A 56024-nucleotide genomic window follows, 5' to 3' on the forward strand; every position below is an offset into this window, starting at 1 on the left:
GCCTCCGGGTGGACAACGTGGACCTCGCGTTCGTGGCCGACCACGTCCTCGGCAACACGGGTGTCGTCGAGCTCCAGGGGTCACCGGACGACGGGTGGACCTGCGTCGCCTGGGAGGGTGCCGGAGTGACCGCGGGCGCGACCGACGCGGCCGGTGGCGTCATCTGACCGTGGCTGGCGGGATCTGACGACGGTCGGAGACCACGCCTCGGCGACCCATGCCGCGCCTCCCGGCCGACGCCGCCCCCGACCCGAGTCGATGAGCGTGGAGAGGGTCCGGGCGCGACCCGAACGCACCCGGACCCTCCGGTGCCCGGCGTCGCGACGTGCGACGGGGCGTCCACGCGGACGATCGCGCCATGACCCGAACACGGCTCGGTCGCCCTGTGGGCCCGCCTGGTGGCGGGCTGGTCCAGTGTCGATCGCGGTCCCGACGGGTGCAGGGGGGAAGCATCCACCAGGAGCGCGTGCATGACCGACGCTGGAGGTCTGGCTCACGGCACGGGCCGACCCTTCCGTCGGCGCTGCCGGAGGACGACAGCGCCGACCGCGGCCTGGAGCAACCCTGCGGCGACCGCGGCGAACGGAGCGAGGTGCCCCGTGGACGGCGCGAGCGCGAGGAGTCCGGACGCCGCGGTGGCGGCGCCGATCGCGGCGACGACGACCGAGATGCGGCGTGGTGTCGCAGCGACCCTCCGCACGACGACGGCGGCTGTCACCGCCGCGGCTCCCGCCGTCACCATGAGGCCGGCCTCCACGACCCCGGCCGACGCGATCGGCGGCGAGGGCAGCAGCGGCACGACCCCGACCAGGAGGCCGGCGCCGCCGAACACGGCGAACGAGACCCGCCCGATCCACGACCCACGGACGGCGTCCCATGCGCCGCCGTCGCCGAACCCGAGCACGAACGCGGCCATGAAGGTCGCGGCACCACCGAGCATCGCGAACGACGCCTGACCGGACGGTCCGGTGGGACCGCCGGTGGGACCGGCGAGCTGGGCGATGACGCTGGGCAGGGCGCCCACCACCAGCGCGGTGCCACCGAGGAGCATCGTGCTGCTCCGCGGTGCGGTGACGCGCGCTGTGGTCATGTCGGCTCCGGGTCGGTCGGCGGTGGACGGGGACGACGCCGGTACCACCCCTGAGACCACGACACCGGTGCCGTTCCGTCCGATCACCAGCAGCGTAACGGCAAAACCGTACTGTTGGGTATGCTTCTTGGCCCCACTCCGGGGGTGTCGGTCCGGCGGCGCTCGGGGAGGACGGGGGTTCGACCCCAAAACGGGGGACGCAGCCCGTCCCCGTGTACCGCTCCGCCCATGGACCGGGCAGGCGCGGACCCCGGACGGCGGGACGTCCCGCTCCTCGCGATCCGCGGCACTCCGGGCGCGCGGGCAGCACGACGGCGAGGGCGTGGTGCCGCACGACACGCGTCGTGTACCCCGCGCGAGGTGCACGTCGCCGTCGGGGCGGCGCGACCGTGTGGAACGGGTGGTGTCGCGACGGACCGCTGCCCCATACGATGCTCATGACCGCCACCGAACGTACGTCCAGTACGCGAACCCGAGAGACCGACCTGTCCCCTCACGCGCATCTCCTCCCGGGAGCCCTGGTGCACCGCCGTCAGCTGACGGAGGTGCTGCTCACTGCGCTCGAGCGGACGAGCGACAGCACCTTCGTGGCGGACGTGCACTGGCCGAGGCGGCACGCGTACTTCGGACCGTGGGGCACGGACGACGTCGCCGTCGGACCCGCGCTCGCGCTCGAGACGCTCCGTCAGACCGCGATCGCACTCGCGCACCTGCACCTCGGGGTGCCGTTCGGACAGGCGTTCGTGATGGAGTCGATGCGCGTCGAGGTCGCCGACGACGCGGTCCGCCGCTCCGACCGCCCCGGATCGCCGACCATCGACGTCGTGGTCTCGGAGCTCGTCGAGCGCAAGGGCGTCGCCGCGTCCTACGACTCGATGCTCACGGTCCGCGACGGCGACCACGTCCTCGCCCGCGGGGGCGGTCGTGCCCGCACCATCCCCGGACCCGTGTACCGCCGGATGCGCGAGGGCGCGCCGTCCTCAGCGGACGTCGATCGCCTGCCGCCTCGCCCGAGTCCGGCCGCGCACGGGCTGGTGGGCGCGCCGACGCCGGACTTCGTCCTGCTGTCCGGTGCCGCGGGCAGCGACGCGTTCGAGCTCTCGCTCGACGCCACGAACCCGGTGTACTTCGACCACCCGCTCGACCACGTGCCGGGCATGGTCGTGCTCGAGGCCGCGCTGCAGGCCTTCCGCGCCCACGCGGACGATCCGACGCACACGCCCCGCGAGGTCACGGTCGAGTTCCTCGCCCACGCGGAGCTCACGAGTCCCGTGACGATCACGCTCGAGCGCGAGGACGGCACCGAGGTCGCGGTCCTGTGCCAGGACGGCGTCGTCGTGTCGCGCGTCCGCGCCTCCGCCTTCCCCGGCTGAGTCGCACTGCCCCGCTGAGCGGCACTGCCCAGCTGAGCGGCACTGCCCAGCTGAGCGGCACTGTCCGGCTGAGCGGCACTGCCCGGCCTCGTCGCACCGCCCGGCCGAGCCGCACCGCCCGACAGAGCGGTGCCGTGGGGCGTGCGGTCAGACCGCCGAACGCATGATGCGGGCCGGGAGGTCCGCCACGAGCGGCTGCCGCTCGGCCGGCACGAGCGCGGGGATGAGCAACATCGTCCACATGTTCTCGAGCTGCTGGAAGAGGTCCTCGCGGCTGTGCAGGATGTCCGAGACGAGCTGCACGCCCGTGTACGCGGGGATGAGGAACGCCGCCAGGCGCGTGGGGTCCACGTCGGCGCGGATGTCGCCCTCCTCGACCGCCGCCGCGATGAGCCCCTCGACCGTGTGGATCCAGCCCGCGTACGGCGCCTCGCGCTCGAGACCGTTGCCGCCGGCCTCGGTGGTGAGCCGCACCCCGGCGGACACGACGACCTCGTCCTTCATCTGCTGGGCGAAGGTCTGCGACATCCACATCATCCGCTCGAGCGCGGTGCGTCCGAGCAGGAACACCCGCTCGCCGTACGACTGCGCGATCTCGTACTGCAGCTCGATGACCGCGTTCGCCACCTCCTCCTTCGACTTGAAGTGGTGGTAGAGCGCACCCTTGGTGACGCCCGCCTCCGAGGCGACGACGTCGAGCGACGCGTTCGCGTACCCGCGCTGCTCGAAGATCGTCGCGGCGCTCCGGACGATCTTGTCGCGCGTGACGACGGCGCGCTCCTGCTGGGCCATGGTGTCCCCTCCGACTCCCAACGGCCCCGACGGCCGCTCCGACATGGTAGCCACGCTCAGGTCCTGTTACCGTCCGCACGACACCCCTCGACGTGAATGGATGGCCCCCAGCGTGCAATCGTCCCCCGAAATGTCCTCCTCGCTGTCCTCCTCGACACCTGTCGCGGTGACCGGTCCGCTCGGGTTCATCGGGCGACGCGTCGTCGACGCGCTCGTGGCGGAGGCCGTGCCGGTCCGCGGTCTCGTGCGTCGTGCGGTGCCCGAGAACGCCGCCTTCTCCCCGGTGTCCGGGGACCTGCTCGACCCGGAGGCCGTGGCCCGCCTGGTCGCGGGTGTGCAGACCGTCGTGCACAGCGCGGTCGCGATCGGCGGGGACGACGACGCCGTCCGCCGCACGAACGTGGACGGCACGCGCATCGTCGTCGAGGCGGCGGCCGAGGCAGGAGCGCGCGTGGTCCTGGTGTCCACCGCGGCGGTGTTCGGCTCCGGGCCGCACCGGGGCGGTCCGCGTCCGGGTGCGAGGCCCGAGTCCGCGACCTCCGTGAGCCGTGCGGAGGCGGAGCGGTTGGTCCTCGGAGCTGGCGGAGCCGTCGTCCGCCCGAACGTCGTCCACGGGGTGGGGGACCGATGGGTGTTCCCGTCGGCGCTGCGCCTCGTCACGGCCGTGGGGGCGGTTCCGGACACCGAGGCGCGGGTGAGCGTCGTGCACGTCCGGACACTCGGCCGCCGCATCGCGGCCGCCGCCCTCACGCGCGCATCGGGCGTCGTCCCCGTCCACACCGATCCGCCCGTGGCCGCGGGCGAGGTCGTGGTCACCGCCGCCGAGGTGCTCGGCCGCTCCCTGCCCCCGGTCGTGTCGGTGGAGGAGTTCCGCGATCGCGCCGCCGGTCGGGGTCTCAGCTCCCACCAACTCGCGATGCTGCTCGACGACGCGTGGTTCGACGTCGCCGACCCGGAGCCACTCGGCACGCTCGAGCTCGACGCCGAGGACCGCGACTGGTACCGGTCCCTCGCGGGGTGAATCCGGCCGGCGTCACTCGCGACGCCGGGCCAGCGCCGCGTCGATCGCGGTCGCGCCGAGGGACACCACGGCGACCACCACGAGCACCCAGCCCGCCGCCGCCGGGGTCAGCGCGCCGGGGTGGACGGGTCGCGGGACCGCCAGGAACACGACCGCCGTGATGCCCGCGAGCGCCCCGAGCACCGTCCAGACCGTTCGACGGACCAGACCGGCGACCAGGCGTCGGTCGCGTCGGTCGGCGAGCACACGCACGTTCACGTTGAGGTGACCGGTCTCGAGGGCTTCCCCGATGCGGTCGACGCGGCGGGGCAGGCGCCGGAGTCCGGGCAGCACCGCGAGTGCCTCACGGACGAGGAGGTCCCGGACCCCGGCGGGGGTCGCCTGGTCCCGGATCTGGTCGCGGGCGAGCGTCCGGGCCTCCTCGAGCAGGTCGAACGCGGGCGTGACGGTGCGTAGCGTGCCCTCGAGGATCGCGAACGCCCGGGCGGCCGCGACGAACTCCGCGGGGACCGCCATGCCGTAGCGGCCGAAGACCTCGACGGCGGCGTCGACCGTGTCGATCCCGATGCGGGCTCCGGGTCCGAGCTCGTCGACGACGAACGTCGCGATGTCCCGTCGGAACGCCGGTTCGTCCACGGGGTCGGCGAGCGGGGCGAGCCGGAGCACCCCGTCGGCGATGCCGCGCGTGTCGGACTGCAGGTAGGCGACGAGCAGTTCCTGGACGGTCTCGCGCAGGGTGAGGTCGAGCCTCCCGACCGATCCGAAGTCGACGAGCGCCGGCCGCCCGTCGGGCATGACGAGGATGTTGCCGGGGTGCAGGTCCGCGTGGAAGACCCCGTCGACGACCACCTGCCGGATGAAGGCGCGGACCACGGTCCGCATCAGTGGTTCCAGCGACGCGGTGTCGGCCCCGTCCGCGCGGGCCGTCGCGAGCGTACGACCGTCGAGGAACTCCATGACGAGCACGCGGCGGGAGCTCAGCTCGTCGACGAGCTCGGGCAGGTGGAGTTCCGCGGCACGACGACTGCGCGCCTGCGTCGCGCGGAGTGCGGCGAGGTTCGTCGCCTCGCGGCCGAAGTCGACCTGCCGCACGAGGTCCGTCGCGTACTGGGCCGCGGCGTCCTCCACCCCGAGCCGACGTGCCTGGGCGGAGGTGCGCGCGAGGAACCGGGTGACCCGCAGGGCGATGTCGACGTCGCGGCGGATCACGACCGCGACGCCGGGTCGCTGCACCTTGACCGCGACGGTCCGGCCGTCCCGGAGGCGGGCACGGTGGACCTGCGCGATCGACGCGGCCGCGACCGGGACGGGATCGAACGCGGCGAACACCTCGTCGACGGGCGCACCGAGCTCCTCACGGAGGAGGGCCGCGACCGCGTCGGCCGGCGCGGGGGTGACGTCCTCCTGGAGATCGGCGAGGGCGGCGCGCCACTCGTCCGGCAGCAGGTCGTCACGCGTCGAGAGCAGCTGACCGATCTTGACGAACGCGCCGCCGGCCTCCTCGAGTGCGCGCCGCAACCCGGTCGCCTGCTCGACCCGGAGACCGGCCGTTCCCGGGGACCGCGAGAAGTCGAGGCGGCCGAACGGCAGCAGCCCGTTGCGCCGAGCGATGCCGAGCAGCTCCGCGAACCGGCGAGCACGGTCGCGGAGCGTCCCCGTCGCGGTGTCGTCGCCCTGGGCGAGGTCGGCCAGGCGCGGCAGGGTCGCTCGTCGGTCCGTCAAGACCCGATCCTGGACCGCGACCCTGAGCACGGACGACACGGCGCAGCGGCGACACGGCGCAGCGGCGACACGGCGCACCGGCGACACGACGCCCGCACCGGGACTACCGTCTGCGGCACCGCGCCCGAATCGTTCCGGCGCGGGGAGAGGAACGACGTGTTCGAGGCCGAGAACATCCGCGACTGGATCGGGCAGCCGGTCGTCGACGCCGGCGACGACCGGATCGGCAGCCTGGAGAGCATCTACTTCGACACCGCGACGTCGCAGCCGGCGTTCGCGAGCGTCCAGATCGGTCTGATCGGTCGGCAGCGACTCGTGTTCGTGCCCCTCGACGGCGCCACCGTGTCGCCCAAGCACCTCAAGGTGACCTACGACAAGAAGCTCGTCAAGGACGCGCCGTCCATCGACACCGACGGCGAGCTCGAGGCGTCGGTCGAACCGACGCTGTACCAGCACTACGGCCTCGTGTACCAGGCCGGTGCGGGCGGCGAACGGCGACTCGGGCGCCGCTGACCCCGACGACCGTCGAGCGGGCCCTGGACGTCCCCCCACATCGGCACGTCCATCCGGCCGCTCGACGGCCGTCGCACGGCCGGAGCCGCGCCTGTGCTCGAAGTCTCCCACAGGACGCCCGTCCTGGGAAATCGACGGGAACCAGGCCGGGGCGGCGTCCCTCATCGCTCCTGCCACTACGGTGGTCTGCCATGGGCATGCGTGAGGACCAACGCCGACGCACGAGGGACGCCATCCTCGAGGCCGCAGCCCTGGAATTCGGGGAACGCGGCTACCAGGCGACGACCTACGCCTCGGTAGCGGCCAGGGCGCAGGTGGCGAAGAGCCTCGTCAGCTACCACTTCGCGTCGAAGACCGACATGGTCCAGGCGATCATGGACGTGTCCTTCACGCAGGAGGGCGTGTTCGCCGCGCTGCCGGCCGCCGATCGTCCCCCGTTCGACGAACTCGCCCTGTCGACCGTCTTCGTCGCGATGCAGGAGCAGTCGGACCCCATCGGTCGGGCCGTCGTGCGGCTCGAGCGCGAGGCCGAACTCATCGACATCGACCTGCCGGTGCCGTACGTCGGGTGGATCCAGTTGTGCGCGACCACGCTGCAGCGCGCGGTCGACATCGGGGACGCCCCGCCCGAGGTCGACATCCCGTTCGAGGCGCACCTGATGGTCGCCGGGTTCGTCGGCCTCCACGAGCTCGCTGAGTCGCTCGGCGAGTACGAGGGCTTCGTCGCCCGGGCCGTGTCGAACGCGCTCGACCGCTACGCGACGCTCGGTGCCACCCCCGCGGCCCTCGCGTCCGCCACCGAACGCGCGATCGAGGCGATGGAGGAGGCCGGGTGCGACGACGTCGACCGCATCCGTCGTCGGCTGCGGCGACTGGTCGGCTGACCGCCGCCCACGATCGTCACGCGGGCCGGGAGGCGTAGCATCGGTCGCCCCGCCGCCCCCGTCCCCGCTTGGTGAGGTCCCCATCCTGCTCTGCCGTCCGCTGGCCGTGATCGCCGCATCCGCCGCCCTGTCCGTCGTCGTCATCGGCACCGCCGACCCCGGTGCGGGACCGGCCGCGTCGGCGGCCACCGTGGTGCCCGCTTCCACCGCGCACCACGGTGCGCGCGCCGGTCGCGACGGTCTGCCCCCGCGCGGAGCGGAGTACGTCGCGCTCGGCGACTCCTACGCCGCCGGCTACGGCCTGCCACATGCGACGGGGGACCCGGTCCCGGCCTGCGGCCAGTCATCCGAGGACTACCCGCACCGCATCGCGGCCAGCCTGGACCTCCGGCTCGTGGACGTGACGTGCGCGGGGGCCACGAGCGCCGACGTCGTCTCCCGACGCCAGAACGGTGCCGCACCGCAGGTCGACGCGCTGAGCGACCGGACGCGGCTCGTCACGCTGTCCATCGGCGGCAACGACGCGGGGCTGTTCGCGACGGCGTCCTCGTGCGTCGCCCTGTCCCGACGCGGACCCGTGCTGTCGGGGGCGGACGTGCCGAACTGTCGCAGCCGCCTGGTCACCGACGGGACCGACGCGCTCGCGGCGGCCGTCGAGGGTCCCGTCACCCGTGGCATCCGGTCGGCGGTGCGTGCGGTGCGGACGGCCGCGCCGCACGCCCGACTCGTCGTCGTCGGGTACCCCACGATCTTCCCGGACGCCGCCCACACACCAACGGCGGGTTGCTTCCGCGCCGCGCTCGACGCCGCGAGCCTGACCGGGTCGTTCCCGCGCGATGCGTTCCCGTTCACGGACACGGACGTCCGCTACCTCCACGGCGTGCAGCAGCGGCTCGACCGGACGACGCGGGCCGTCGTGCACCAGGCCGGTGGGACCTACGTCTCGATGCTCTCCGCGACGGCCGCCCACTCACCGTGTTCGAGGACCCGGCCGTTCGTCCGGGGGATCACCCTGTCCGCCTCGTCCGGCCTCCGGGACGTCGACCTCGTACCCGGGGCGCTGCATCCGAACGCAGCGGGTGCCGGAGCGATGGCCACGGACGCCGGACGCCGCATCCGCGCCGTGTACGCGGAGGCCGCGGCACGGGCCCGGGAGGCACGGGCCAGCGCGTCCGCGCAGGCGCGGGCGTCCGCGTCGGCAGCGGCTCGTGCGGCCGCCGCTCGGTCCTCCGCCGACGCGGGCCGGCTGGCGATCGGCGCGGGGGTGGTCGTCCTCGGCGCTGTCGTGGTCGTCTGGGCGTTCGTGCGTCGTCGACGTCGTCCCGACGGGTCGTGACGGCCGTGGTGACGAGCGCGGGCATCGTGCTGTACCGATCGGCCGCGGCACCGGTCGCTCGTGGTGCTGCCGACCCGGAGATCGACACCGAGGTCTTCGTCGCGCACATGGGTGGCCCGTTCTGGCGGCGGCGACCACGGGCGTGGTCGTTCCCGAAGGGCGAGTACCTCGACGAGACACCGCTCGACGCCGCGCGGCGCGAGTTCCACGAGGAGATCGGCGTCCCCGCACCGGACGTGCCGTACGTCGAACTCGGCACGTTCCGCCAGGCCTCGGGCAAGCGCGTCACGCTGTTCGCGGGCGCGTCGGACCTCGTCGTGGAGACGGTCCGGAGCACGACCTTCCTCGTCGAGCTCCCGCGGGGGTCGGGCCGGATGGTGTCGTTCCCCGAGGTGGACGACGCCCGGTGGACGAGCGTCGCCGCGGCACGGACGGACCTCGTGGCGGGTCAGGTGCCTGCGCTCGACGCCCTGCTCACCCTGCTCCGTCGCGAGGAGGCGTAGCGCCGACGAGAGGGGCGGCGAGAGAGGCGTCGCGCCCACGAGAGGGGCGTCGCACCCGAGAGAGGCGTCGCGCCCACGAGAGAGGCGGCGGGCTCAGGACGAGGGCCGCACACGACCGGACACGACCCCGCCGCGGACGTGCACGGTGAGGGTGCCGCTCTCGCTCTGCGTCACGAGGGTGACGGATCCGGTGAGGGCGTCGGCACGGGGGAAGCACGACGTGCTCGCCGTCCGACCGTCCGCCGTCGCGAGCAGGCAGACGAGCGACGCGTTCGTCCCGACCGCCGCGTACACGTCCCACGGCGTCTGGGCGTCGTCCGCCGACAGGGAGCGGTTCGTGAACACCAGGCGTGTGGAGTGCAGCCGCACGGGAGCCGAGACCGCTCCCGGGATCTGGTCGGCGAACGTCTGCGGCGCCGAGAGCAGCGCCGCGAGGGTGCGTTCCCCGTCGCTCGTGGCGGCCGCGACCGACGGTCGTGACCGCTGTTGGTCGATCGTCGTCCCGACCAGTGCACCGACGCCGAACGACGCGAGTGCGGTGCCGACGATCGCGACGAGGCCGACACGGCGGAGCCGGACCGGGAGGCGGCCCCACGCTCCTCGCCTCGGCGCGCGACCGGAGCCGGAGCCGCTGGACCGCCCGTCGTCGAGCGCGGTCACCGGTGCGACGTCGCTCGCCCGGGCCGAGGTCGGGTCGGGCGGTGCGGGGGCAGCGGCGCCCGCACCGGACGGGACCCGGTCGGCAGCCATCGGCATCGAGTCGGTCCGGTCGGCGCCGGTCGGTCGAGCATCGCGCGTCTCGGCGACGACCGGCCGGCCAGGCGCGGGGTCGAGGGCATCGAGCGCCCGGCGAGCGGCCTGCGCCTCGGCGGGCGTGGCGTCCGGCCCGTACGCGATCGCCTGCAACGCCGCGCGGCGCCGGCCCGGCTCCGGGCCGGCGCCGCCGACCCCGTCATCGAGTGCCGACATGTCCTCCGCCGTTCGTCCCACCCATCCTGCTCCGTGGAGCGGCCCGTGGAGCGGCCCGCGGAGCGGCCGGGGTCAGTCCTCGGCCTCGGTGGCCTCCAGGTCGGCGGTCCGGGCGTCGTCGTCCGTGAGCGCGTCGTCCGCGGGCGCCGCGTCGATGTCGAAGGACAGGTCGCGCTCCAGCCGTTCCGCGGTGACCGGCTCCCCGTCGACGATGGGCGGTTCCCACTCGCGGTCGCTGCCGCTCGTTCCGTCGTTGCTCATGACGCCTCCTCGTCCGCGTGGCCGGGGCGCCCACGCCGAGCGCCCCTCGCGCCGACGCTAGGCGCGGCCCGCGACCTCCGTTCCCAGGGACGTCGTCGTCGCCGTCGGCCTAGGCTCGGCGACATGACGGAACCAGGGCACGACCAGCGCGACCCGGCTGCGGCTGCGGAGGCGGCAGCGGCGAGCACCTCCGACAGCGTGCTGCAGGGCGACCTCACCCGGCCGATGAGCGAGGACACCCAGTCGGGTGCGGCGGACTACGTGGCCACGAACACGGGCGGTGTCTCCGCCGAGCGCCGCAACCCGCTGCCGGACGAGGAGCAGGGACGGGGCACGGAGTACGACCCGGTGGACCAGGGCCCGCAGCAGGAGGGTCAGGGCGGCTGATCCCGTTCCGCGGGAGCGACGGCTGCCCGCGCGCCGCGGACCACGTTCAGCGGACTCCAGGCAAGATCACGGCATGACCGCTGCCTCCCCGCGCACCCCGGCCACGGTCGCACTCGACCGTGCCGGTGTCCCTTACACGCCGCACGTGTACGAGCACCACGAGACGGCGACGAACTTCGGCGCCGAGGCGGCCGCGGCGCTCGGGCTCCGCGAGGACCAGGTGTTCAAGACGCTCGTCGTCCAGGTCGACGAGCAGCTCGTGGTCGCGGTGGTCCCCGTCGCGAACCGACTCGACCTCAAGGCGATCGCGACCGCGGTCGGGGGCAAGAAGGCGTCGCTCGCGGCACCGGACCTCGCGGAGCGGCGCACGGGATACGTCGTCGGCGGCATCAGCCCGGTCGGACAGCGCACCACGCTCCGAACCGTGCTCGACGCGTCGGCCGAGGACTACGCCACGATCTTCGTGAGCGGCGGACGGCGGGGGTTCGACATCGAACTCGCGCCGCGAGACCTCCTCGCGATCACGGCGGGCGCGACGGCCGCGATCGCGCGGGACTGAGCCGGCGCCGTGGCGGCCACCTCGCGGACCTGAGTCGGGTCGACGCAACTTCTTCCCGCACCCGGGAATGGCCGGGGCACCTCTGCGTTGTATTGAGTCGGACGCACTCAAGTTCCACAGGAGGTCCCTTTGTCAGACGTCTTCGGCCCGACCGGCAGCGACAACTCGTTCGACGAGTTCCTCGCCCGCCTGCTCCAGGGCCAGCAGCGGTCCGTGCCGTTCGGCCGGCCCGTCGACATCACGCGGCTCCTCAGCCGCCGCACCCACGAAGTGCTCCGCGCCGCGGCGACGTTCGCCGTGGAGCGCGGCCACCACGAGATCGACGCGCTGCACCTGCTCCGCGTCCTCGTGACCGCCGAGCCGTTCGCCGGGCTCGTCCGCACCGTCGGCGCCGACCCCGAGCGGCTCGCCGCCGCGGTCGACGAACGACTCCCGGAGCCGTCCGACGAGCGCCCCGAGGGCCGTCCCGCGCTCACGCCCTCAGCGCAGCGCGCGCTCCTCGACGCCGCGCAGGCCGCGCGCGCGTTCGGATCCACGTACGTCGACCCCGAGCACGTCTTCTTCGCGCTCGTGGTCGAGCAGGACACCGTCGCCGGGCAGATGCTCGTCGCCGCGGGCGTGACGCCGCAGACCATGCAGCAGTACGCGCAGGACGCCGCCCGTGCCGCCCGCGAGGGACGCCCGGTCGCCGGCAGCACCGCGGCCGGCACACCGGGCCAGGAGTCCGACACCCCGACGCTCGACCAGTTCGGCACCGACCTCACCGCCCGTGCGCGCGAGGGCGGCATCGACCCCGTGATCGGCCGCGCCGGTGAGATCGAGCAGACCGTCGAGATCCTGCTCCGCCGTACCAAGAACAACCCGGTCCTCATCGGTGAACCGGGCGTCGGCAAGACCGCGATCGTCGAGGGCCTGGCCCAGCGCATCGTCGACGGCGACGTCCCCACGCTGCTCCAGGGCAAGCGGGTCGTCGCACTCGACATGGCCGCGATGGTCTCGGGCACGCGCTACCGCGGTGACTTCGAGGAGCGACTCACCAAGGTCATGGACGAGATCGCCGCGCACCGCGACGAGCTCATCGTGTTCGTCGACGAGCTGCACACCGTCGTCGGCGCCGGCAGCGGTGGTGACGGCGGCATGGACGCCGGCAACATCCTCAAGCCGCGCCTCGCCCGCGGTGACCTGCACATGGTCGGCGCCACGACGCTCGACGAGTACCGCCGCATCGAGAAGGACGCCGCGCTCGAACGCCGCTTCCAGCCCGTGACGGTCGGCGAGCCGAGCGTGGCCGACGCCGTGCAGATCCTCGCCGGCCTGGCGCCGCGGTACGCCGAGCACCACGGCGTCGCCTACACGGACGACGCCATCCGCGCGGCCGTCGAGATGTCACATCGCTACGTGACCGACCGCTTCCTGCCTGACAAGGCCATCGACCTCATCGACCAGGCCGGCGCGCGGCGCCGTCTCGCCCTCAGCGGCACGGTCGACGTCGACGCCCTGCGTGCCGAGATCGTCGATCTGCAGTCCGCCAAGGACCGCGCGGTCGCCGAGGAGCAGTACGAGGAGGCATCGCGGCTCCGTGACGCCATCGACGGACTGGAGGCCCGGATCGAGTCCACCACCGCGCCCACCGCGACCGACGCGAGCAGCGCCTCCCGGACGGAGGCCGACACGACGATCACCGAGGCGGACATCGCCGAGGTCGTCGCCCGTGCGACCGGCATCCCCGCCTCGCGGCTCACCGCGGACGACCGCGCCCGGCTCGCGGTCCTCGAGGACGACTTGCACGCACGGGTGATCGGGCAGGACGACGCGGTCGCCGCCATCGCCAAGTCCGTCCGTCGCAGCCGCACCGGCATGGGCGACCCGCGTCGCCCCGTCGGGAGCTTCCTGTTCCTCGGCCCGACCGGTGTCGGCAAGACCGAGCTGGCGAAGGCGCTCGCGTCGAGCCTGTTCGGCGACGAGACCGCGATGCTCCGCTTCGACATGAGCGAGTTCGGGGAGCGCCACACGGTCAGTCGGCTCGTCGGCGCCCCTCCCGGGTACGTCGGGTACGACGAAGCCGGGCAGCTCACCGAGCGTGTCCGCCGGAACCCGTACTCGGTGATCCTGCTCGACGAGATCGAGAAGGCGCACCCGGACGTGTTCAACCTGCTCCTGCAGGTGCTCGACGACGGACGACTCACCGACGGGCAGGGACGCACCGTGGACTTCCGGAACACGGTCGTGATCATGACGTCGAACCTCGGGTCCGAGTTCCTCGCCAGCCGTTCGGGCGCCCTCGGGTTCTCGGCGGCGACCGACGCCTCGGGGTACGAGGAGCAGGACCTGCGGAACCGGGTGATGGGCAAGCTCCGCGAGGCCATGCGGCCCGAGTTCCTCAACCGGATCGACGAGATCGTGCTGTTCCGCAAGCTCGACCGCGCGCAGCTGCACGCCATCGTCGGGCTCCTGCTCGCCGACACCGCACGTCGGGTGGCCGCGCAGGACCTCGACCTGGAGGTCCGTCCCGCCGCAGTCGACTGGCTCGCCGAGCACGGGTACGAACCCGAGTACGGCGCCCGTCCGCTGCGTCGGCTCATCCAGCGCGAGGTCGAGGACCGCGTCGCGGACCTCATGGTCCGCTCCGAGGTCGCGGCCGGCGAGACCATCGCGATCGACGTGGTCGCCGACCAGCTCGTCGCCACCGTGGACCGGGACGCCCGCGTGCGGGTCTAGTCCACTCCGGGTGGAGGAACTTGTCCGGGCGGTGCCACGGACCGGACGGGCGTCAGCGCGCGGCGTTCTGCACGAGTCCGACCGCGTACGACGCGAACCAGTCGCCGGCCGCCGGCCCACCGTTGCACGTGCCGTCACTCGCACCGGGTGTCTTCACCCACAGCAGCGCGTCGAGCTGGCCGCTGCCGTACGTGACGTGCGGGTCCTGACCGAGGCCGGCACCCGCTGGGTTGCACCAGTCGCCGCGGGCACCGCGACCGTTCCGCGAGACGTCGATGACGAAGTGCGATCCGCCGGTGAGGGCGGACACCTTGCCGGCGTAGGAGCGCTCCGGGTCGACGGCGTTGAAGTTCGACACGTTCGTGAAGAACCCGCGCGCCTGGCTGACGCCCGCCTGGTTCAGCTCCGAGGCCGTGACGGCCGGCGTGTTCCAGCTCGAGTTCCCCCCGTCGAGGTACGCGGGGACACCGGCGGCGTGGAACTGTGCGACCGCTGTCCCGAGGAGCGGGAGCCGCGTCGACGCGTCCTGCGAACACGACGGGAGCATCGCGAGCGAGTCGGGCTCGACGAGCACGACCGCGCGATGACCGTGGAGGTCGTCCGCGATCTGCTGGTTCCACGCGGTGTACTGCGCGGGCGTCAGCCCACCAGCGGAGTACCCGCCGCAGTCCCGGTCGGGGATCGCGTAGGTGACGAACACCGGGGTGGTGCCCTTCGATTCTGCGCTCGCCAGGTTCCGTGCGATGGTGCTGTCGAGCAGGCCGCCCTGGAACCACTCGCCCAACCAGATCGCGATCGGCTGGCGTGCGATCGTCCGCGCCGCCGCTGCCTCGGTGGCCCGGCCCTGTGCGGCGAGGGTCGCTGCCGCCTGCGCCGGCTGGCTGTCGGGCTGGACGTACAGACCGCCCTGGTAGATCGTCTGCGTCGGAGCAGTACGGATCGTCGCCGGTGTGACGGTGGCGGTCGCCGCCGATGCGCTGGCGGTGATGGCCGTCGTGGTGCTGATCGACGCGACGGCGGCGGCCACGAGGGCCGCACGGACGATGCGGTTCATCGGTTGTTCCCCTGGGTGATCGCTGACAGACGTCCTGTACGTCTGCCGTGTGTGGGGGACAAGTCAACCGGCCGCCGTTCCGCTTGTCCACGCGGACCGGAGGGGCTTGCCAACCGCCACGCCGTGTGCTCCTCGCCGGCCAGCAGGACAGCCTGTACCCCGGTGGGCGGTCCGGATCGGCGCACGGCGTACCCCGTCCCGCGCCGGTACCGACGACACGCCGGCCAGCGCCGTCCCCGTACGGTTGGGGCATGACCGAGCACGCCGCGTCCCTCGTCGAACGACTCACCGCCGTGGTGCCGGACTTCCCGAAGCCGGGGATCCTCTTCCGCGACGTCACCCCGGTGTTCGCCGATCCCGTCGCGTTCTCGACCGTCTGTGGCGCACTCGCCGAGCCGTTCACGGACGTCGAGGCCGTGGCGGGCATCGAGGCGCGCGGGTTCGCGTTGGCCGGGGGGATCGCCGTCCAGCGGGGCAGGGGTGTGCTCACCGTCCGCAAGGCGGGGAAGCTCCCCGGCGAGGTCCTCAGCGAGCAGTACGCGCTCGAGTACGGCGAGGCCGCGGTGGAGCTGCGCCCCGGACAACTGCCCGAGGGCACGCGCGTCCTCGTGGTCGACGACGTCCTCGCGACGGGTGGCACCGCCGAGGCGACCATCACGCTGCTCGAACGTGCCGGGTACCACGCGGTCGGGTTCGCAGCGCTCCTCGAACTCGACGGCCTCGGGGGCCGGGCCCGTCTCGAGGGTCGACTGCCGGTGCACACCCTCGGGACCGCGCCCGCCTGACGCCTCGCGCGCGCTGCGCAGCGAGCACTCCCGCCACGGTGCGGGCCGGGGTCGTCGACGGGGCGGTGCGGGCCTCCCGGCCGACTAGTGTTGGTGCACCACCGAACGAGGGAGCCCCACCACCGTGACCGAGTCAGTCGTCCCCGCCGCCGACCAGCCCGACGTGCCGCCGGCACCCGCGACCGTGACGGCGACGACCACGACGACCGGGACCGAGCTGTTCGCGGGCGAGCGGTCGGTCGTGGCGATCCGGGTCGACGGTGTGCTCCGTGACCTCGCGGCCGAGGTCTCCGCCGGGGCGGTCGTCGAGCCCGTGACCCTCGCTGAGCAGGACGGCCTCGACATCCTCCGGCACTCGACCGCGCACGTGCTCGCGCAGGCCGTGCAGGCGATCAACCCCGAGGCGAAGCTCGGCATCGGACCGCCCGTCACCGACGGCTTCTACTACGACTTCGACGTGGCCGAGCCGTTCACGCCCGAGGACCTCAAGGCCATCGAGAAGGGCATGGACCGCATCATCCGGCAGGGCCAGCGGTTCGTCCGTCGCGTGGTGAGCGACGACGGGGCGCGCGAGCTCATGGCGGGGGAGCCGTACAAGCAGGAGCTGATCGGCCTCAAGGGCGCGGCGAGCGAGGGTGACGCCGGCGAGAGCGTCGAGGTCGGTGCCGGCGAACTCACCGTCTACGAGAACGTGGACCCGAAGTCCGGCGAGGTCGTCTGGCAGGACCTCTGCCGCGGGCCGCACCTGCCCACGACCCGGGTCATCGGCAACGCCGCGAAGCTCATGCGGGTGGCTGCGGCCTACTGGCGTGGCTCCGAGAAGAACCCGCAGCTCCAGCGGATCTACGGCACCGCATGGCCCGACAAGGACCAGCTCCGCGCGTACCTCGAGCGCCTCGAGGAAGCCGCCAAGCGCGACCACCGCAAGCTCGGGGCCGAGCTCGACCTGTTCTCGTTCCCGGACGAGATCGGCTCGGGCCTCGCGATCTTCCACCCCAAGGGCGGGATCATCCGCCGCGAGATGGAGGACTACTCGCGGCGCCGCCACGAGGCCGAGGGCTACTCCTTCGTCAACACGCCGCACATCACCAAGGGCGACCTCTTCGAACAGTCCGGCCACCTCGGGTGGTACAAGGACGGCATGTTCCCGCCGATGCACCTCGACGAGGCACGGAACGACGAGGGCGAGATCACCCGGCAGGGCGCCGATTACTACCTCAAGCCGATGAACTGCCCGATGCACATCCTCGTGTACCGCTCGCAGGCCCGGTCCTACCGCGACCTCCCGCTCCGGCTGTTCGAGTTCGGGACCGTGTACCGGAACGAGAAGTCCGGTGTCATCCACGGCCTGACCCGTGTCCGTGGTCTCACGATGGATGACGCCCACATCTTCACGACGCGCGAGCAGATGAAGGACGAGCTCACCCGCACGCTGAACTTCGTGCTGTCGCTGCTCCGCGACTACGGCCTCACCGACTTCTACCTCGAGCTCTCCACGAAGGACCCGGACAAGTACGTCGGCTCCGACGAGGTCTGGGAGGAAGCCACGAGCACGCTGGCGGAGGTCGCCGCCGATTCCGGTCTCGAGCTCGTGCCGGACCCGGGCGGAGCCGCGTTCTACGGTCCGAAGATCTCGGTCCAGGCCCGTGATGCGATCGGCCGCACGTGGCAGATGTCGACGGTGCAGCTCGACTTCAACCTGCCCGAGCGCTTCGGCCTCGAGTACACCGCCGCGGACGGATCGCGTCAGCCTCCGGTGATGATCCACCGCGCGCTCTTCGGGTCGATCGAGCGGTTCTTCGGCGTCCTCACCGAGCACTACGCGGGTGCCTTCCCCGCGTGGCTCGCACCGGTGCAGGTCGTCGGGATCCCGGTGGCCGAGGAGTACGGCGACTACCTCGACGAGGTCGTCACGCGGCTCCGCGAGCAGGGCGTGCGCGCCGAGGTCGACCACTCTGACGACCGCATGCAGAAGAAGATCCGCACCCACACCAAGCAGAAGGTCCCGTTCATGCTCATCGCGGGCGACGAGGACCGGCAGCAGGGCGCCGTGAGCTTCCGGTTCCGCGACGGCAGCCAGCACAACGGCGTGCCGATCCAGGAGGCCGTGGACCGCATCACGACGGCCATCCGCGAGCGGGCTCAGGTCTGACCGTGGCGGAGACCCCGGGAACGGAGGGCGACCCCTTCGTCATCCGCTCCTCCGCGGACATGGCCGCCGTGCCCGACGCGTTCCAGCGCCTCTGGACGCCGCACCGCGCGGTGTACATCGAGCAGGGACGCGCGGGGGAGGGGCGTGGCCAGAAGGACGACTGCCCGTTCTGCGTCGCGCCGACCCTGCCGGACGAGGACGCCCTCATCGTGGCCCGCGGCCGGACGGCATTCGTGCTGCTCAACCTCTACCCGTACAACAACGGCCACCTGCTCGTCTGCCCCTACCGCCACGTGGCCCTGTACGACGAGGCGACCGACGAAGAAGCCGCCGAGATGACCGCCCTCACGCGCACCGCGATGGGCGTGCTCCGGACCGTGGCGCACTGCGACGGCTTCAACATCGGCATGAACCAGGGCGAGATCGCCGGCGCGGGCGTCGCGGCGCACCTGCATCAGCACATCGTGCCGCGCTGGGCGTCCGACTCGAACTTCTTCCCGATCATCGCGCGGACGAAGGCGATCACCCAGCTCCTCGGCGAGACCCGGCGCCTGGTGACCGAGGCGTGGCCGCACGAGTCGCGTGTTCGCCCAGCGTGATCACGCTCCGCCGGGCAACTAGACTGGGTGGATCATGAGCGACAGCACCGCATCGACCACCGATCCCGCCTCGACCCCCGGCACCTCGATCACCGGTTCCTCGCGCGTCAAGCGCGGCCTCGCCGAGATGCTCAAGGGCGGCGTCATCATGGACGTCATCGACGCAGAGCAGGCGCGCATCGCCGAGGACGCCGGCGCGACGGCGGTCATGGCGCTCGAGCGTGTCCCCGCCGACATCCGGGCCCAGGGCGGCGTCGCCCGCATGTCCGACCCGTCGATGATCGAGGACATCATCGCCGCCGTGTCGATCCCCGTCATGGCGAAGGCACGCATCGGCCACTTCGTCGAGGCCCAGGTGCTGCAGGAGCTCGGTGTCGACTACATCGACGAGTCCGAGGTCCTCTCGCCGGCGGACTACGTCAACCACATCGACAAGTGGGACTTCACCACGCCCTTCGTGTGCGGCGCGACGAACCTCGGTGAGGCCCTCCGTCGCATCACCGAGGGTGCGGCGATGATCCGCTCCAAGGGCGAGGCCGGCACGGGCGACGTCTCCGAGGCGACGCGGCACATCCGCACGATCTCGAAGGAGATCGCCGCGCTCCGCAACCTCAAGGACGACGAGCTCTACGTCGCCGCCAAGGAGCTGCAGGCTCCGTACGACGTCGTCAAGGAGGTCGCCCGGACGGGTGCGCTGCCCGTCGTGCTGTTCACCGCGGGCGGCGTGGCCACCCCGGCGGACGCGGCGATGATGATGCAGCTCGGCGCGGACGGCGTGTTCGTCGGCTCGGGCATCTTCAAGTCCGGCGACCCGGCGAAGCGCGCCGCGGCGATCGTCAAGGCCGTCACGTTCCACGACGACCCGAAGGTCATCGCCGAGGTCTCCCGCGGTCTGGGCGAGGCGATGGTCGGCATCAACGTGGCCGACGTCCCCGCGCCGCACCGCCTCGCCGAGCGTGGCTGGTAGCCCCGTCGTCGGGAGCGTCCGGCCCCGGATCGGGGTCCTCGCACTCCAGGGCGACTTCCGGGAGCACATCGCGTCGCTGACGGCGCTCGGTGCCGAGGTCGTGCCGCTCCGTCGCCCGGAGGAACTCGCGAGCCTCCAGGGCGTCGTGATCCCGGGGGGCGAGTCCAGCGTGATGGACAAACTGGCGCGGTCGTTCGGTCTCGCCGAGCCGTTGTCCCAGGCCATCCACGAGGGCCTGCCGACGTACGGCACCTGCGCCGGGATGATCATGCTGTCGTCGCGCATCCAGGACGGCATCGACGGGCAGCGGACGCTCGACGTGCTCGACACGACGGTCCGCCGGAACGCGTTCGGCAACCAGAACGACTCGTTCGAGATCGACATCCCGATGCCGGACCTCGGCGAGGCCCCGGTGCACGCCGTGTTCATCCGTGCCCCGGTGGTCGAGGACCACGGTCCCGACGTGCAGGTCATCGGCGCCCTGCCCGACGGCCGACCGATCGCGGTGCAGCAGGGCAACGTCATCGCCTCGGCGTTCCACCCCGAGGTCAGCGGCGAGGACCGCTTCCACCGCCGCTTCCTCCAGCTCGTCGCCGACGCCTGACCCGGTCGGCGCGCGCCAGGGGGGAGGCGCGGCTCCACCCGTCCCGTCCCTCCCGGCCTGTACGATGACCGGGATCACCAGAACCGATCGAGGAGAACCGTGTCCGGGCATTCCAAGTGGGCAACGACCAAGCACAAGAAGGCGGTCATCGACCAGCGCCGTGCGAAGTCCTTCGCGAAGCTCATCAAGAACATCGAGGTCGCCGCCAAGATGGGCGGTGCGGACCTCTCGGGCAACCCGACGCTGGTCGACGCCGTGCAGAAGGCGAAGAAGACCTCCGTCCCGAACGACAACATCGACCGCGCGATCAAGCGCGGCGCCGGCCTCACCGGTGAGTCGATCGACTACCAGACGATCATGTACGAGGGCTACGGCCCGAACGGCGTCGCGATGCTGATCGAGTGCCTCACGGAGAACAGGAACCGCGCCGCGGCCGAGGTCCGGACCGCGATGACGCGCAACGGCGGCACCATGGCCGACCCGGGCAGCGTGGCCTACAACTTCGCGCGCAAGGGCGTCATCTCGGTCACCAAGACCGACGGCCTCACCGAGGACGACGTCCTCGGTGCCGTGCTCGACGCCGGTGTCGAGGAGGTCACCGACCAGGGTGGCGGGTTCGAGATCATCACCGAGGCCTCGGACCTCGTCGCCGCGCGGACGGCCCTGCAGGACGCCGGGATCGACTACGACGCCGCCGACGCCGAGTTCGTCCCCGGGCTCCGCATCGACGTCGACGCCGAGACGGCCCGCAAGGTGTTCAAGCTCATCGACGCCCTCGAGGACAGCGACGACGTGCAGAACGTCTACGCGAACTTCGCGATCCCGGCCGAGGTGCAGGCCGAGCTCGACGAGGACGAGGACTAGTCCCGTGACCAGGTCCGACCGGCCCCGTCCGTGATCCGCGTCCTCGGCGTCGACCCGGGCCTGACCCGGTGTGGCGTCGGCGTCGTCGAGGTCGCGGCCGACCGTCGGGCCCGTCTCGTGCACGTCACGGTGGTCCGCACACCGTCGGACATGGCGCTCGAGCAGCGGTTGGTCCGCATCGCCGCGGGCGTCGGTGCCGCGATGGACGAGTTCCGGCCCGATGCCGTGGCCGTCGAGCGAGTCTTCGCCCAGGCGAACGTGCGCACGGTCATGGGCACCGCCCAGGCGGCAGGACTCGCACTCCACGCAGCGGCGTCGCGGTCGATCCCCGTCACGTTGCACACCCCCTCCGAGGTCAAGGCGGCGATCAGCGGCTACGGCAACGCCGACAAGAAGCAGGTGGCGACGATGGTGGCGCGGGTGCTCGGACTGGCCGAGGCCCCGAAGCCCGCCGACGCATCGGACGCGCTCGCACTCGCGATCTGCCACGCCTGGAGGGTCGGCGCACCGACCGAGGCCGGTGCGCGGGCCGTCACGCTCACGCCGGCCCAGCGGGCGTGGCGAGAGGCCGAGCGGTCGGTGGTGTCTCGTAGGCTCGGAGGATGATCGCGAGTCTCCGAGGCACCTGCATCGACACGGCGGGCTCCCGCATGGTGGTCGAGGTCGGTGGCGTCGGGTACGGCGTGACCGTGACCCCGCAGCACGCGTTGGCCGTCCGACACGGGGCCGAGGTCTTCCTGTGGACCGTGCTCGTCGTCCGCGAGGACGACATGTCGCTGTACGGGTTCGAGACCGCCGAGGCGCTGCAGGTGTTCGACCTGCTCCGCGGCGTCTCCGGCGTCGGGCCGAAGTCCGCGATGGGGGTGCTCGCGACGATGACGCCCGCACAGGTGGCGCGCGCGGTCACCGACGACGACGACACGGCCTTCCGCAAGGTGAGCGGCATCGGCCCGAAGACGGCCAAGCTCATCACGGTGGCCCTCGCCGGCAAGCTCACCGCCGTACACCAGGCCACCCCGTCGCCCGCGGCTCCGCACCCCGCATCGGAGGACGTCGTCATCGCCCTGGTCGGTCTCGGTTGGCGCGAGGACGCTGCGCGCACCGCCGTCGACGAGACGATCGCGAACGAGCCCGGTGTCGCAGCGATGGGCACGCAGGCGTTGCTCCGTGCCGCGCTCGGCACGCTCCGGCCGTCGGGTGCGGCGCGATGAGCGGGATCACGTCCTCCGCACCCGAGTCCGAGGCCGAGCTCGCCTTCGAGGGAGCCATGCGGCCGCGGTCCCTGGCGGAGTTCGTCGGCCAGCGCAAGGTGCGCGGGCAGCTCGAGCTCCTGCTCACGGCCGCGGCGATGCAGGAGCGCACGCCGGACCACATCCTGCTGGCCGGGCCTCCCGGGCTCGGCAAGACGACGCTCGCGATGATCGTCGCGCACGAGTCGGGGCGACCGTTGCGGATGTCGAGCGGGCCGGCGATCCAGCACGCCGGCGATCTCGCCGCCGTCCTGTCCTCACTCGTGCCGGGAGAGGTCCTGTTCATCGACGAGATCCACCGCATGGCGCGCTCCGCCGAGGAGATGCTCTACCTCGCGATGGAGGACTTCCGCATCGACATCATGGTCGGCAAGGGCGCGGGCGCGACGAGCATCCCGCTCGACCTCGCCCCGTTCACCCTCGTCGGGGCGACCACGCGGGCCGGGCTGCTGCCGAACCCGCTCCGCGATCGCTTCGGGTTCACGGCCCACCTCGAGTTCTACGAACAGGACGAGCTCGAGCAGGTCCTCGTCCGCGCCGCGGGGCTGCTCGACCTCGCCATCGACCGGTCCGCCCTCCGCGAGATCGCCGGACGGTCCCGGGGGACACCCCGCATCGCGAACCGCTTGCTGCGTCGCGTCCGCGACTACGCCCTCGTGCACGCGCCCGTCAGCGGCATCGACGCCGTCCGTGGCGCACTCGACCTGTACGACGTCGACGAGCTCGGTCTCGACCGCCTCGACCGCGCGGTCGTGGAGACCATGCTCACGCGGTTCGACGGCGGTCCGGTCGGTCTCAACACGCTCGCCGTGTCGGTGGGCGAAGAGAGCGAGACCATCGAGTCGGTCGTCGAACCGTTCCTCGTGCGCGTCGGGCTCGTCACCCGGACACCCCGGGGCCGGATCGCGACGCCGACGGCGTGGCGGCACTTCGGGCTCACACCCGGCGGCGCCGCCCAGCAGGGCTCCGCTCCCACGGCACAGCCAGAACTGTTCGAGCGCGACTGACGCTCCGAGCGGCGACGCGGGGCGGGACGATGCTCCCAGCGCGGTGCCCTAGACTACCCCCGCCCGATTCGAGCACCCCCCGGAAGGCCCATCCCATGCAGTCTAGTCCGACCACCATCGTCATGCTGGTCCTCGCGTTGGGGCTCGTGTTCCTCATGTTCCGCAACAGCCGGAAGCGGAAGCAGCAGCAGGAGACGATGACCACCAAGATGGTCCCGGGCGCGCGCGTCATGCTGTCGTTCGGGCTCTACGGCACCATCGTGTCCGTGAACGACGAGAAGGTCACGGCCGACGTCGAGATCGCGCCCGGCACGATCGTCACCGTCCACCGCCAGACCCTGTCGCGGGTCGTCGACGACAACGGCGACGACGCCGCCACCGCGGTCGTGGGCACCACGGCCACGGGTGACGAGGAACCCCGGCCGGTGATCGCCCCGGTCGAGACCACGGGCGAGCCGGAGTTCGGCGAACGTCTCGGCAGCGACACCACCGGCGTGGTCGACCCGGACGCCAAGCGCGACGACCGCTGACCCCGACCCACCGCCCGGCCGACCCCGATCGGCCCGCCCGAGGGCGACTCCTCCGCACCCGGTAGCCGATCGGCTGCGCGGTCCGTACAGAAAGCAGAGACGCACAGGTGGCACGAACGACACCGGTCAAGAAGGCGCTTCGCTCGCTCACCTGGTTGGTCATCATCATCGCCGCGCTCTCGGCGCTCAACGGGACGGCGACCATCCTGGCCAACAGCGCGAAGACCTCCGGATGGTGGGACTCGGCGAGCTGGGTGCCGGAACTGGCGCTCGACCTCCAGGGCGGCACGCAGATCACGCTCGCCGCGAAGCAAACGGGTGGCAACGACGTCAACGCGCAGCAGCTGCAGCAGGCGGTCGAGATCATCCGTGAGCGCATCGACGCCTCGGGAGTGTCCGAGTCCGAGATCAACACGCAGGGCTCGAACAACATCGTCGTGTCGATCCCCGGCCGGCCCGACAAGCAGACCATCCAGCGGATCGAGGCGGCCGCGAAGCTGACCTTCCGCCCCGTCCTGTACACGACCGCGGCGACGAACACCTCGGTCGGCGGCAAGGGGAAGAACGGTACGGCCTCACCGACGCCGTACAGCCCGCCCGCGTCGCTCGAGGCCACGCCCACGGCGAAGCCGACGAACGCGAGCGACCCGAACTGGGTGAGCGCGCGCCTCCAGGACCTGTACGAGAACTACGACTGCAACGCGCCGGACGACGTCACCTCCGCCCCCGACTCGAAGCCGCTCGTGACGTGTGACCAGGACGGCGCCAGCAAGTACATCCTCGGCCCGGTCGAGGTCGTGGGCGCCGACATCAGCAACGCGACGTCCGGCATCGCCACGAACTCGCAGGGCGTGTCCACCGGCGAGTGGGCCGTCAACCTCAGTTTCAACGGCCAGGGCACCAAGGACTTCCGCGCGGTCACCTCGCGCCTCGTCTCGCTCACGGCGCCGCGGAACCAGTTCGCCATCGTCCTCGACGGCACGGTGATCACCGCGCCCGCCACGAACAGCGCGATCACCAACGGCAAGGCGCAGATCACGGGGTCGTTCACCGCGGACTCCGCCAAGACGCTCGCCGACCAGCTCAAGTTCGGTGCCCTGCCGATCAACTTCACGGTGCAGAGCAACGAGGTCATCTCGGCGACCCTCGGTTCGGCGCAGCTCATCGGCGGTCTGATCGCCGGTCTCATCGGTCTGCTCCTCGTCGTCATCTACTCCGTGGTGCAGTACCGGGCGCTCGCGTTCGTGACCGTCCTGTCGCTCGCGGTGTCCGCCGCGATCACCTACCTGGTGATCGCGATCATGTCGTGGCGCATCGACTACCGGTTGTCCCTGGCCGGCGTGGCAGGCCTCATCGTCGCGATCGGCATCACGGCCGACTCGTTCATCGTCTACTTCGAACGCATCCGCGATGAACTCCGCGAGGGCCGCGCGCTCGAGAGCGCGGTCGAGGCGGGGTGGCGCCGTGCCTTCCGCACGATCCTGGCGTCCGACTCGGTCAACTTCCTCGCGGCCGTGACCCTCTACATCCTCGCGGTGAGCGACGTGAAGGGCTTCGCGCTGACCCTGCTGCTCACGACGATCATCGACATCATCGTCGTGACGCTGTTCACCCACCCGATGCTCCGGCTCATCGCGCGCACCCGGTTCTTCAACGAGGGACACCGCTTCAGCGGGCTCGACCCGACCGCACTCGGTGCGGTGTACCGGGGCCGCGCGCAGTTCCGTGCCCCCGTCGTGGACGGCAAGCGCCAGCGGAGCGCACGTGAGGCCGCGCGACGACAGACGATCGCCGAACGCAAGGCGCAGGGCACGACGACGACCACGGACTCCGAACGCCCTGAGACCGACGGGAAGGACTCCTGATGGCCAGCTTCAGCCAGTTCGGCAGCGACCTCTACACCGGCAAGCGCTCCTACGACATCGTCGGGCGCCGACGCCTGTGGTACACGATCGCCATCGCCGCGATCGTCATCTCCGTCGTCGTGCCGTGGCTCCGCGGTGGCTACCACCTCGGCATCGAGTTCACCGGCGGGTCGGAGTTCACCATCTCCGACGTCTCCACCCTCGATCAGAACCCGGCCACCGCTGCGGTCGAGCGGGTCGTCCCGGACGTCGTCCCGCGGGTGTCCCAGCTCGGCCGGGACTCGATCCGGGTCCAGACCTCGCAGCTGACGACCGCGCAGAACGACGACGTCGCTGCCGCGCTCGCCAAGGCGTACGACGTGTCGGACACCAAGGTCGCGTCGTCCTACATCGGTGCGACCTGGGGTGCGGACGTCCTCGACCAGGCCATCCGCGGTCTCGTGATCTTCCTGATCCTCGCTGCCGCGTTCATGACCATCTACTTCCGCACCTGGAAGATGTCGCTCTCGGCCATGGCGGCGCTGCTCCACGACCTGCTCATCACGGCCGGGGTGTACGGCATCGTCGGCTTCGAGGTCACGCCCGCCGCGGTCATCGGGTTCCTGACGATCCTCGGGTACTCCCTGTACGACACGGTCGTGGTGTTCGACAAGGTCCGCGAGAACACGGCCCAGGACGCCGAGGGCTCGCGGCGCACCTTCGCGCAGTCGGTGAACCTCGCGGTGAACCAGACGCTCGTCCGCTCGATCAACACCTCGGTGGTCGCGTTGCTGCCCGTCGCGGCGATCCTCTTCATCGGGTCGTACGTCCTCGGCGCCGGGACCCTGCGGGACATCTCGCTCGCGCTGTTCATCGGCATCATCGTGGGCACCTACTCGACGATCTTCATCGCGTCGCCGCTCTACGCACACCTGCGGATCGGCGAGGAGAAGATCCGCAAGTCGGACCAGAAGAAGCTGCAGGCCGCGGCACGACAGCCGGCCTGACCACCGAGAGGCGACCGCATGCAGGAGATCGACGTCCACGAGGCCATGCGCCGCGTCGAGGGCGGAGCGCGACTCATCGACGTCCGCGAGCAGGACGAATGGGACGCGGGCCACGCTCCGGTCGCGCGCCTGCTGCCGATGTCGGCCCTGCAGGAGCGGTGGACCGAGATCGCCGCCGACGATGAACCGGCACTGATCATCTGCCACTCCGGCCACCGGTCGGGGATGGTCGCCGACGCGCTCGAGCGGTCGGGTGTGCCGGCCGTGAGCGTGGCCGGTGGCATGGTCGCGTGGGCGCAGGCCGGGGGAGCGGTCACGACGGCCGCTGACGACGCGAGCGGGCACCACGACGCCGTGGGCGAACCGGGTTCGGACGCCTGAGTCCGCGCGCGTAGTGTTGAACGCACAGCACCCGGCGTTGCCTGCACCACGAGTGTCGGGCAGTCCGCGTGCGGACGACCGCGACCGCGACCGCGGCCGAGGGACATCAGTGGGACGACGCTCCGAGCGACGTGCCGGGGCCGGAGGCGACGCATGACCGACACACGGGAATCCGCGGCGGCCGAGGGCGCCGCAGCGCGACCCGATCCGGCGACGATGCCGTCGAGCGCCCCGACCGGTGCCAACACGACCGGTTCGATCGGGTCGTTGCGCTCCCTGCTCCCGCGACTGTTCTCGCGCGCCCAACCGGCCGGGGCCGTCGACACCCTCATCCGGACGGTCCGCGCGCACCACCCGAAGGCGGACGTGACGCTCATCGAGCGCGCCTACTCCGTGGCCGAACGCGCCCACGACGGACAGCGCCGGAAGTCAGGCGAGCCGTACATCACCCATCCGGTGGCGGTCGCGCAGATCCTGGCCGACCTCGGCATCGGGTCCATCACGATCGCGGCGGCGCTGCTCCACGACACCGTCGAGGACACCGAGTACACACTCGACGAACTCCGCGACGACTTCGGTGACGAGATCGCGATGCTCGTCGACGGCGTCACCAAGCTCGACAAGCTCAAGTACGGCGACAGCGCGCAAGCCGAGACGGTCCGCAAGATGGTCGTCGCGATGTCGAAGGACATCCGCGTCCTCGTCATCAAGCTCGCCGACCGGTTGCACAACGCGCGGACATGGGGCTTCGTCGAGTCCGCCTCCGCGACCCGGAAGGCCAAGGAGACGCTCGAGATCTACGCGCCCCTGGCGCACCGTCTCGGCATCCAGATGATCAAGCTCGAGCTCGAGGACCTGTCGTTCGCGGTCCTCCACCCGAAGCTGTACGTCGAGATCGACAGCCTCGTCAAGGAGCGCACCCCGAAGCGCGAACAGTTCGTGCAGAACGTCATCGGCCTGGTCAAGAAGGACCTCAAGGCCGCGCGCATCCGCGGCGACGTGATGGGCCGCCCGAAGCAGTACTACTCGATCTACCAGAAGATGATCGTGCGGGGGCGGGAGTTCGACGAGATCTACGACCTCGTCGGCATCCGGGTGCTCGTGCCGACGGTCCGCGATTGTTACGCCGTGCTCGGGTCGGTCCACGCGCGGTGGACCCCGCTCCCGGGACGCTTCAAGGACTACATCGCGACCCCGAAGTTCAACCTGTACCAGTCGCTGCACACGACCGTCATCGGCCCGCAGGGTCGCCCGGTCGAGATCCAGATCCGCACGCACGAGATGCACCTCCGTGCCGAGTTCGGGGTCGCGGCCCACTGGAAGTACAAGCAGCGGATGAACGGCCGCGACGTCGACACGACGAGCCACTCCGACGCCGACATGGCATGGCTCGCGCACATCTCGGACTGGCAGGCGGAGACGAGCGACCCGACCGAGTTCCTCGACTCGCTGCGGTACGAGATCGGTGCGAAGGAGACCTACGTCTTCACGCCGCAGGGCAAGGTGATCGGGCTGCCCGCCGGAGCCACGCCCGTGGACTTCGCGTACGCGGTGCACACCGAGATCGGCCACCGCACGATGGGTGCGAAGGTGAACGGTCGGCTCGTGCCGCTCGAGAGCGAGCTGTCGAGCGGCGACGTCGTCGAGATCTTCACCTCGAAGAACCCCGACTCCGGCCCGAGCCAGGACTGGCTCGCCTTCGTCCGGAGTCCTCGGGCCCGCAACAAGATCAAGCAGTGGTTCACCAAGGAACGCCGCGAGGAAGCGATCGAGCAGGGCCGCGACGCCATCGCCCGTGCGATGCGCAAGCAGAACCTGCCGCTCCAGCGACTCATGAGCCAGGACACCGTCGCCGAGGTCGCGTCGAGCATGCGGTACGAGGACGTCTCGGCGCTGTACGCCGCCATCGGCGAGGGACACGTCTCGACGCAGTCGGTGATCGAGAAGATCCTCGCGAGCGTCCAGACCGAGACCGAGACCGACGAACCCGAGCTGACGTTCCCCGCCCGGGTGTCGAGTCGGGTGCTCCGGAACAGCGACAGTGGCGTGCTCGTGCGCGGCGCACCGGACATCCTCGTGAAGCTCGCGAAGTGCTGCACCCCGGTGCCGGGGGACCAGATCGTCGGGTTCATCACGCGCGGACAGGGCGTGTCGGTGCACCAGGCGACATGCTCGAACGTGCAGTCGCTCATGCAGGAGCCCGACCGGATGATCGAGGTCGAGTGGGCCCCGTCGTCGAAGAGCGTGTTCCTCGTGCAGATCCAGATCGAGGCACTCGACCGCGCTGGCCTCCTCAGCGACGTCACCCGGGTGCTCTCGGAACACCACGTCAACATCCTGTCGGCGACGGTGTCGACCTCGTCCGAGCGGTTGGCACTGTCCCGGTTCGTGTTCGAGATGGGTGACACGACCCACCTCGACCGCGTGCTGAACGCGGTACGCCGCATCGACGCCGTGTACGACGTCTACCGGGTCAGCGCGGGCTGAGCCGGCGGGGGACGGTCATCGCAGGGCCTCCTCGAGCCGGCCGACCGCCTGTCGCGAGTGTGGCGCGGACCGCGTCGCCGCCAGCGCGGTCCGGATCGCGTCCGGATGCACGAGCGCGGTCAACCGTCGCACCGCCTCGGCGTCGTCCCGCTCCCACCGCTCACCGACGCGCAGGAGGTCGACGGCCGTCCGGAGGGGGGCGGTGACACGTGCCGGACCGACGACGACGACGTCGGACCGAGTGAGCCGGGTCTCGCGCACGCGGAGCCGCGGCCGGGAGGCCCGGGCGCGCGTCCCGGGGCCGGCGCAGGCCTGCAGCACGGCGGGGGCGCGTGACCGAGCACCCCAGATCCACGCCGCCGTGAGCCGCTCGGCGACGATGCGCGAGTCGGACACGGACCACGCGAACGCACTCGCCCGCGTCAGGGCGTCGTCGGGGAGCGCGACGGACGCGAAGCAGGCGTCGACCTCGTAGAGCTCGCCGTCCAGCCGCGCGGCGCAGAGCTCCGCGAGGGCGAGGTCGTCAGGGGTGTGGATGCGGCGCACCGGACGAGTCTGGCGCGGCCGTCGGTCCGACGTCGTCGGTGCATCCCGCCCTGTGGAGGAGTCGCCCGACCGGGCGATCTGGGGCCGCTCAGTACGAGCTGGTGTCGTCCCCGAGGCCGGACGCCGCACCGGTACGAGCCCGATGGGCGTACTCGTCCATGATCCGCGCCGATGCGCTCGTGCCGATGCGGTCCGCCCCGGCGGCGACCATGGCGATGACGGCATCGAGACCGCGCACCCCGCCGGACGCCTTCACTCCGACGTCCGGTCCGACCGTCGCCCGCATGAGCCGGATGTGGTCCTCGGTCGCGCCGCCGCCCGCGAAGCCCGTCGACGTCTTGACGAACGAGGCTCCCGCGCGGACCGCCGCGTGGCAGGCGGCGACGATCTCCTCGTCGGTCAGGAACGCGGTCTCGAGGATCACCTTGACGGGGACGTCGCCCGCGACCTCCACCACCGCGCGGACATCGGCCTCGACCGCGGCCCAGTCGCCGCTCTTCGCCGCGCCGATCTGCTGCACCATGTCGAGCTCGAACGCGCCATCGGCGATCGCCTGACGGGCCTCCGCGGTCTTGGTGCTCGTGGTCGTCGTGCCGTGCGGGAACCCGATGACGGTGCCGACTCCCACGCCGGTACCGGTGAGGCGCTCGACGGCGTGTCGGACGTCACCCGGACGGACGCACACGCTGAGGACCCGGTGGGTCGCCGCCTCGTCGAGTTGGGTGTCGACGGCGGCGCGGTCGAGTTCGGGCTTGAGGATCGCGTGATCGATGAGACGACGGACGTCGTCGGCGGACGCGGGGAACAGTGCGGATTCCACAGCATCCGAGCGTACCGTCCCGGACATGCGTCTCCTCGTCACCGGAGCCACCGGGTACATCGGCGGCCGCCTCGTCCCGCGCCTGCTCGAGGCGGGCCACGACGTCCGTGTCCTCGCCCGGACCCCGCGCAAGCTCGACGACGTGCCGTGGCGGGATCGCGTCGAGGTGGTGCAGGGCGACCTCACCGACGCCGACGCGGTCGCTCGCGCCGTCGACGGCATGGAGGCCGTGTACTACCTCGCGCACAGCATGGGGACGCGCGGCGACTTCGAGGAGACCGAGCGCCGTGCCGCCCGCACGATGGCCTCGGCCGCACGCGCCGCCGGTGTCCGACGGTTCGTCTACCTCGGCGGGCTGCACCCGGACGGCGCGACGAGCAAGCACCTCCGCAGCCGGGCCGAGGTCGGGCAGGTCCTCCTCGACTCGGGCGTCCCCACCGTCGCCCTGCAGGCGGGGGTCGTCATCGGGTCCGGCAGCACCTCGTTCGAGATGATCCGGCACCTCACCGACGTGCTGCCATGGATGCCGGCGCCGCGGTGGGTCCGGAACCGCATCCAGCCGATCGCCGTCCGCGACGTCCTGTACTACCTCGTCCGGGCGATCGAGCTACCGGCGGACGTCAACCGGACCTTCGACATCGGCGGCCCCGACGTCCTCCGCTACGGACAGATGCTCAACGCGTACGCGGTCGAGGCGGGCCTGCCCCAGCGACCGATCTCGACCCTCCCGGTCCTGACACCCGAGCTGGCGGCCCACTGGTTCAACCTGGTGACGCCGATCCCGCGTGCCCTCGCCAAGCCGATCATCGAGTCCTTGCAGTACGAGTGCGTGCAGCGGGAACACGACATCGACGCGTTCATCCCGCATCCCGACGGCGGCCTGACCCCGTACCGGACGGCCGTCCGACTCGCGTTGCAGAAGACGCGCGAGGGCGAGGTCGAGACGAGCTGGCGCAACGCGAGCATGGACGGCGCGCCGAGCGACCCGCTGCCGAGCGACCCGGAGTGGGCCGGCCACGTCGTGGACGTCGACGATCGAACGCGCCGGACGACGGCCTCGGCTGAGGACGTCTGGCGTGTCATCGAGTCGATCGGTGGCGACAACGGCTGGTACTCGCTGCCCCTCGCCTGGGCCCTGCGCGGGTGGATGGACCGCATCGCCGGTGGCGTCGGTCTGAGCCGCGGCCGACGGAACCCGGATCGACTCGAGACCGGGGACGTCCTGGACTGGTGGCGGGTCGAGGAGCTCGACCGGGGCCGTTACCTCCGGTTGCGAGCGGAGTTCAAGGCCCCGGGCCGCGCCTGGCTGGAGCTGTCCGTGCGGCCCACCGAGGACGGCTCCGAGTACCACCAGCGGGCGATCTGGTTCCCGCAGGGACTCGCCGGACGCCTCTACTGGTGGTCGATCCTCCCGTTCCACGGGATCATCTTCCCCGGCATGGTCGAGCGCATCACGGCGCGTGCGGAACGCGGCGGCGGACGCCAGGACCTCCCACACGAGGCGCCGCTCGGCACACCACACCGCGAGACCGCCGCGAGCGAACGCTCGGCGGCCGGATGAGGTCCCCGGGTCGCACCGGAAGCCCGCCCACGGCAGAATGGACCACGACGTCGAGGAGGCAGTCATGACCGACGAGCAGACCGGAATCGAACAAGGCGGCGCGGACGAAGCCCACGAGGCTCCCGCGGGGGAAGCAGCAGCGGACTCGTCCGCCACCCCGGCCCCACGCCAGCGGCCGTCGTCCTCGGACCACGACGGCGAACTCGTGCTGTTCGTGGGCGACAGCCTGACGGCAGGCGGCGACTGGCAGTCGTGGCTGCCGGGGGAGCGGGTGCGGAACCTCGGGGTGAACGGGGACACCACCGACGGCGTGCTCGCGCGCCTCGACGAGGTCGTCGCGGCACAGCCCGACGTCATCGTGCTGCTCATCGGCACGAACGACTTCGGCAACCACCGGGCGACCGCGGAGCACGTGGTACGCAACGTCGAGTCCATCCTGGTGGACCTGCGCCGCGACCTGCCGGGCGTCCGGCTGCTGCTCGTGTCGATCCTGCCCCGCGCGGCGTCGTTCACACCCCGGATCGAGGAGGCGAACCGGCACCTCCGGCAGTTCGTCGCGACCTGCCGCGCGCAGTTCCTCGACCTGTGGCCGGCACTCGCCGAGGGCGACCGGATCGATCCCCGGTTCACCGAGGACGACCTGCACCTCAACGAGGACGGCTACCGCGCCGTGGTGGGCGAGCTCCTCCCCGCGCTCGAGCGGCTCCGGGACCTGCCGCCCATGTCGCGTCCGATCAACCTGGCGGACCTCCGCGACCTCCAGCGCTGATGCCGTCCGGCTCCCGCCGACAGGCGGAACCGGACTTCACACGTCCCGCTCTCGCGCCCGGCCTCCTGGCCGCGGTGGGCCTCCTGGCCTGCATCGCGCTCGTCGGCTCGCCCGGCTTCGTGTTCGTGCGTGTCGGCGTGACGTTCCTGGCGCTGGTCGTCATCGTGTTCGCGTTCCGGGCGCGAGCGTGGGTCGCCGCCGCCGTCACGCTGGCGATCGCCGTGTGCTGGAACCCCGTCGTGACGGTGCCGATCCCCGGCCAGCTGTGGGCGGCCCTCCAGATCGTCGCGGCCGCGGCGTTCGTCGCGGTGGGCATCGTCGTGAAGGTGCCCGACGACCGCACCTGACGGACGGCCACGCGCGCCCTCACGCCGCTGACCGACCGCACTGACGCCGCCACCGTGGACCGATAGGATTCGGATGGCGGGCACCGTGCCCGACCGCATCGAGAAGGGCGTGGATGGCCGACGAGACCGCACCGGAGACCGAGAGTCCGCTGCTGAACCCTCATCCGTCCTCCGGCGGACTCGAACGATCCGACGTCGTGGTCCGGAAGGGGCGGCTGACGCTCCTCAACGGGCACCTCACCCCGCAGCAGTCGATGATCGAGGACCTGCTCTTCATCGACGACGCGCTCACGGCCGCCGACGTCGACCACATGCTCATCCGCGGCAACGACACCCGGCCCGTGCTCGCGCTCGACGAGCGTGACCGACAGCGCGCCGAGAGCACGCTCATGGACGCCTGCGCGAACGAGCCGTTCTACGCGAAGCCACCGGGGGAGCGCGCGGTCCTGATCGCCGACGACGGTCTCGGGCAGTCCGGGAGGGACGTGCTGCGGCTGTTCCGTCCCCGTCTGGAGCCGATCGGTCGCCTCCGCTACGGCGCGGAAACCGCGGTCCAGGTCGAGTTCTGGCGCGTCACCGACACCGAGGTCCTCGCGCCCGTCGAGAACGCGATGATGCGCCGCAGTCTGCCGCTCGACGAGTTCGTCCGGACCGAGGTGGAGCGCTACGGCCGCACGTGGCAGACGATCGAGCACATGTTCGACGACCACGTCAGCGACATCACGTTCCCCATCGACATGGTCTTCTCGTGGGTCGACGGCAACGCGATCGAGTACCAGCGCGCCCGGCAAGCACAGCAGGCCGGCGCCGTCCTGGGCGAGGGCGACGACGCCCCGGCCCGCTTCCGGCAGATCGACGAGCTCAAGTACGCACTCCGGTCGGTGCACACGTTCGCGCCCTGGATCCGCACGATCTACATCGCGACCGATTCCCCCGCCCCGGCTTGGCTCGCGGATCACCCACGGGTGCGGATCGTCCGGAGCGAGGAGTTCTTCGCCGATCCGTCGGTCCTGCCGACGCACAACTCGCAGGCCGTCGAGTCGCAGCTCCACCACATCCCCGGCTTGAGCGAACACTTCATCTACTCGAACGACGACATGTTCTTCGGCCGCTGGGTCGACCCGTCGATGTTCTTCTCGCCCGGCTCGATCACGAAGTTCATCCTCGCCACCACCCGGATCGGCCTGGGGACGAACAACGCTCAGCGCAGCGGCTTCGAGAACTCGGCACGGGTGAACCGGCAGCTCCTCCAGCAGCGGTTCGGCGCGATCACCACGCGGCACCTCGAACACGCCGCCACGCCGCTCCGCAAGAGCGTCATGTCCGAGATGGAGCACGAGTTCGCCGACGAGTTCGCGCGCACGGCAGCGTCACGGTTCCGCGCCGCCGACAACATCTCCGTGACGAACTCGCTGTACCACTACTACGCACTCATGACCGGGCGCGCCATCGTCCAGGAGAACGCGGTGGTGCAGTACGTCGACACGACCATGGTGTCCGGCCTCACGGCGCTCGACGAGCTGCTCCGCCGGCGCAACGTCGACTTCTTCTGCCTCAACGACGGGAGCTTCCCGGAGGTCTCCGACGACGAGCGCACCGCCCGGGTGACGGACTTCCTCGAGAAGTACTTCCCGTTCCCGGCCCCGTGGGAGCGGCCCACCGATGGGATCGCTCCCGCCGGAGCCGCTACCGCCGGCTGACGGGGGAGGCCGGCACCACCTCGTCGCGGAACACGGGGATGCTCGAGGTGACCGGCTGCGGTTCGACCGCGGCCGGGATGACCACGCCTGCCGCAGCGAGCCGTTCGGCAACCTGTACCGGCGCGACGCGCTCGCCCACGGTCGCGTAGTGCCCGATCGGAACGACCGAGTGGACCACGGTCGATCCGTACACGTGCACGAGGTTGAACGACTGCGCACCGTCGCGCCCGCGGGTGCCACCGCCCTCGGTGACCAGGTCCTGCGTGTAGCAGGTCGCGCTGGCGACCGAGACGGGGATCCCGGCGAACTGCGACGTCGTCGAGTAGTGCAAGTGGCCACCGATGATCGAGATGATGTCGGAGCCCTCCACCACCTCGGCGAGTGCCTGTTGGTCGCGCAGTTCGACGAGGACCGTCAGGTCCTGGACACTCGGCACGGGCGGGTGGTGGAGCGCGAGGATGGTGCCGTGCGGCGCCGCCACGCTGAGTTCCTCGGCGAGCCAGTCGAGCTGCGCGGAGGTCAGTTCCCCGTAGTGGTGGCCAGGGACACTCGTGTCGAGCGTGATCACCCGGAGCCCGTTGACGTCGTACACGAAGTCCACGGGCCGGTCGGTGGGCTGCAGACCGAACAGCTCACGCCGGAACGCGCCACGCTCGTCGTGGTTGCCCATCGCCCAGATGAGCTGGGCACCGAGTCGTTCCGACGCCGGTTCGAGGATGCGGCGGACCCGTGCGTACGCTCCTGGCTCACCGCGGTCCGCGACGTCGCCCGTGACGACGATGGCCTCGGGGTGCGAACCCGACGCCTCGATCTCGTCGACGATCTGCTGCAACCGCGCAGCCGAGTCGACGTCTCCGTACAGCTCGCCGTCAGCGGCGATGAGGTGGGTGTCGGAGAGGTGGAGCAGGAAGTGGTTCGGCCTGGGGTGTTCGGCCGTCCGGATGTCCATGGAGCTCGCAATCAATCACTCGTCGAGGAACAGCGCGGCCAACGTTGTCACAGCCACGTACACCAGTCCAGCACCCGCGCGTGAACGTGCCCTGAACTGGGTGGGCGTGTCCGATCGTCCCCAGGTGAACGACGAACGACGAAGCGCCCGACCACCATCGTGGTCGGGCGCTCCCGTGTGTCGGTTCAGTGACCGCCGCTGCCGACCTGCGGCGCCTGGTGCGTGCCCTCGAGGTCCGGCCCGTGGTGCGCCGCATGCGCGGCGTCGAGCTCGGGCTTGGAGACGGGGGCGATGCGATCCTCGAAGAAGAACTTCGACATCCGAGCGCGGACCCGCTCGACCGGGCTGATCTTGCCGCGTGCGTTCGGACGGAGCATGAGCGGCTGGTACTCGTTGAACTGCAGCAGACGCCACCGCTCGTACTCGTCGAGCTGCTCGTGGACCTCGATGTACTCGCCGTGCGGCAGGCGCACGATGCGGCCCGACTCGTACCCGTGCAGCACGATCTCGCGGTCCTTCTTCTGCAGCGCGAGGCAGACGCGCTTCGTGATCCAGAAGGCGAAGAACGGGCCGAGGACGACCATCGCCTGCACGACGTGGATGACGTGGTTCAGGGAGACCATGAAGTGCGTGGCGATGATGTCCGAGCTCGCGGCGGCCCAGAGGCCGCCGTAGAGCGTCATGCCGGCGGCACCGATGGCCGTGCGGGTCGGCGCGTTCCGCGGGCGGTCGGCGATGTGGTGCTCGCGCTTGTCGCCCGTGACCCACGCCTCGAGGAACGGGTACAGCAGGATGGCGCTGATGAGCAGCACGAGCACGATGATCGGCGCGAGGATGTTCATCGAGAGCGTGTAGTTGCCCCAGATCACGAACTCCCAGTGCGGCGGGACCAGACGCAGGGCGCCGTCGGCGAAGCCGATGTACCAGTCGGGCTGTGTCCCCGCAGACACCGGGGACGGGTCGTACGGACCGTACGTCCAGATCGGGTTGATCGTGAACAGCGACGCGATCAGGGCGAGGATGCCCGCGACGATGAAGAAGAACCCGCCCGCCTTCGCGGCGAAGGCCGGGAGGATCGGGACACCGACGACGTTCTCGTTGGTACGGCCCGGGCCGGCGTACTGCGTGTGCTTGTTGATGACGACGAGCACGAGGTGCACACCGAGCACGGCGACCAGGATCGCCGGCAGCAGCAGGATGTGCAGCGTGTACAGGCGGCCGACGATCGCGGTCCCCGGGAATTCCCCGCCGAACAGCAGGTAGGCGATCCACACGCCGATGACCGGGACACCCTCGATCATGCCGACGATGATGCGGAGGCCGTTGCCGGACAACAGGTCGTCGGGGAGCGAGTACCCCGTGAAGCCCTCGGCCATGGCGAGGACCCAGAGGAGGAAGCCGAACACCCAGTTGAGCTCACGCGGCTTGCGGAACGCGCCCGTGAAGTACACCCGGAGCATGTGCAGCATGATCGAGGCCACGAACAGCAGCGCCGCCCAGTGATGGATCTGCCGGACGAACAGACCGCCGCGGATGTCGAACGAGATGTTGAGCGTCGACTGGTACGCCGCCGACATCTCGATGCCCTTGAGCGGGACCCACGAGCCGTCGTACGAGACGTCCGCCATCGACGCCTGGAAGAAGAACGTCAGGAAGGTGCCGGACAGCAGCACGACGACGAAGCTGTAGAGCGCCACCTCGCCGAGCATGAACGACCAGTGGTCGGGGAAGATCTTGCGACCGACCTCTTTGACCAGCCCGGAGATGCTCGTGCGCTCGTCGATGTAGTTCGCGGCCGCGCCGACCAGCCGGGACGTCGGCGTCGGCGCGTTCTGCGGCGGTGTGGCCGCCGCCGGCGTGGGACCGGTGGTCCGTGTGGTGGTGGTGCTCATGAAACGCGCTCACGCTCCCAGAAGCTGGGGCCGACGGGCTCGTGGAAGTCGCTCTGTGCGACCAGGTAGCCCTCGGAGTCGACCGTGATGGGAAGTTGGGGAAGGGGCCGGCTCGCCGGGCCGAAGATGACCTCGCAGCTGTGCGCGACATCGAACGTCGACTGGTGGCACGGGCACAGCAGGTGGTGCGTCTGCTGCTCGTAGAGCGCGACGGGGCATCCGACGTGGGTGCAGATCTTCGAGTAGGCGACGATGCCGTCGTACCCCCAGTGTTCCTGGCCCTTGCGGGGATGGAGCTCCGACGGGTCCAGGCGCATGAGCAGGACGGCCGCCTTGGCCTTCTCCTCGAGCATGTCCGACTTGTCGAGCAGACCGTCGGGGATCACGTGGAAGACCGAGCCCTGGGTGACGTCGGACGCCTTGATCGGCAGGCCGGTCGGGTCCTTCGTCAGGCGCGTGCCCTGTTTCCACATCGTGTAGCTGAGGAGCTTGTTGGGGTCGGCAGCGGGCGCGAGATCGCGCACCAGCACGACACCAGGGAGCGGGAACGCCACGAGCGCACCGATGAGGCTGTTGCGGATGACCGTTCGACGGTTGAAGCCCGATTCCTTGTCGCCGAGCCGGAAGGCCTCGACGGCCTTCGCACGGGTCTCCTCGGAGCCACGGGTCGCGTGACGCTGCTCGGAGATCTCGCGGTCCACGACGAGGGTCTTGGACCAGTAGACGGCACCGAAACCGAGGGCGAGGAGCGCCAGCGTGATCGACAGACCGAGGAACAGGTTGCCGAAGCGGACCGTCGACAGGTCGCCGGCGCGGACCGGGAACGCGACGTAGGACGCGATCGCCAGGATGCTGCCGATGATCGAGATGTAGAAGAACGTCGCGACCTGACGCTCGGCCAGACGCTCCTTCTTCGGGTCGACGTCGGTCCGCCGCGGGCGGTGCGGCGGCTCACCCGGGTTCTGGAACGGCTCGGCGGGCAGGACCGCGGTACCGGCGGGGATCGAGGGCGTGTCGTGCTTCTCGACAGCGGAGGACGCGGACAGTACGTCGTCGTCGCGCTCTGTCATGGTGTTCCCTTCAGTGGTGTCGTGCGACACGGGTCGATCAGTTGGTCTTCGCGGTGAGCCAGACGGTCACCGCGACGACCGCACCGAGTCCGAAGATCCAGAGGAACAGGCCCTCTGCCACCGGGCCGATGTCACCGAGGGCGAACCCGCCCGGGGACTTCGTGTCCTGGATGTACTTCAGATAGGTGATGATGTCCGCCTTCTGCTTCGGCGTGATGTTCAGGTCGTTGAAGACCGGCATGTTCTGCGGACCGGTGAGCATGGCCTCGTAGATGTGCTTGCCCGACACCGACTTGAGGTTCGGCGCGTACTTGCCCTCGGTCAGGGCACCGCCGGCACCCGCGACGTTGTGGCACATCGCGCAGTTCACCCGGAACAGTTCGGCGCCCTTGGCCGCGTTGGCGTTGCCGTTGGTGAGGCTCGCCTTCGGGATGGACGGGCCCGGGCCGAGCGACGACACGTAGGCGGCGATGTCCGCGACCTGCTCATCCGTGAACTGCGCGGGCTTCTCCTCGACCTGCGGGCCGTTCGACGCCGCGGGCATGCGACCCGTGCCGACCTGGAAGTCGACCGAGGCGGCGCCGACGCCGATGAGCGACGGACCGGACTTCGTGCCCTGTGCGCTGAGCCCGTGGCACGTGGCGCAGTTCGACGCGAAGAGCTTCTGCCCCTCGTTGACCCGCGACTGGCTGGTGGCCGCGACCGTGGTCGACTGCGAGGAGTCCGCGTTGGCCGATGAGGTGAACAGGGCGTACGCGCCGCCGGTCGTCATCAGGCCGACGACGATCAGCGACACGGTCGCCAGCGGGGAGCGGCGGCCCTTCTTGGCGCCGGTGCGGCGCTCGGACTTGCTTCGAGAGAACATGCGCGTGGGGCTATCCGATTCCTACTTGAGAAGGTAGATGACGGCGAAGAGGCCGATCCAGACGACATCGACGAAGTGCCAGTAGTACGACACGACGATCGCGGTGGTCGCTTCCTTGTGACCGAAGTTCTTCGCGGCGAAGCCGCGGCCGAGGGTCAGGAGGAACGCGAGGAGGCCGCCGGTGACGTGGAGGCCGTGGAAGCCCGTGGTCATGAAGAAGGCAGACCCGTAGGCGCTCGAGGACAGCGTGACGCCCTCGTGCCAGAGGTTCGAGTACTCGTAGACCTGGCCGCAGATGAACACCGCGCCCATGCAGTAGGTGACGAAGAACCACTCGGTCATGCCCCAGTCGCGCGGCTTCCAGCTCGTGCGGTGCACCTGGAAGCGCTCGGCGGCGAACACCGCGAACTGGCAGGCGAAGCTCGACAGGACCAGGACGATCGTGTTCGTGGCGGCGTACGGCACGTCGAGGTGCGCGGTCTCGGTCGCCCAGAGCTTCGGGGACGTGCTGCGCAGCGTGAAGTAGATCGCGAACAGGCCGGCGAAGAACATGACCTCGCTGCCCAGCCACACGATGGTCCCCACGGCGACGGGGTTCGGCCGGTTCAGGACCGCGCCCTGGGCTGGTCTGGAGAGAGGGGTGCTTGTCACGTCGTCCATTATGGCCCGAACCACGGACAGTGTTTTCGCAGGCAACTGGCGGGTCCTTCGAAATCAGTACGATCGGGGGCATGCACGATTCGTTCTCCTGGCCGTCGGTCATCGGCTCCCTCATGGCCGGCACGGACCTGTCGATCAGCGAATCCGCATGGGCCATGGAGGACATCGTCGCCGGGCGTGCCACACCCGCCCAGATCGCGGGGTTCCTCGTCGCGCTCCGCGCCAAGGGCGAGACGGTGGACGAGGTCGTCGGGTTCCGTGACGCGATCCTCGAGAGCGCCGTCCCACTCGACGTCGACCCCATGGCGCTCGACATCGTCGGGACGGGTGGCGACGTCGTCGGGACGGTGAACGTCTCGACCATGGCGGCGATCGTCGTCGCCTCCGCCGGGGTGCCCGTCGTCAAGCACGGCAACCGTGCATCGAGTTCCCGTTCGGGGTCGTCCGACGTCCTCGCGGCACTCGGCCTCGACCTCACCCTCGACGCCGCGCGTGTCGCCGAGACGTTCCGCCGCGTCGGCCTGACGTTCGCGTTCGCGAGTGCCTTCCACCCGGGGTTCGCCCACGCCGCGTCGGTCCGCCGGGAGATCGGCGTCCCCACGGTCTTCAACTTCCTCGGGCCCCTCGTGAACCCGGCTCGGTGCGAGGCGAACGCCGTCGGCGTGGCGCAGCTCGACCTCGTGCCGATCATCACGGGCGTGTTCCAGACACGGGGTGCGACGGCCCTGGTGTTCCGGGGGGACGACGGGCTCGACGAGCTCACCACGACCGGCCACAGCCACATCTGGGAGGTCAGCGGCGGCTCCGTGACCGAGCATGATCTCGACCCCCGGGACCTCGGCATCCCTCGTGCCCGCACGACCGACCTCCTGGGCGGCGAGCCCGCCGAGAACGCCGCGATCGTGCGGCGCGTGCTGGCGGGGGAGACGGGCGCGGTGCGCGACATCGTGCTCCTCAACGCCGCCGCCGGCCTCGTCGCGTTCCGGCTCGCCGCCGATCCCACACAGGTGTTGCGGCCGCTGCTGCAGCGATTCCGCGAGGAACTCGTGGTCGCGGCCGAGGCCGTCGACTCCGGAGCGGCGGAAGCGAAGCTCGCGGCCTGGGTGGGCGAGCACCGAGCCTGAAGCGTTCCTCACGGAGCACGGGCGTGTCGACGACGCGCGTCGTCCATCCCCGTCAGGTCCGGACCGCTCGGGGACGAGGCGGGCCGCCCGGCGGGGGAGGCCGGTCCTCCCGACCGACACGCGGACGGCCCCGGCCACGGTCGTGGTCGGGGCCGTCCGTCGGCGGGCGTCAGCGGCTCAGAGGACGTCCTCGTCGACCCAGTCGAAGGTCTTCGTGACGGCCTTCTTCCAGAGCCGGATCTGGCGCGCCCGCTCGGTCTCGTCGAGCTGGGGCTCCCACCGCTTGTCCTCCTGCCAGTTCGCCCGCAGCTCGTCGAGGTTCTGCCAGAACCCGACGGCGAGACCGGCCGCGTACGCCGCACCGAGCGCGGTGGTCTCCGCGACGACCGGCCGCACGACGGGCACGTCGAGGATGTCCGCCTGGAACTGCATGAGGGCGTCGTTCGCGACCATGCCGCCGTCGACCTTGAGCTCCGTCAGGTCGACGCCCGAGTCGGCGTTGACGGCGTCGAGGACCTCGCGCGTCTGGAACGCGGTCGCCTCGAGCGCGGCGCGGGCGATGTGGCCCTTGTTCGCGTATCGGGTGAGCCCGACGATCGCACCACGGGCGTCCGAGCGCCAGTACGGCGCGAACAACCCGGAGAAGGCCGGGACGACGTACACGCCGCCGTTGTCCTCCACGGTCGTCGCGAGCGCCTCGACCTCCGGCGCGCTCCCGATCAGGCCGAGGTTGTCGCGGAGCCACTGGATGAGCGACCCGGTGACGGCGATGGAGCCCTCGAGCGCGTAGTGCGTCGGCTGGTCGCCGAGCTTGTACCCGACCGTGGTGAGGAGCCCGTTCTCCGACCGGACGATGTCGGTTCCCGTGTTGAAGATGAGGAAGTTGCCGGTGCCGTAGGTGTTCTTCGACTCACCCTGGTCGAACGCCGCCTGACCGAACGTCGCGGCCTGCTGGTCGCCGAGGATGCCCGCGATCGGCACCTCGCGCAGCAGGTTCGACGGCTCGACCGTGCCGTACACCTCGGATGACGAGCAGATCTTCGGCAGCATCGACTTCGGCACGCCGAACTGCTCGAGGATGTCGTCGCGCCACTCGAGCGTCTCGAGGTCCATGAAGAGGGTCCGCGACGCGTTCGTCACGTCGGTCGCGTGGACGCCTCCATCCGTGCCGCCGGTGAGGTTCCAGAGCACCCAGGTGTCGGTCGTCCCGAAGAGCAGGTCACCCGCCTCGGCCTTCTCCCGCGCCCCCTCGACGTTCTCGAGGATCCACATGATCTTGGTGCCGGCGAAGTACGTCGCGAGTGGCAGGCCGACGATCGACTTGAAGCGGTCGGTGTCACCGTCCGCGAGGCGGTCGACGATGGACTGCGTGCGGGTGTCCTGCCAGACGATCGCGTTGTAGACCGGCTTGCCCGTGGTCTTGTCCCACACGACGGCGGTCTCACGCTGGTTGGTGATGCCCACGGCCGCGACGTCGTGCCGGGTGATGTCCGCCCGCGAGAGCGCCTGACCGATCACCTCGCGCGTGTTGTCCCAGATCTCGGTCGGGTCGTGCTCCACCCAGCCCGCGCGGGGGAAGATCTGCTCGTGTTCCTTCTGCCCGACGGACACGATGGACCCGGAGTGGTCGAAGACGATCGCTCGCGTGCTCGTGGTGCCCTGGTCGATGGCGACGATGTAGTCGGCCATTGGTGTGTGCTCCTCTGGGTTGTCGGTGCCGGCCGCTGGTGCGGCGCGACGGTTCGGTTGGGACCGGTCCGGGAGGGACGGGGTCCGGTCGGCGGGTCCGCTCAGGGCCCGGGACGGGGACGTGGTCGTGGAAGCCCGTGGTCGTGGACGCCCGTGGTCCCGCGTCAGCTGACGATCGGGAGCAGTGCCACGGACAGCACCGCCGCGAGCGCGCCGCCGACGAGCGGGCCGACGACCGGGACCCAGGCGTAGGCCCAGTCATTCGATCCCTTGCCGCGGATCGGCAGGAAGGCGTGTGCGATGCGCGGACCGAGGTCACGCGCCGGGTTGATCGCGTACCCGGTCGGACCGCCGAGACTGACGCCGATCGCGATGACGAGGAAGGCCACGGGGATGGCGCCGAGCTCCGCGGGGGTCTTGCCGTTCGTGAAGGCGATGATGACGAAGACGAGGACGAACGTGCCGATGATCTCGGTCACGAGGTTCCAGGCGTAGTTGCGGATGGCAGGACCGGTGGAGAACACGCCGAGCTTGGCTGCCGGGTCCGGTTCCTGGTCGAAGTGCTGCCGGTATGCGAGCCAGCACAGCACCGCTCCGATGACCCCACCGATCATCTGCGCGAGCCAGTACAGCAGCATCGTGCCGAACGAGATGTTGCCGAGGATGAACTGCGCCAGACTCACCGCCGGGTTGAGGTGCGCACCCGACTTGTACGACACCGTGACGCCGGCGAACACGGCGAAGCCCCAACCGATCGTGACCATCAGGGTGCCGGCCGCGAACCCCTTGGTCTTCGTCAGGGCGACGTTCGCCACGACGCCGGTGCCGAGGAGGACCAGCACCGCCGTGCCCACCACCTCGGAGAGGAACTTGATCCCGATGCCGTCCATCGGCAACCTCCTTGTCATGAGGAGGAGGTGCGGGCGACCCGCCACTCCCCGTTGAGTGATTCTCGCCGAGCATAGCGGCGGGCGAGGGCTCCCAGGATGGCCGATCCGCGGCCGTGCGGACGGGTTGCACGAACGTGCAGGGGGAGGAGCGGGCCGCTCCTGCTCGATGACCGCACGAGGGTCCGACGATCCTGCACGTTCGTGCAGGCAGTGCTGCGGAGCCCTCGCGCTACATTGACGTCCAGCACCGGACGACGACGACCGTGACCACCCTCGTCGTCTCGGGCCGACCACGGGAGGCACCGCATGAAGAAGCTCGTCAACGATCCGCGCGAGGTCGTCACGGAGACGGTCCGCGGGTTCGCGCTCGCCCACGCCGGGGCCGTCGTCCTCCAGGAGGACCCCGTCCACCTCCGCCGCGCCGACGCGCCGGTCGCCGGCAAGGTCGCCATCGTCAGCGGTGGGGGGAGTGGCCACGAGCCGCTGCATGCCGGGTTCATCGGGTACGGCATGCTCGACGCCGCGGTGCCGGGACCGGTCTTCACGTCGCCGACGCCCGACCCGATCGTCGACGCGACGAAGGCGGTCGACGGGGGAGCGGGTGTGCTCCACATCGTCAAGAACTACACGGGCGACGTCCTCAACTTCGAGACGGCCGCCGAACTCGCCGAGGCCGAGGGGATCCGCGTCGTGTCGGTGCTCGTCGACGACGACGTCGCCGTGCAGGACTCCCTCTACACGGCAGGGCGCCGCGGGGTCGCCGGCACCGTCGTCGTGGAGAAGCTCGCAGGGGCCGCTGCCCAGCGCGGTGACGACCTCGACGCGGTCGCGGACGTCGCCCGACGCGCGATCGCGTCGACACGGTCCATGGGGCTGGCGCTCGCGCCGTGCACGGTGCCGCACGCGGGGGAGCCGTCGTTCACCCTCGGGGACGACGAGGTCGAGCTCGGCATCGGCATCCACGGCGAACCCGGGCGCGAGCGCATCCCGATGGCCCCGGCCGACGTCCTCGTCGAGCAGGTGATCGAACCGGTGCTCGCGGACCTCGACGCACCGCGCGGCTCCCGCGTGCTCCTGTTCGTCAACGGGATGGGCGGCACTCCACTGTCCGAGCTGTACATCGTGTTCCGCCGCGCCGCCGAGATCCTGTCGGACCAGGGACTCGAGCTGTCGCGTAGCTTGGTCGGGAACCACGTCACGTCCCTCGAGATGCAGGGGTTCTCGATCACCGTCACGGTGCTCGACGACGACACCACCGCACTCTGGGACGCCCCGGTCGAGACCCCGGCGCTCCGCTGGGGCCGCTGACCGCCCCGACAGAGAGGAACGACATGCCGCTCGACACCGACTGGGCGACGCAGTGGATCCGCAGGACCGCCGACGTCATCCGGGACAACCGCACCGACCTCATCGCCCTCGACCGCGAGATCGGGGACGGCGACCACGGGGAGAACCTCGACCGTGGGTTCCACGCCGTCGTCGAGTCCCTCGACGATGGCGACCTGGCGACCCCCGGCGCGGTCCTCAAGCTCGTCGCCACGCGGCTCATCAGCACGGTCGGCGGCGCGTCGGGACCGCTCTTCGGCACCGCGTTCCTGCGCGCGTCGCAGGCGCTGGGGGATCGTGAGACGCTCGACGCCGACGCCGTGGTCGCCCTGCTGACCGCCGCGCGGGATGGCATCGTCGCCCGCGGCAAGGCCGAGCCCGACGACAAGACCATGATCGACGCGTGGACGCCGGCCGTCGATGCCGGCACCGCCGCGGCGGCCGGGGGAGCGACCCCGGAGGCCGTGCTCGTGGCGGCGGCCGACGCGGCGGCCGAGGGCGCGGCGGCGACCGAGCCGCTCGTCGCGCGCAAGGGCCGGGCGAGCTACCTGGGGGAGCGCGCCGTGGGGCACCGCGATCCGGGCGCGCAGTCGACCGCGCTGCTCCTCCGGGCAGCGGTGGACGCATCGGGCGGCCCGGCGTGAGCGTCGGGATCCTCGTCGTCTCGCACAGCGCCAAGATCGCCGAGGGCGTCGTCGAGCTCGCGGCACAGATGGCCCCGGACGTCCGGTTCGCGACCGCGGGCGGCACCGACGACGGCGGCATCGGGACGAGCTTCGAGGCCGTCACCGACGGCATCGCCGCGCTCGGCGACACCGACGGCGTCGTCGTCCTGTGTGACCTCGGTTCGGCCTACCTGACGACCGACACCGCACTCGACTTCTTGACGGACGACGACCGTGGTCGGGTGCACGTCTCGCACGCGCCGCTGGTCGAGGGGACCGTCGCAGCCGCGGTCGCGGCGCAGACCGGAGGCGACACCCACGCGGTGGTCGCGGCCTCGGAGTCCGCCGGGGGAGCGGACACACCGGACGGGCCGGAGTCCCTACCGGACGGTGACACCCCGGCCGGACCGACCACGGGCGTCGTCTCGGCGACGGTCGAGCTCGTGAACGCCTCGGGACTCCACGCCCGACCCGCGGCCGAGTTCGTCAAGACCGCCGCCAAGTACGACGCGTCGGTCACCGTGAACGGCGTGGACGCCAAGAGCTTGCTGGCGATCATGGCGCTCGCACTGCCCCAGGGCGCGACCGTCGCCATCGACGCGACGGGGGAGGACGCGCGGGACGCGGTCGAGGCGCTCGTCGCGCTCACGGCCTCCGGGTTCGGTGAGCGGGACGCCGAGTAACCGTGAGCGAAAATCGGACAACGGCTGGGTCCGGCGACTAGCGTCCGCGGTGACGCGCGACGCCGCACTCCGACGGCCCCTGGGCGCGTCCCGTTCGAGAGGGACCCCGCATGTCCGAGAACTACCCGCCCGCACCGACTGAGCCCGGCGGTCCCGTCACCGCTCCGTCGCGCTCGAACGGTCTCACGATCGCCGCCCTCGTGCTCGGGGTCATCGGTGTCGTGTTCGCGCTCCTCGTCCCCATCATCGGGATCATCTGCGGCGTCCTGGCGCTCGTGCTCGGCCTCGTGGCGCGTCGACGCGGCGCTGCCGCTGGGCGCGGGCGCGGCATGGCACTGGCTGGCGTCATCCTGGGCGCCATCGCCATCGTCGCGGCGATCGTGAACATCATCGTCGCGGCGTCGATCATCTCGCAGCACATGTGACACTCCTGCGGATCGACGGATGGCCTCGGCAGAACGCCGGGGCCATCCACGGTTCCGAGCAGAGCCGTCCGCCGTTCCAACCGGCCCACCGGTGACGCTTTCCTGACATAATATGCATTATCGGCGCCCGTCAGAGTCGGCAGACCGGGTGTCCGGTCGGCAGCATCCACGGGTGTCCGGTCGGCAGCATCCACGGGTGTCCGGTCGGCAGCGTCCACGCGTGTCCGGTCGGCAGCGTCCACGCGTGTCCGGTCGGCAGAGTTCACCCGGGCGAAACACGATCCATGGCATCAATGGGACATGGACCCGCTCATCCTCGGCATCTTCCAGAGCCTCAGCCCGAACGGCACCGTCGGGTCGGCGTGGCAGCACCCCGACGACCGCTCGGCCGACTTCACCGACCTCGACCACTGGATCCGTCTGGCACGGATGTTCGAGGAGGCACGGCTCGACCTCCTGTTCCTCGCCGACAGCTACGGGTTCCCGGCGCTCGACGGCGAACTCATCCCGGCCTCGGTCAAGGAGGGTCGTGGGATCCCGGGCGGCGATCCGATGCCGCTCGTGACCGCGCTTGCCGCGGCGACCGAGCGACTCGGGTTCATCCTCACGGCCTCCACCACGGTCGAACCACCCGCGGCGAACGCCCGCCGGTTCGCCACGCTCGACCACTTCACCAAGGGCCGGATCGGCTGGAACATCGTCACCGGGTCCTCGGGCGCGACCGCGGCGGACCTGATGGGCAAGGCCCTCGTGCCGCACGACGAGCGCTACGACATGGCGGACGACTACCTGGCGCTCGACCTGGCGCTGTGGGAGGACTCGTGGGCCGACGACGCGCTGGTCCGGGACAAGGCGACGAACACGTACGCGGACCCGGCCGGGGTCCGGATGATCACGCACGACGGGCCGTACTTCCGCTCGCGCGGCATCCTCAACCTGCCGCCGTCGCCGCAGCGAACGCCGCTCCTCGTCCAGGCGGGGACATCGGGGCGCGGGATGCGGTTCGCCGGTGAGCACGCCGAAGCCGTGTTCGTTGCCGGCGGGGCACCGGAGCGGGTCGCACGGAACATCGCCGCGATCCGGCAGGCCGCGGTCGAGGCCGGCCGCTCCCCCAGCGCCGTCAAGGTCCTGGTCGGCGCGCTGTTCCTCGTCGGACCGACCGAGGAGGCGGCGCAGCGGACGCACCGGGAGATGCTCGCGATGTCGACCCCCGAGGGGGCCGCGGCGATCTTCGCCGGGAACACCGGTGTCGACCTCCTGGCGCTCGACCCGGACCAGCCTCTGGCGCAGCAGCGGACCGAGCTCGGGCTGTCGAACCTGCAGCGGTACCTCGGCCGTGACGGTCGCCCCGGCCCCACCGTGCGCGAGATCATCGAGGACTTCCGGGTGACGGGCATCAACGGCAGCGTCTTCGTCGGAACCGGCGCGAGCGTGGCGAACCAGGTCGAGGAGTTCGTGCGGACGACGGATGCGGACGGGTTCCTCATCCAGCCCCACATGACACCGGGCACGTACGAGGACCTCATCGAGTACCTGCTGCCGGTGCTCCGTGCCCGCGGTCTCGCCCGGGACGAGTACGTCGGCGACACCCTGCGCGAGCGGTTCTTCGGGCCCGGACACCGGCGCCTCCCCGCCGAGCTGCGCCGGAACGCGGGTGCCGTGACGACGGTGTCCTGACGCCGGGGACCGCGCTACCATCGCGCCATGGACGACGTCGTGGTCGATGCGGTGGGACGCCCCGAGCCGCCGGTCGCGGCCGACGAGGCCGCGACACTCGTCGGGTTCCTCGAGTACCAGCGCGCGACCTTCGCGTGGAAGACGTCGGGCCTCGACGCCGCGGGTCTCACGACGAGCGTCGGCGTCTCGACCATGACGCTCGGGGGGATGCTGAAACACCTCGCGCTCGTCGAGGACGACTGGTTCGACCACGTCGTGCTCGGGCACCCCGACCGCGCTCCCTGGGACGCCGTCGACTGGGACGTCGACCCGGACTGGGAGTGGCGGACCGCCGCGGACGACGACCCCGACGCCCTCCGGTCGCTGTGGACCGAGGCGGTGGAGCGCGCTCGCGGCGCCGTCGCGACCGCGCTCGCGGACGGCGGACTCGACCGGGCGTCGGCCGTGGCGTGGCCGGACGGGCGACGGCCGAGCCTCCGCTGGGTGCTCTGCCACATGATCGAGGAGTACGCCCGGCACAACGGGCACGCCGACCTGATCCGGGAGGCCGTGGACGGACTCGTCGGCGAGTGACGGGCGCGGGCGGAGAGCCGCCGCCAGCGCTTGCCGTCGCCCGCCGTGCTCGGCAGACTCAGGGCATGACCGTTCGGTGGTACAGCGTCGTCGTGGACTGTCAGGACCTGCACGCGCAAGCGCGGTGGTGGGCGGACACGCTCGACTGGCGACTCGTGTACGAGGCCGACGACGAGGCGGTGATCGTGCCGCCCCACGCACTCGATCCCTCTCGTCTCGTGCCCCTGCACGAGCGGGGTCCGGGCCTCGTGTTCGTCCCGGTCCCCGAAGGCAAGACGGTGAAGAACCGACTCCACATCGACCTCGCGCCAGGACCGGAGGACGACCAGGCCACCGACGTGCAGGCGTTGCTCGACCGCGGCGCGACCCGCGCGGACGTCGGTCAGGACGACGACGTCTCCTGGGTCGTCCTGCGCGACCCCGAGGGCAACGAGTTCTGCGTGCTCTCCCCGCGCGACTGACCGCGTCAGGCGAAGCGGCGCACGAGTGCGGGCAGCTCCGGCGGTTCGAACGGCTCCGTCGTCGCCGCCAGCTCGTCGGCCGTCCACCAGCGCGCGTCGAGGATGTCGACGCGCTCCTCGTCGGTCCACTCCGCGTTCGACAGGGTGAACCCGGTGGTCCTCACGATGTAGAACTCCGAGTGGCCGCGGTCGTGGTCGGCCTCGTCGAAGTCCACCGCGAAGTCCCACGACCAGACGGACTCCCCCGGGTCCTCGATGACGATGCCGGTCTCCTCGCGGAGTTCCCGGATCGCGGCGTCGCGGTACGACTCCCCCGGGTCGACACCGCCGCCCGGGGTGATCCAGCGGTGGAACCCGTCGCTCGACGGGGCGCGCGTGTCCATGAGGAACACGCGGCAGTCGGCGTCGAGCAGCAGGATCCGGGAGGTGCGGCGCAGGCCCGGCAGCGCGGTCACGACCGCGGTCCGCTAGGAAGCCGAGCCGACGAACTCGGACACGTCGCCGACGAGCTTCGTGTGATCGGCCGGGATGGGCTCGACCGCGGCGAGGGCGACCTCGGCCGCGAACTCGGCGACGTTGTAGAGCTTGCCGACGGACTCGCGACGCCCGCTGATCGCACCCGGGTTGATGCGCTCGAGCAGGGTCGCCGTGATCGTGCCCTCGATCATGTCGCCGGAGACGACCACGAACTCGATCCCGGCGGCGTCGAGCTGCGGGATGAGGTCACGGAGCGCGAGCTCCCCGGCCCGCTTGCTCTTGGCGACCGGCACGTACTCGGGCAGGGTCTCGGCGGTCTCGACGAAGTGCGCCTGGTGGCTCGTGACGAACACGACGCGCGACCCCGCCGGCATGAGCGGCACGGCCGTCGTGAGGACGTCGACCTGGGCGTCGCGGTTGAGGCGCAGCGCGTAGTCGTCGCCCATGCCGGCCTCCATGCCGCCGGAGGCGTTGAGCACGAGCAGGTCGAGCCCGCCGAAGCGCTCGGCGATCGTGTCGAACATCGCCTGCACGGAGTCGTGGTCCGTGAGGTCGGCGCCGATGGCGATGGCCTCGCCGCCCGCGGCGGTGATGCGCTCCGCGATCTGGTCGGCGCGCTTGGCCTTGTTCCGGTAGTTCACGACCACACGGGCGCCCGCTTCCGCCAGGTAACCGAGGGTGTCCGCCCCGATCCCCCGGGACGACCCGGTGACGAGGGCGCGGGTACCGGCGAGTCGACCGGCGGCCAGGGGGTTGCTCACGTGTGGTGTCTCCTCGGATACGGGCCCGCGCCGCCGTCGGTTGGACCGCGCGTGACCGGGTCCGAGCCTAGCAACGCGGGCCTCCCGTCCCGCTGTCACCCCGCGCTGCTAGCGTGAGCGGCACCTGGATCGGACGGTGCGACGCACGCGCCGTCGGAACGCGACCCGAGGGAGGGCAGATCGCGTGGACGGTGTCATGTGGACCTGGGTGGTCGTGTGGATCGCCCTCGTCCTCGTGTTCCTCGTGGTCGAGGTCTTCACGCTCGACTTCGTGTTCGTGATGCTCGCAGCAGGGTCGGCCGGCGGCCTCGTCGCCTCGCTGCTCGGACTCCAGTGGTGGGCCGCCGTGCTCATCGCGGCGGCGCTGTCCCTCCTGCTCATCGCCCTCGTCCGGCCGCGCGTCATCCACGCGCTGGGTCGGGGTGCCGATCCGCACCGCACGAACGTCGACGCACTCACCGGGATGCCGGGCGAGGTCGTCGTCGCGTTCACGGCCTCCGCCCCCGGCCAGGTCCGTCTGGCGAACGGCGAGACCTGGAGCGCGCGCATCGCCGCCGACACCGGCGCCGCGGTCCCGGTTCGCCCGCCCCTCGGCACGCCGGTCGTCGTGACCGGCGTCGAGGGCTCCACGGCGGTCGTCCGCCTCACCGAAAGGACAACACCATGACCGTCTCCACCGGGACGATCCTGCTCATCGCGCTCATCGTGGTGGTGGTCATCTTCGTGATCGTCGTGCTCAGCAGGGCGATCCGGATCATCCCCCAGGCGCGGGCCGGCGTCGTGGAACGGCTCGGCCGCTACCACAAGACGCTCACACCGGGTCTCAACCTGCTCGTGCCCTTCATCGACCGACTCCGCCCGCTGCTCGACATGCGCGAGCAGGTGGTCTCGTTCCCGCCGCAGCCCGTCATCACCGAGGACAACCTCGTCGTGTCGATCGACACGGTCGTGTACTTCCAGGTGACCGACGCCCGGGCCGCGACGTACGAGATCGCGAACTACCTCGGCGCGGTCGAGCAGCTGACGACCACGACCCTCCGCAACGTCGTCGGCGGCCTCAACCTCGAGCAGGCGCTCACCAGCCGTGACAACATCAACGGTCAGCTCCGCATCGTCCTCGACGAAGCCACGGGCAAGTGGGGCATCCGCGTCGGTCGGGTCGAGCTCAAGGCGATCGATCCGCCCGCGTCGATCCAGGACTCCATGGAGCAGCAGATGCGTGCCGAACGGAGCCGTCGTGCCGCCATCCTGCAGGCCGAGGGGACGAAGCAGTCCCAGATCCTCGAGGCCGAGGGCCAGCGGCAGTCCGCCATCCTCCGTGCCGAGGGCGAAGCGAAGGCCCGTGTGCTCGAGGCCGAGGGCGAGGCCCAGGCGATCGCGACGGTGTTCGGCGCCATCCACGCGGGCGACCCGGACGACAAGCTGCTGTCGTACCAGTACCTGCAGACCCTCCCGAAGCTCGCCGAGGGCAGCGCCAACAAGCTCTGGATGATCCCGAGCGAGTTCACCGAGGCACTGCAGGGCATCGCGCGCGGCTTCGGGGCGGGTCCGCTCGGAGGCGGCGGCCGACCGGACGTCGGGAGCGCGGGCAGCGGCGACGCCGGCCAGGACGCCCGCAACCAGGACTCCGGGAGCGCTCCGGTCCGCCCCGCAGGCGGAACCGAGGCCGGCGGGTCGGCCCCTCCTGCCCTCATGGACCGCATCTCGGCCCTCGCCGCGGCGAGTCTCGCCGACACGACGCCCTCCTCGTCGACGCCCGGAGCGGCGCTCGACGCAGCGGACGCGGCGCTCGACGCCCGACTGGCGGAGTCGGATCGGAGTGTCGACGAGCACCTCGGCGCGAGCGACGGGAGCTCGCGGCAGCACGACTGACGGGCGCGCGGGGACTGGGAAGCCTCTGTGAAAGGCGAACATCGGAAACACCCGGGCGGGTAGCGCGGTTCCCATACACGGAAGCGATGCGGAAGGAGCGAACCATGGCTGATCGCAGTCTCCGGGGCATGCGACTCGGGAGCCAGAGTCTCCAGAGCGAAGAGGGCGTCGAGTTCTCCGAGCGCAGGCGAGCCGTCTACCAGACCGACAAGGGCACGACGTTCGAGGTCGTCTTCGCCGCCGAGGCGGAGATCCCCGACACGTGGCAGTCCCCCAGGAGCGGGCAGGAGGGTCGTCTCCTCGGTGATGACGGCGCTCCCGTCCCGATCGAGGAACACGACACGAAAGCGCCGCGCACCCACTGGGACATGCTGCTCGAGCGGCGGTCCCGCGAGGAGCTCGAAGAGCTCCTGCAGGAGCGCCTGACCTACCTGCGCGCCCGACGTGGCGAACAGAAGATCGGCGCCTGACACCGTCGGCGCCTGCGGACCGGGAGGGCCGTCCTCATCACGAGGGCGGCCCTCCCGTCATGTGCGGCGCCGACGCCACGGCGCCGCGCCGAGCAGGACGAGCACGCCACCGATGACGACGACGGTCGTCAGACCGGTGCCGATGACGGTCGCCGGCGTGGTGCTCGTCCCCAGCGGCACGTCGGTCACCATCGACGTGGCCGTGTAGGCCGGAACCGAGTCGATGGTGCGTCCGGACGGATCGACGACCGCGCTCGCCCCGACGGTCGAGATGTTCACGAGCGAGCGCCCCGTCTCGATCGCACGCATCCGGGCGATCGCGAGCTGCTGCAGGTTCTCGTCGGTGCCGTCGAAGTCGGCGTTGTTCGTCTGGGCGAGGATGAGCTGCGCATGGGCGGCCGTCATCTCGTCGGTCAGGCGGTCGTCGACGATGTCGAAGCAGATCGCGAGCCCGACGCGCACGCCCGCGACGCTGACGGTGTTCGGCTTCGTCCCCGGCGTGTAGTCACGGCCGATCAGCCCGATCAGGGACGGCGCGAGCTTGCTGTAGAACCAGCGGTCGGGCACGTACTCACCGAAGGGCACCGGATGGGCCTTGTCGTAGGAGCCCAGCCAGCCCTTGCCGGCCTGCCAGACGAAGGACGTGTTGTGGTACTGGCCACGGGCGTTCTCGGTGATCGCACCGGCGACGATCGGCGCGTGCGTGGCGGTGCTCAGGGCGTCGAGGGCCGCCGCCACCCCGGGCGAGCGCCGAGGGTCGAACTCGGCCGACGCCTCCGGCCACACCACCATGTCGACTCCCTTGGCCGACGTGTCCGTCGCGTCGAGCTGGGACGACAGGACCTCGCCGGGCTGGGCGCCGTCGAAGTACCCCGCCGGACCGTCGCCCTGGACGCTCTCGACGCGGACCATGCCCGATGTCGTCGCGGGCCACGCCGGCACCGCGAGGACGACCACCACGACGCCGACCGCGAGCACGGCCCGGACGAACGGCCGCACACCGACCTCGACCGCGAGGGCGACGAGTGCCGCCACCATGAACACGAGCACGAACGTCAGTCCGAGCACCCCGAGCCAAGCGACGAGCGGTGCGAAGGGACTCTGTGACTGGCTCAGGGCGACGCGACCCCAGGAGAAGCCGTTGTACGGGTAGTTCCCGCCGAGCCACTCGCGGCCCGTCCAGAGCGCCGCGACGACCGCAGGCGTGAGGAGGACTCGACCGAGGACGGTCGGAACCGCCCGCGGCACCCACCGGTACGCGAGCGCCATGGCCGCTCCCCCGAGCGCCGGGAACAGCGCCTCGAACAGCGCGAGCGCGAGCCAGGGCACCGGGCCGAGGTACTTCGCCGCCCAGTCCACGTCGACCAGGAAGAACGCGGCGCCGAAGACGTAGCCGAGCCCGAACGCCACCCAGAACCGCTGTCCTCGGACCGCGAGGAGCATCACCGCGACGGCGGGGAACGCCAGCACCCAGACGCCCGCCCCGGGGAACGCGAGGTCGAGGACGAGTCCGCCGAGCGCTGCCAGCGGGTACGCGACGGAGCGCGGGAGGACACCGACCGCGCCCGCGTCGTGACCGGGGCCGTGCCTCCAGACCGGCAGGGGGTGCCGGGGACGGCGCCGCCGCGGTGTCGGACGGGGCGACTGCACGGCCTCCGCGCCGACGGCGGGCAGGCGCGTCGGACGGTCCTCGGTCGTCGTCATGGGATCGTCCCTCAGACCGTCGCGTAGGCGACGATGCCACGGCGCATGGCGTCGGCGGCACGGGAGGCGGTGCGCGACAACGGCGCGTCGGCCGCGTTGCGGAGCTGGTCGAGCAGGTCGATCACCTGCTTGGACCACCGGACGAAGTCGCCTGCGGCGAGGTCGAGGGTCCGGAGGACGTCGTCGAGCGAGGACCCCGACGCCCATCGGAAGACGCCGAGCGCGATCGCGGGCGTGGGCGGCATCGACCCCGCCAGGCGGTGGTCCCGCTCGAGGTCGTCGAGGCGCGCCCAGATCGTGAGCGTCTCGTCGAGGGCCGGACGGAAGGCGCCGCGGGGCAGCGCGTGTTCCGTGCCGGGAGCGTCCTCGCGGCGGGGCTCGTAGACGAT

General features: G+C 71.2%; 58 protein-coding genes (2 of these 58 running past the window's edge). 39 read left to right on the top strand and 19 right to left on the bottom strand.

Going from position 1 to position 56024, the window contains the following annotated elements:
- Positions 1–167, top strand: partial view of a histidine phosphatase family protein gene (locus DEI81_RS02860; RefSeq protein ID WP_111009013.1) — the 3' end only. The gene continues 472 nt to the left of window position 1, outside the view; only the last 167 of its 639 coding nucleotides appear in the window; its start codon lies off the left edge, out of view; it ends in the stop codon at positions 165–167.
- A 326-nt stretch (positions 168–493) separates the two neighbouring features.
- Here the strand turns inward: DEI81_RS02860 and DEI81_RS02865 are convergent, their stop codons facing one another.
- Positions 494–1090 (bottom strand): hypothetical protein, encoded by a 597-nt coding sequence (locus DEI81_RS02865; RefSeq protein ID WP_146244002.1) that lies wholly within the window; start codon positions 1088–1090, stop codon positions 494–496.
- A gap of 521 nt (positions 1091–1611) precedes the next feature.
- On the opposite strand from DEI81_RS02865, the gene DEI81_RS02870 reads away from it, so the two are divergent.
- Positions 1612–2463, top strand: a complete 852-nt coding sequence (locus DEI81_RS02870; RefSeq protein ID WP_181435094.1) for a ScbA/BarX family gamma-butyrolactone biosynthesis protein — start codon at positions 1612–1614, stop codon at positions 2461–2463.
- 147 nt (positions 2464–2610) lie between these two features.
- Here DEI81_RS02870 and DEI81_RS02875 read toward each other — a convergent pair whose 3' ends face one another.
- Positions 2611–3255: a ScbR family autoregulator-binding transcription factor gene (locus DEI81_RS02875; RefSeq protein WP_181434812.1), complete on the bottom strand. Its 645-nt coding sequence runs from the start codon at positions 3253–3255 to the stop codon at positions 2611–2613.
- 166 nt (positions 3256–3421) lie between these two features.
- Here DEI81_RS02875 and DEI81_RS15935 point away from each other — a divergent pair, with 166 nt between their 5' ends.
- A complete protein-coding gene (locus DEI81_RS15935; protein WP_181435309.1) occupies positions 3422–4276 on the top strand; it encodes an NAD(P)-dependent oxidoreductase in 855 nt (284 codons plus the stop codon).
- A 12-nt stretch (positions 4277–4288) separates the two neighbouring features.
- Here the strand turns inward: DEI81_RS15935 and DEI81_RS02885 are convergent, their stop codons facing one another.
- On the bottom strand, positions 4289–5998 hold the full coding sequence (locus DEI81_RS02885) for an AarF/ABC1/UbiB kinase family protein (protein ID WP_181435310.1): 1710 nt from the start codon (positions 5996–5998) through the stop codon (positions 4289–4291).
- 156 nt (positions 5999–6154) lie between these two features.
- Here DEI81_RS02885 and DEI81_RS02890 point away from each other — a divergent pair, with 156 nt between their 5' ends.
- The 4 genes from DEI81_RS02890 (at position 6155) to DEI81_RS02905 (ending at position 9234) form a co-directional block, all read left to right on the top strand.
- Positions 6155–6511 carry a PRC-barrel domain-containing protein gene (locus DEI81_RS02890; RefSeq protein ID WP_111009335.1) on the top strand — a complete coding sequence of 119 codons (357 nt, stop codon included), beginning with the start codon at positions 6155–6157 and terminating at the stop codon, positions 6509–6511.
- A 191-nt stretch (positions 6512–6702) separates the two neighbouring features.
- A complete protein-coding gene (locus tag DEI81_RS02895; RefSeq protein WP_111009018.1) occupies positions 6703–7395 on the top strand; it encodes a TetR/AcrR family transcriptional regulator in 693 nt (230 codons plus the stop codon).
- Positions 7396–7501: 106 nt separating this feature from the next.
- Positions 7502–8731 carry an SGNH/GDSL hydrolase family protein gene (locus DEI81_RS02900; protein ID WP_181435311.1) on the top strand — a complete coding sequence of 410 codons (1230 nt, stop codon included), beginning with the start codon at positions 7502–7504 and terminating at the stop codon, positions 8729–8731.
- A complete protein-coding gene (locus DEI81_RS02905; protein WP_258368467.1) occupies positions 8728–9234 on the top strand; it encodes an NUDIX domain-containing protein in 507 nt (168 codons plus the stop codon). Before DEI81_RS02900 ends, DEI81_RS02905 begins: the two co-directional genes overlap by 4 nt.
- A gap of 93 nt (positions 9235–9327) precedes the next feature.
- Here DEI81_RS02905 and DEI81_RS02910 read toward each other — a convergent pair whose 3' ends face one another.
- Together DEI81_RS02910 and DEI81_RS02915 are read right to left on the bottom strand one after the other, a co-directional pair.
- Positions 9328–10203 (bottom strand): hypothetical protein, encoded by an 876-nt coding sequence (locus tag DEI81_RS02910; RefSeq protein ID WP_111009020.1) that lies wholly within the window; start codon positions 10201–10203, stop codon positions 9328–9330.
- 72 nt (positions 10204–10275) lie between these two features.
- A complete protein-coding gene (locus DEI81_RS02915; protein ID WP_111009021.1) occupies positions 10276–10464 on the bottom strand; it encodes a hypothetical protein in 189 nt (62 codons plus the stop codon).
- A gap of 123 nt (positions 10465–10587) precedes the next feature.
- Between DEI81_RS02915 and DEI81_RS02920 the strand changes: the two genes are divergently transcribed.
- The 3 genes from DEI81_RS02920 to DEI81_RS02930 all read left to right on the top strand — a co-directional run bounded on the left by DEI81_RS02920 (position 10588) and on the right by DEI81_RS02930 (position 14128).
- On the top strand, positions 10588–10851 hold the full coding sequence (locus DEI81_RS02920) for a hypothetical protein (RefSeq protein WP_111009022.1): 264 nt from the start codon (positions 10588–10590) through the stop codon (positions 10849–10851).
- A 73-nt stretch (positions 10852–10924) separates the two neighbouring features.
- Positions 10925–11410, top strand: coding sequence for a Cys-tRNA(Pro) deacylase (gene ybaK, locus DEI81_RS02925; protein WP_111009023.1), 486 nt, complete (start codon positions 10925–10927; stop codon positions 11408–11410).
- A 129-nt stretch (positions 11411–11539) separates the two neighbouring features.
- Positions 11540–14128, top strand: coding sequence for an ATP-dependent Clp protease ATP-binding subunit (locus tag DEI81_RS02930; protein WP_111009024.1), 2589 nt, complete (start codon positions 11540–11542; stop codon positions 14126–14128).
- Between the two features lie 52 nt (positions 14129–14180).
- On the opposite strand, the gene DEI81_RS02935 is transcribed toward DEI81_RS02930, so the two are convergent.
- On the bottom strand, positions 14181–15182 hold the full coding sequence (locus DEI81_RS02935; protein WP_111009025.1) for a glycoside hydrolase family 6 protein: 1002 nt from the start codon (positions 15180–15182) through the stop codon (positions 14181–14183).
- Between the two features lie 251 nt (positions 15183–15433).
- Between DEI81_RS02935 and DEI81_RS02940 the strand changes: the two genes are divergently transcribed.
- The 14 genes from DEI81_RS02940 to DEI81_RS03005 all read left to right on the top strand — a co-directional run bounded on the left by DEI81_RS02940 (position 15434) and on the right by DEI81_RS03005 (position 29659).
- Positions 15434–15967 carry an adenine phosphoribosyltransferase gene (locus DEI81_RS02940; protein ID WP_111009026.1) on the top strand — a complete coding sequence of 178 codons (534 nt, stop codon included), beginning with the start codon at positions 15434–15436 and terminating at the stop codon, positions 15965–15967.
- A gap of 163 nt (positions 15968–16130) precedes the next feature.
- Positions 16131–18119: a threonine--tRNA ligase gene (gene thrS, locus DEI81_RS02945; protein WP_375334757.1), complete on the top strand. Its 1989-nt coding sequence runs from the start codon at positions 16131–16133 to the stop codon at positions 18117–18119.
- 59 nt (positions 18120–18178) lie between these two features.
- The gene (locus DEI81_RS02950) at positions 18179–18718 is read left to right on the top strand and encodes an HIT domain-containing protein (protein ID WP_111009338.1); all 540 of its coding nucleotides are present in this window, start codon (positions 18179–18181) and stop codon (positions 18716–18718) included.
- 34 nt (positions 18719–18752) lie between these two features.
- Positions 18753–19685 (top strand): pyridoxal 5'-phosphate synthase lyase subunit PdxS, encoded by a 933-nt coding sequence (gene pdxS / locus DEI81_RS02955; protein WP_111009027.1) that lies wholly within the window; start codon positions 18753–18755, stop codon positions 19683–19685.
- Entirely contained in the window at positions 19675–20289 is a 615-nt protein-coding gene (gene pdxT / locus DEI81_RS02960) for a pyridoxal 5'-phosphate synthase glutaminase subunit PdxT (RefSeq protein ID WP_111009028.1), read from the top strand. Before pdxS ends, pdxT begins: the two co-directional genes overlap by 11 nt.
- A 99-nt stretch (positions 20290–20388) precedes the next feature.
- Entirely contained in the window at positions 20389–21153 is a 765-nt protein-coding gene (locus tag DEI81_RS02965; RefSeq protein WP_111009029.1) for a YebC/PmpR family DNA-binding transcriptional regulator, read from the top strand.
- A gap of 30 nt (positions 21154–21183) precedes the next feature.
- Entirely contained in the window at positions 21184–21759 is a 576-nt protein-coding gene (gene ruvC / locus DEI81_RS02970; RefSeq protein ID WP_111009030.1) for a crossover junction endodeoxyribonuclease RuvC, read from the top strand.
- Positions 21756–22364 carry a Holliday junction branch migration protein RuvA gene (ruvA, locus tag DEI81_RS02975; protein ID WP_111009031.1) on the top strand — a complete coding sequence of 203 codons (609 nt, stop codon included), beginning with the start codon at positions 21756–21758 and terminating at the stop codon, positions 22362–22364. The genes ruvC and ruvA overlap by 4 nt, the downstream gene beginning before the upstream one ends.
- Positions 22361–23410, top strand: coding sequence for a Holliday junction branch migration DNA helicase RuvB (ruvB, locus tag DEI81_RS02980; RefSeq protein WP_111009032.1), 1050 nt, complete (start codon positions 22361–22363; stop codon positions 23408–23410). The genes ruvA and ruvB overlap by 4 nt, the downstream gene beginning before the upstream one ends.
- Positions 23411–23505: 95 nt before the next feature.
- The gene (gene yajC / locus DEI81_RS02985; protein WP_111025594.1) at positions 23506–23940 is read left to right on the top strand and encodes a preprotein translocase subunit YajC; all 435 of its coding nucleotides are present in this window, start codon (positions 23506–23508) and stop codon (positions 23938–23940) included.
- Between the two features lie 107 nt (positions 23941–24047).
- Positions 24048–25805: a protein translocase subunit SecD gene (gene secD / locus DEI81_RS02990; protein ID WP_111009034.1), complete on the top strand. Its 1758-nt coding sequence runs from the start codon at positions 24048–24050 to the stop codon at positions 25803–25805.
- The gene (gene secF / locus DEI81_RS02995) at positions 25805–26791 is read left to right on the top strand and encodes a protein translocase subunit SecF (RefSeq protein ID WP_111009035.1); all 987 of its coding nucleotides are present in this window, start codon (positions 25805–25807) and stop codon (positions 26789–26791) included. The genes secD and secF overlap by 1 nt, the downstream gene beginning before the upstream one ends.
- 18 nt (positions 26792–26809) lie before the next feature.
- Positions 26810–27172 (top strand): rhodanese-like domain-containing protein, encoded by a 363-nt coding sequence (locus DEI81_RS03000; RefSeq protein WP_111009036.1) that lies wholly within the window; start codon positions 26810–26812, stop codon positions 27170–27172.
- A gap of 216 nt (positions 27173–27388) precedes the next feature.
- Positions 27389–29659, top strand: coding sequence for a bifunctional (p)ppGpp synthetase/guanosine-3',5'-bis(diphosphate) 3'-pyrophosphohydrolase (locus DEI81_RS03005; RefSeq protein WP_111009339.1), 2271 nt, complete (start codon positions 27389–27391; stop codon positions 29657–29659).
- A 15-nt stretch (positions 29660–29674) separates the two neighbouring features.
- On the opposite strand, the gene DEI81_RS03010 is transcribed toward DEI81_RS03005, so the two are convergent.
- Together DEI81_RS03010 and deoC are read right to left on the bottom strand one after the other, a co-directional pair.
- A complete protein-coding gene (locus tag DEI81_RS03010; protein WP_111009037.1) occupies positions 29675–30205 on the bottom strand; it encodes a hypothetical protein in 531 nt (176 codons plus the stop codon).
- Positions 30206–30293: 88 nt separating this feature from the next.
- On the bottom strand, positions 30294–31025 hold the full coding sequence (deoC, locus tag DEI81_RS03015) for a deoxyribose-phosphate aldolase (RefSeq protein ID WP_258368469.1): 732 nt from the start codon (positions 31023–31025) through the stop codon (positions 30294–30296).
- Between the two features lie 25 nt (positions 31026–31050).
- Between deoC and DEI81_RS03020 the strand changes: the two genes are divergently transcribed.
- From DEI81_RS03020 to DEI81_RS03035, 4 genes are all read left to right on the top strand, one after another.
- Entirely contained in the window at positions 31051–32586 is a 1536-nt protein-coding gene (locus DEI81_RS03020; protein ID WP_111009039.1) for an SDR family oxidoreductase, read from the top strand.
- 64 nt (positions 32587–32650) lie between these two features.
- Entirely contained in the window at positions 32651–33355 is a 705-nt protein-coding gene (locus tag DEI81_RS03025) for a GDSL-type esterase/lipase family protein (protein ID WP_111009340.1), read from the top strand.
- The gene (locus DEI81_RS03030; RefSeq protein ID WP_111009040.1) at positions 33355–33702 is read left to right on the top strand and encodes a DUF6804 family protein; all 348 of its coding nucleotides are present in this window, start codon (positions 33355–33357) and stop codon (positions 33700–33702) included. The genes DEI81_RS03025 and DEI81_RS03030 overlap by 1 nt, the downstream gene beginning before the upstream one ends.
- A gap of 113 nt (positions 33703–33815) precedes the next feature.
- The gene (locus tag DEI81_RS03035) at positions 33816–35402 is read left to right on the top strand and encodes a stealth conserved region 3 domain-containing protein (RefSeq protein WP_111009041.1); all 1587 of its coding nucleotides are present in this window, start codon (positions 33816–33818) and stop codon (positions 35400–35402) included.
- On the opposite strand, the gene DEI81_RS03040 is transcribed toward DEI81_RS03035, so the two are convergent.
- The 5 genes from DEI81_RS03040 to DEI81_RS03060 all read right to left on the bottom strand — a co-directional run bounded on the left by DEI81_RS03040 (position 35389) and on the right by DEI81_RS03060 (position 40838).
- Positions 35389–36351, bottom strand: coding sequence for a phosphodiesterase (locus DEI81_RS03040; RefSeq protein ID WP_111009042.1), 963 nt, complete (start codon positions 36349–36351; stop codon positions 35389–35391). The two genes, DEI81_RS03035 and DEI81_RS03040, sit on opposite strands and share 14 nt — an antisense overlap.
- 185 nt (positions 36352–36536) lie before the next feature.
- Positions 36537–38243: a cytochrome bc complex cytochrome b subunit gene (locus tag DEI81_RS03045; RefSeq protein WP_111009043.1), complete on the bottom strand. Its 1707-nt coding sequence runs from the start codon at positions 38241–38243 to the stop codon at positions 36537–36539.
- Complete coding sequence (locus tag DEI81_RS03050; protein WP_111009044.1) at positions 38240–39313, bottom strand: ubiquinol-cytochrome c reductase iron-sulfur subunit; 1074 nt, start codon at positions 39311–39313, stop codon at positions 38240–38242. The genes DEI81_RS03045 and DEI81_RS03050 overlap by 4 nt, the downstream gene beginning before the upstream one ends.
- Before the next feature lie 37 nt (positions 39314–39350).
- Positions 39351–40178 (bottom strand): c-type cytochrome, encoded by an 828-nt coding sequence (locus DEI81_RS03055; protein WP_111009045.1) that lies wholly within the window; start codon positions 40176–40178, stop codon positions 39351–39353.
- Positions 40179–40199: 21 nt separating this feature from the next.
- Positions 40200–40838 (bottom strand): heme-copper oxidase subunit III, encoded by a 639-nt coding sequence (locus tag DEI81_RS03060; protein WP_111009046.1) that lies wholly within the window; start codon positions 40836–40838, stop codon positions 40200–40202.
- 71 nt (positions 40839–40909) lie between these two features.
- Here DEI81_RS03060 and trpD point away from each other — a divergent pair, with 71 nt between their 5' ends.
- A complete protein-coding gene (trpD, locus tag DEI81_RS03065) occupies positions 40910–41962 on the top strand; it encodes an anthranilate phosphoribosyltransferase (protein ID WP_111009047.1) in 1053 nt (350 codons plus the stop codon).
- A gap of 177 nt (positions 41963–42139) precedes the next feature.
- Here the strand turns inward: trpD and glpK are convergent, their stop codons facing one another.
- Both glpK and DEI81_RS03075 read right to left on the bottom strand, forming a co-directional pair.
- The gene (gene glpK / locus DEI81_RS03070; protein WP_111009048.1) at positions 42140–43651 is read right to left on the bottom strand and encodes a glycerol kinase GlpK; all 1512 of its coding nucleotides are present in this window, start codon (positions 43649–43651) and stop codon (positions 42140–42142) included.
- A 164-nt stretch (positions 43652–43815) separates the two neighbouring features.
- Positions 43816–44541 (bottom strand): MIP/aquaporin family protein, encoded by a 726-nt coding sequence (locus DEI81_RS03075; RefSeq protein ID WP_111009049.1) that lies wholly within the window; start codon positions 44539–44541, stop codon positions 43816–43818.
- A 306-nt stretch (positions 44542–44847) separates the two neighbouring features.
- On the opposite strand from DEI81_RS03075, the gene dhaK reads away from it, so the two are divergent.
- The 7 genes from dhaK to DEI81_RS03110 all read left to right on the top strand — a co-directional run bounded on the left by dhaK (position 44848) and on the right by DEI81_RS03110 (position 50351).
- Positions 44848–45849 (top strand): dihydroxyacetone kinase subunit DhaK, encoded by a 1002-nt coding sequence (gene dhaK, locus DEI81_RS03080; protein ID WP_111009050.1) that lies wholly within the window; start codon positions 44848–44850, stop codon positions 45847–45849.
- 23 nt (positions 45850–45872) lie between these two features.
- On the top strand, positions 45873–46511 hold the full coding sequence (dhaL, locus tag DEI81_RS03085; protein ID WP_111009051.1) for a dihydroxyacetone kinase subunit DhaL: 639 nt from the start codon (positions 45873–45875) through the stop codon (positions 46509–46511).
- Positions 46508–47215, top strand: coding sequence for a dihydroxyacetone kinase phosphoryl donor subunit DhaM (gene dhaM / locus DEI81_RS03090; RefSeq protein WP_111009052.1), 708 nt, complete (start codon positions 46508–46510; stop codon positions 47213–47215). Before dhaL ends, dhaM begins: the two co-directional genes overlap by 4 nt.
- Before the next feature lie 110 nt (positions 47216–47325).
- On the top strand, positions 47326–47640 hold the full coding sequence (locus DEI81_RS03095; protein WP_111009053.1) for a DUF4190 domain-containing protein: 315 nt from the start codon (positions 47326–47328) through the stop codon (positions 47638–47640).
- Between the two features lie 300 nt (positions 47641–47940).
- The gene (locus DEI81_RS03100; RefSeq protein ID WP_111009054.1) at positions 47941–49317 is read left to right on the top strand and encodes an NtaA/DmoA family FMN-dependent monooxygenase; all 1377 of its coding nucleotides are present in this window, start codon (positions 47941–47943) and stop codon (positions 49315–49317) included.
- 27 nt (positions 49318–49344) lie between these two features.
- Complete coding sequence (locus DEI81_RS03105) at positions 49345–49890, top strand: DinB family protein (protein WP_111009055.1); 546 nt, start codon at positions 49345–49347, stop codon at positions 49888–49890.
- A gap of 65 nt (positions 49891–49955) precedes the next feature.
- Positions 49956–50351 carry a VOC family protein gene (locus DEI81_RS03110; RefSeq protein WP_111009056.1) on the top strand — a complete coding sequence of 132 codons (396 nt, stop codon included), beginning with the start codon at positions 49956–49958 and terminating at the stop codon, positions 50349–50351.
- Between the two features lie 5 nt (positions 50352–50356).
- Here the strand turns inward: DEI81_RS03110 and DEI81_RS03115 are convergent, their stop codons facing one another.
- Together DEI81_RS03115 and DEI81_RS03120 are read right to left on the bottom strand one after the other, a co-directional pair.
- Entirely contained in the window at positions 50357–50806 is a 450-nt protein-coding gene (locus tag DEI81_RS03115) for an NUDIX hydrolase (protein WP_111009057.1), read from the bottom strand.
- Positions 50807–50818: 12 nt separating this feature from the next.
- A complete protein-coding gene (locus DEI81_RS03120; protein ID WP_111009058.1) occupies positions 50819–51589 on the bottom strand; it encodes an SDR family oxidoreductase in 771 nt (256 codons plus the stop codon).
- Between the two features lie 184 nt (positions 51590–51773).
- Between DEI81_RS03120 and DEI81_RS03125 the strand changes: the two genes are divergently transcribed.
- From DEI81_RS03125 to DEI81_RS03135, 3 genes are all read left to right on the top strand, one after another.
- Entirely contained in the window at positions 51774–52256 is a 483-nt protein-coding gene (locus DEI81_RS03125) for an NfeD family protein (protein ID WP_146244005.1), read from the top strand.
- The gene (locus DEI81_RS03130) at positions 52253–53461 is read left to right on the top strand and encodes an SPFH domain-containing protein (protein ID WP_111009060.1); all 1209 of its coding nucleotides are present in this window, start codon (positions 52253–52255) and stop codon (positions 53459–53461) included. The genes DEI81_RS03125 and DEI81_RS03130 overlap by 4 nt, the downstream gene beginning before the upstream one ends.
- Before the next feature lie 104 nt (positions 53462–53565).
- Positions 53566–53931, top strand: a complete 366-nt coding sequence (locus DEI81_RS03135; RefSeq protein WP_111009061.1) for an RNA polymerase-binding protein RbpA — start codon at positions 53566–53568, stop codon at positions 53929–53931.
- A gap of 57 nt (positions 53932–53988) precedes the next feature.
- On the opposite strand, the gene lnt is transcribed toward DEI81_RS03135, so the two are convergent.
- Both lnt and DEI81_RS03145 read right to left on the bottom strand, forming a co-directional pair.
- The gene (gene lnt / locus DEI81_RS03140) at positions 53989–55635 is read right to left on the bottom strand and encodes an apolipoprotein N-acyltransferase (protein ID WP_111009062.1); all 1647 of its coding nucleotides are present in this window, start codon (positions 55633–55635) and stop codon (positions 53989–53991) included.
- An 11-nt stretch (positions 55636–55646) separates the two neighbouring features.
- Positions 55647–56024 carry the end of an RNA helicase gene (locus DEI81_RS03145; protein WP_111009063.1) on the bottom strand. The gene runs 2121 nt beyond the window's last position, so the window shows 378 of its 2499 coding nt (coding positions 2122–2499); its start codon lies beyond the right edge, outside the window; its stop codon occupies positions 55647–55649.

It is taken from the genome of Curtobacterium sp. MCBD17_013, from assembly GCF_003234565.1.
GTDB lineage: Bacteria > Actinomycetota > Actinomycetes > Actinomycetales > Microbacteriaceae > Curtobacterium.

What these genes read in the sequence shown, in the direction of transcription:
- DEI81_RS02865 (WP_146244002.1), bottom strand. Translation starts at nt 1,090, where the DNA reads ATGACCACAGCGCGCGTCACCGCACCGCGGAGCAGCACGATGCTCCTC.
- DEI81_RS02875 (WP_181434812.1), bottom strand. Translation starts at nt 3,255, where the DNA reads ATGGCCCAGCAGGAGCGCGCCGTCGTCACGCGCGACAAGATCGTCCGG.
- DEI81_RS02895 (WP_111009018.1), top strand. Translation starts at nt 6,703, where the DNA reads ATGGGCATGCGTGAGGACCAACGCCGACGCACGAGGGACGCCATCCTC.
- DEI81_RS02910 (WP_111009020.1), bottom strand. Translation starts at nt 10,203, where the DNA reads ATGTCGGCACTCGATGACGGGGTCGGCGGCGCCGGCCCGGAGCCGGGC.
- DEI81_RS02915 (WP_111009021.1), bottom strand. Translation starts at nt 10,464, where the DNA reads ATGAGCAACGACGGAACGAGCGGCAGCGACCGCGAGTGGGAACCGCCC.
- DEI81_RS02920 (WP_111009022.1), top strand. Translation starts at nt 10,588, where the DNA reads ATGACGGAACCAGGGCACGACCAGCGCGACCCGGCTGCGGCTGCGGAG.
- ybaK (WP_111009023.1), top strand. Translation starts at nt 10,925, where the DNA reads ATGACCGCTGCCTCCCCGCGCACCCCGGCCACGGTCGCACTCGACCGT.
- DEI81_RS02935 (WP_111009025.1), bottom strand. Translation starts at nt 15,182, where the DNA reads ATGAACCGCATCGTCCGTGCGGCCCTCGTGGCCGCCGCCGTCGCGTCG.
- DEI81_RS02940 (WP_111009026.1), top strand. Translation starts at nt 15,434, where the DNA reads ATGACCGAGCACGCCGCGTCCCTCGTCGAACGACTCACCGCCGTGGTG.
- DEI81_RS02950 (WP_111009338.1), top strand. Translation starts at nt 18,179, where the DNA reads ATGGCCGCCGTGCCCGACGCGTTCCAGCGCCTCTGGACGCCGCACCGC.
- pdxS (WP_111009027.1), top strand. Translation starts at nt 18,753, where the DNA reads ATGAGCGACAGCACCGCATCGACCACCGATCCCGCCTCGACCCCCGGC.
- ruvA (WP_111009031.1), top strand. Translation starts at nt 21,756, where the DNA reads ATGATCGCGAGTCTCCGAGGCACCTGCATCGACACGGCGGGCTCCCGC.
- ruvB (WP_111009032.1), top strand. Translation starts at nt 22,361, where the DNA reads ATGAGCGGGATCACGTCCTCCGCACCCGAGTCCGAGGCCGAGCTCGCC.
- yajC (WP_111025594.1), top strand. Translation starts at nt 23,506, where the DNA reads ATGCAGTCTAGTCCGACCACCATCGTCATGCTGGTCCTCGCGTTGGGG.
- secF (WP_111009035.1), top strand. Translation starts at nt 25,805, where the DNA reads ATGGCCAGCTTCAGCCAGTTCGGCAGCGACCTCTACACCGGCAAGCGC.
- DEI81_RS03000 (WP_111009036.1), top strand. Translation starts at nt 26,810, where the DNA reads ATGCAGGAGATCGACGTCCACGAGGCCATGCGCCGCGTCGAGGGCGGA.
- DEI81_RS03005 (WP_111009339.1), top strand. Translation starts at nt 27,389, where the DNA reads ATGCCGTCGAGCGCCCCGACCGGTGCCAACACGACCGGTTCGATCGGG.
- DEI81_RS03020 (WP_111009039.1), top strand. Translation starts at nt 31,051, where the DNA reads ATGCGTCTCCTCGTCACCGGAGCCACCGGGTACATCGGCGGCCGCCTC.
- DEI81_RS03025 (WP_111009340.1), top strand. Translation starts at nt 32,651, where the DNA reads ATGACCGACGAGCAGACCGGAATCGAACAAGGCGGCGCGGACGAAGCC.
- DEI81_RS03030 (WP_111009040.1), top strand. Translation starts at nt 33,355, where the DNA reads ATGCCGTCCGGCTCCCGCCGACAGGCGGAACCGGACTTCACACGTCCC.
- DEI81_RS03035 (WP_111009041.1), top strand. Translation starts at nt 33,816, where the DNA reads ATGGCCGACGAGACCGCACCGGAGACCGAGAGTCCGCTGCTGAACCCT.
- DEI81_RS03040 (WP_111009042.1), bottom strand. Translation starts at nt 36,351, where the DNA reads ATGGACATCCGGACGGCCGAACACCCCAGGCCGAACCACTTCCTGCTC.
- DEI81_RS03045 (WP_111009043.1), bottom strand. Translation starts at nt 38,243, where the DNA reads ATGAGCACCACCACCACACGGACCACCGGTCCCACGCCGGCGGCGGCC.
- DEI81_RS03050 (WP_111009044.1), bottom strand. Translation starts at nt 39,313, where the DNA reads ATGACAGAGCGCGACGACGACGTACTGTCCGCGTCCTCCGCTGTCGAG.
- DEI81_RS03055 (WP_111009045.1), bottom strand. Translation starts at nt 40,178, where the DNA reads ATGTTCTCTCGAAGCAAGTCCGAGCGCCGCACCGGCGCCAAGAAGGGC.
- DEI81_RS03060 (WP_111009046.1), bottom strand. Translation starts at nt 40,838, where the DNA reads ATGGACGACGTGACAAGCACCCCTCTCTCCAGACCAGCCCAGGGCGCG.
- trpD (WP_111009047.1), top strand. Translation starts at nt 40,910, where the DNA reads ATGCACGATTCGTTCTCCTGGCCGTCGGTCATCGGCTCCCTCATGGCC.
- glpK (WP_111009048.1), bottom strand. Translation starts at nt 43,651, where the DNA reads ATGGCCGACTACATCGTCGCCATCGACCAGGGCACCACGAGCACGCGA.
- DEI81_RS03075 (WP_111009049.1), bottom strand. Translation starts at nt 44,541, where the DNA reads ATGGACGGCATCGGGATCAAGTTCCTCTCCGAGGTGGTGGGCACGGCG.
- dhaK (WP_111009050.1), top strand. Translation starts at nt 44,848, where the DNA reads ATGAAGAAGCTCGTCAACGATCCGCGCGAGGTCGTCACGGAGACGGTC.
- dhaL (WP_111009051.1), top strand. Translation starts at nt 45,873, where the DNA reads ATGCCGCTCGACACCGACTGGGCGACGCAGTGGATCCGCAGGACCGCC.
- DEI81_RS03095 (WP_111009053.1), top strand. Translation starts at nt 47,326, where the DNA reads ATGTCCGAGAACTACCCGCCCGCACCGACTGAGCCCGGCGGTCCCGTC.
- DEI81_RS03100 (WP_111009054.1), top strand. Translation starts at nt 47,941, where the DNA reads ATGGACCCGCTCATCCTCGGCATCTTCCAGAGCCTCAGCCCGAACGGC.
- DEI81_RS03105 (WP_111009055.1), top strand. Translation starts at nt 49,345, where the DNA reads ATGGACGACGTCGTGGTCGATGCGGTGGGACGCCCCGAGCCGCCGGTC.
- DEI81_RS03110 (WP_111009056.1), top strand. Translation starts at nt 49,956, where the DNA reads ATGACCGTTCGGTGGTACAGCGTCGTCGTGGACTGTCAGGACCTGCAC.
- DEI81_RS03130 (WP_111009060.1), top strand. Translation starts at nt 52,253, where the DNA reads ATGACCGTCTCCACCGGGACGATCCTGCTCATCGCGCTCATCGTGGTG.
- DEI81_RS03135 (WP_111009061.1), top strand. Translation starts at nt 53,566, where the DNA reads ATGGCTGATCGCAGTCTCCGGGGCATGCGACTCGGGAGCCAGAGTCTC.
- lnt (WP_111009062.1), bottom strand. Translation starts at nt 55,635, where the DNA reads ATGACGACGACCGAGGACCGTCCGACGCGCCTGCCCGCCGTCGGCGCG.